Origin of the sequence: Spirosoma sp. (genome assembly GCF_026391055.1) — a bacterium.
Taxonomy (GTDB): Bacteria; Bacteroidota; Bacteroidia; order Cytophagales; family Spirosomataceae; genus Spirosoma.
Window position 1 is genome coordinate 115,344 of sequence record NZ_JAPLET010000029.1, and the last position, 57,671, is coordinate 173,014.

Sequence of the window (57,671 nt, forward strand, 5' to 3'; positions counted from 1 at the left end):
ACCAAAGCCGATGGTCTTCACCTTGGTAGACCCGCAGGTGGGGCACATACGCGGTACCCCTTCTTTATGGCCGCAATAGTGACACCGCAACTCGGCATCGCGCTGGTGATACGTTAAGCTGACGGCACAGTTGGGACACTCGGCGGTCCAGTCGCAGTCTTCGCATTGCATGTAGGGCGAATACCCCCGGCGGTTCTGGAACAGAATGCTTTGTTCTTTGCGCTCCATGTTGGCTTCCAGTGCGCCCAGCAATACCGATGAGAACTCATTTCTCAGCGTCTTCTGCTTTTTCTCCTGCTGCATGTTCACCAGCATGATGTTGGGCAGGGTAGCCTCACCAAAGCGTTGAAATAATTCTACCAGCCCGTAACGGCCCTGCTTGGCCTGGTAGTACGTTTCGAGTGAGGGCGTGGCCGAACCCAGCAGCACCTTAGCCTGCTGCCAGTGCGCCAGCATAATGGCTACATCGCGGGCGTGGTAGCGCGGAGCCGGGTCATGTTGTTTATAACTGGTTTCGTGTTCTTCATCTACAATAATGAGCCCAAGATTATCGAATGGTAAAAACACCGCCGAGCGCACACCCACTACAAACTGATACTGACCGGAAACAACGCCTTTCCAAACCTCCACGCGTTCGTTATCCGAAAATTTGGAGTGATAAATTCCCATTTTATCCCCGAATACTCGTTGCAGGCGTACAACGATCTGGGTGGTAAGGGCAATTTCGGGGAGGAGATAGAGTACCTGAGAGCCGCTGCCGAGTGCCTGCTGAATCAGGTCGATGTAAACTTCAGTCTTACCGCTGCCGGTGATGCCGTGCAGAAGAACAACGTTATGCTGGTCGAACTGCGCCATGATCTGATTCGAAGCCGTCCGCTGGGCATCGGTTAGCTTAATTTCAGTTTGTAAACCATCGGGTGAACCATTGTCCGAAAAGCGAGGCTGGATAACATCGAACGTTTCGAAAACCTGATTTTTGAGCAGCGTGGCCAGCGACGATTGCGATAGCTCATCGTCCTGGTTTAGAATGGTTTTATCAAGCCCTTTTTCATTCAAGGCTGGTGTGCGCTGCAAGGGAACATGGCTCAGGTACCGCATAACAACCTCCTGCTGTTTGGGCAGTTTTTCGAGCCGTTGCAGTAAAACAAGAAGTTGTTCGCGCTCTTCGTAGGTCCGGTGAAGACGGATCTTTCGAACCATTTTAGGCGTGTATTTTTCCCGGACTTCTTCAAATACGATAATCGCCTTTTTCTCGACCAGCGATTTAATCAGGGCCGCTACATTAACCCCGTCGCCGGCTAAACGCCCTACTTCATCGTACGATAGAGCCGGATGTTTTTTGAGTTCGGTAAGCAGGGTTTCTTCAAATTCAGTGAGCAGTTCAGGGTAGCTGAAATCGGGATTGAACTGCACTTTGGACTGACTGGAAATCTTTAATCCTGATGGAAGGGCTACATTCATGACCTCGCCGATACAGCACATGTAATAGTCTGCAATCCACCTAAAAAGTTCTAACTGGTAGCTTGTAGTTAAAGGGTACTCGTCCAGGGTTTCATTGATGTAACGTGCCTGATAGCCGGTTGGGGGAGTGTTATGCAGCCTTGCCACGATAGCAGTAAAGACTCTGCCGTTTTTTTTGCCGAATGGCACTATAACTCTGGCACCGATTTTTAGCACTTCCGCCATGCCTCTTGGTACCCGGTAGGTGAATAATTTAGGTACGGGAATGGGTAAGATCAAATCGGCGAAGAATGTTACTTCATCACTATCAAATGATGAAAATAACGTAGTAGCTTGGTTTTCCACAATCTAGTCAGGTCGTTCAGTAAAGATACACAGAAAACCTCCAGCCAGTGCCCCTGGAAATAAAACGAACCAGGGGCGATCTCCGCAAAAATTGCTGGTAAAAAGTCCTCGAAGCGCAACCTTTGAGGACTTTTTACTTGTTAGGTCTGTAGCTCAGATATATAGTCCAGTAGACAATCGGGCAGACTTATTACGCTATGCAGACATACGACGTCATTATTGTTGGTGGAGGTCCCTGTGGATTAGCGGCTGGCATCGAAGCGGCTAAAGCGGGACTCAGCCACTTGATTCTGGAAATGGGTAGTTTGACGGAGTCGATCCGTCAGTATCCGCGCCGAATGCGATTTTTCTCGACGGCGGAAAACATTGAAATAGGTGGGTTGCCGTTTGCCATATCGGACGTGAAAGCCGGTCGTGACGAAGCACTCCAATACTACCGCAAAGCAGCAGCCTACTATCACCTCAATTTTGAGTTGTTTCAGGAGGTCTGGCAGGTGCAAAAAGAAGGTGAACTTTTTACGGTGACAACCAAAGCCGGTGCTGCCTATCAGGCCCATAAAGTGATTATGGCAACGGGATACTTTACCCGGCCGCGCTGGCTCAACATACCAGGCGAGAACTTACCCCATGTGTCGCACTATTACGACGAACCGTTCAAGTATTCGTTTACCAATGTTGTTCTCATCGGAGGCTCTAATTCGGCGGTTGAAGCGGCTTTGGAGCTATACCGCCACGATGTAAACATCACCATTGTTCATCGGGGCGACGATTTCCGGAGTACGGTGAAATACTGGCTTGTGCCCGATGTGAAAAATCGGGTGAAGGAAGGGCGGATAAAGACTGCTTTCAATTCGTGCGTGACGCAGGTTGACGAGAAATCGGTAACGATCAATAATCTGAAAACTGGCGAAGAAACGCAATTGCCCGCCGATTTTGTTTTTGTGCTGACGGGCTATATCCCTGATGCTGAACTATTGCGCCGGTGCGGTATTGAGCTGGATGCAGCCACGCAGGTGCCTGTTTATAATAAAGAAACGTTTGAAACCACTGTTCCCGGCCTGTATGTCTGCGGCACAGTTATGGCGGGTATTTTTACAGAGAAGGTCTTTATAGAAAATGGCCGGGAACATGCCCAGGCCATCATCGACCACATTGTGGGTCGTGAGGTACACAAGGTAGCCGAGCTTATTCAACGAATTTAGTAGGTGGCTAGGAAGTGGGTGGAGTATGTGAAAGTAAGTAGAGGAAGAACTGTCTACCCATTTCACATATTCCACCCACTTCACTAATCACCTATTCCACTAATTCGTGAGTTTATTCATCTGGAAAAGCCGTTTAGCGGCAAACCAGCGCCGACGCGATACCGGCAAAACAACGCCCGAACGCAGGTAAACCAGACCACCTTTGTCTGGGTCGTCCCGCTCCATTCGTTCGATGTAGTTTAAGTTGACAATACAGTTGCGGTGTAGCCGAACGAACCACTTAGCTGGTAGCTGAGGTACGTAGTACTTCAATGTGCGCGGCATCAGCATACGCTGGCCATCTTTCCAGTAGAGCCAGCTATAATTGCCGGTGGCTTGTAAATAGATTAAATCCGATACTGGAAAAATGAGTTGCCCCGCTTCCCGGACGTACATTCTGATACCGTCGGTGGGGATTGGCGTTCTTGCATGGGGAGGATAGGGTACCATAATTCGCTATTTTTAAAGTTGGATTAGATTTGGTCTGTCACAGAAAACAAGGACTTCTTCTCTGTGACAGACCAAATCTAATCAGTCAGGTAGCTGAAATATGATTTTTGTTGTCAACAACCGTGAATGGTAGCTGAACGGCGATAAAAAGTAAGTGAATGAATGAAGCAAAACGGTCTTAGCGCCTACTGTTCAAAAGCAGCTCATAATGCTGATCAGTTTTTATTCAACTGTAAACGCATGTGTACCTTGTTTTCGGTTGAATAGCCGGTAGATGATCGGAAAGATCAGCAGCGTCAGGATCGTTGCGGTAATTAAGCCGCCAATCACTACAATGGCTAGTGGCTTCTGCGTTTCCGAGCCAATACCCGTTGAGACAGCCGCCGGCAGCAAACCGATAGCTGCCATAAGGGCTGTCATTACTACCGGCCGAACCCGCGATTTAACGCCTTCCCGGATAGCTTCATCCAGTGGTATTCGGGCCTTACGGTTATTGTTAAAGACCGAAATCAGTATAACGCCGTTCTGCACACAGATGCCAAACAGGGCGATAAAACCTACTCCCGCCGAGATTCCGAAATTCATACCGGTAGCATGCAGGGCCAGAATACCGCCAATAAGCGCAAACGGTACGTTAAGCAACACCAGCCCCGCATCTTTGGCACTTCCGAACAGAATAAACAGAATCACGAAGATGGTCGCCAGGCTGATGGGCACTACCTGGCTGAGTCGGGCGGTGGCCCGAACCTGGTTCTCAAACTCACCCGTCCAGTTAATGCCATACCCTTTGGGGAGGTCTTTTATGGCTTCGTTGACCCGTTGCTGTGCTTCGGCAATGGTACTGCCCAGATCACGCTCCCGCACCGAGAATTTTACTCCAATAAATCGCTTGTTGTTGTCGCGGTATACAAAAGCAGGGCCTGTTATAGCACGCAGGGTAGCAATCTCCCGCAGAGGAATTTTATTGCCCCGCAACGTGGGAACCATCAGTCGCATGATGTCATCTTCCGTACGCCGGTAATCTTCGCCATACCGGACCCGAATGTCGAATTTTCGCTCGCCTTCGTACAGCACAGAAGCCGTTTTACCCCCAATCGCCATCTCGATAACCGATTGCGCATCGGCCGTAGAGACGCCGTATAAAGCCATTTTCCGGTCGTCGAACAGAACGCTGATTTCGGGCTGGCCGATGTTGCGCAGGATACCAACGTCTTTTACGCCCGGCACATCCCGAATGGCACCAATGACTTTATTCGCCATTTTGTCGAGCGTTTCGAGGTCGTCGCCAAAGATCTTGACGGCATTACTGGCGTTCATACCGGCCACAGCTTCGGCCACGTTGTCGATGATGGGCTGCGAGTAATTGTAGTTGATGCCCTGAAACTGCTTGAGCCGACCGTCCATTTCCTCGATGAGTTCGTCGGTGGTGAGCTTGTGGCCGGGTCGACGTTCGGGCCACTCGTCTTTTGGCTTCAGGTTAACCTGCATCTGAACGTAATAAAAACCGGATGGGTCCGTACCATCATTGGACCGGCCTGTTTGAGACAGTACCCCATTTACTTCCGGAAAGTCCATCAGCTTTTGCCGTAACGTACGGACCATGCCCACCGTTTGGTTGAGTGAACTGCTCATCGGAAGTTTAGCCTCTACCCAGAGTGCGCCTTCGTTGAGGGTCGGTAAAAACTCCGATCCCAGCAGGGAAGCTGAAAAAAATGTTACTGCCATGAAGCCAATAGCCGCAATAAGGCTGACTTTCCGGTGAGCAAAGCACCAGGTGAAGCCCGCCATAACAGTCCGGTCGAAGAAGTTGACCAGGGGGTTGTTCTTTTCCCGAACATTCTTTTTCAATAAGATGGAGCAAAGTACCGGCACCAGCGTCAGGGTGAAGAGCAGCGCACCTAACAAGGCAAACCCGAGCGTCCAGGCTAGGGGTGAAAACATTTTACCCTCTACTTTCTGAAACGAGAAGATGGGCAGTAGGGCCGTAATGATAATCAGCTTGGAGAAGAAAACGGCTTTGCCCAACTCGCCCCCCGTCTTTTTGATCAGGCCCAGCTTCGCCATGCGGTTGAACTTGGTCATGCCAACGCGGTGCGCCTGATGATCGAGGGTGACAAATATTCCCTCTACCATCACCACGGCACCATCAACGATAATGCCGAAATCCACCGCACCCATCGACAGCAGGTTAGCCGACATGCCGCGCAGCTTGAGGCACATAAATGCAAACAGCAACGCCAGCGGAATGATGATGGATACGATAACGGTAGTCCGCCAGTCGGCCATGAACAGAAACACGATGACCGTTACCAGAATGATTCCTTCCGTCAGGTTGTGCAGTACGGTACGGGTGCAGAACGAAATGAGGTTATCGCGGTCGTAAAACGTAACCATCTTCACATCCGACGGTAAAATGCGGGTGTTCAGATCCTCGATTTTGGCTTTTACCCGCTCCAGTACCTCGCTTGGGTTCTCGTTTTTTCGCATCACCACGATACCTTCTACCACATCGTCATCTTTATCCAGCCCAACCTGGCCAACGCGCGGCAAGTTCGACTCGGCGACTTCGGCTACATTCTTGATCAGTACCGGGTTTCCCGACAAATCCTCTACAATCAGGTTTTCTATGTCGGCAATGGAGGTAAGCAGACCAATACCCCGAACCACATACGCTTGTCCGTTTCGCTCGATCACATCGCCCCCAACGTTGATGTTGCTGCGGGTAACGGCCTGGTAAACCTCCAGTGGGGTAATGTCGTATTTGGCCAGTTGCGTAGGGTTTACCCGGATTTCGTAGCTTTTTTCCCGTCCGCCAAAGGCGACCACATCGGCTACACCCGCTACGCTTCGGAGTTGGCGGTCAATGACCCAGTTGTGGAGGGTAAGCAGTTCGCGGCTGTCGCGGTTGGGCGACTGGAGGGTAAACCGGAAGATTTCGCCGGTGGGGCCATAAGGAGGCTGCACATCGGGCGATACGCCTTCTGGTAACGAGATCGAACGAAGCTGGTTATTGACCTGCTGCCGGGCAAAGAAGTCCTCTACATCATCCTCGAATATGATCTTGATGATACTTAGTCCGAACATAGTAATGGAACGGACGCTGGTTTTGCGCTGTACGGAGTTCATGCCCACTTCGATAGGTACGGTCACAAATCGCTCAATCTCCTCGGCGGAGCGGCCATTCCACTCCGTCACCACAATGATCTGGGTATTGGTTACGTCCGGGAATGCTTCGAGCGGGGTGGTCATGTAGCTGGCAATACCGGCTATGATCAACGCGATCGTCATGAAGAAGATGAAAAAGCGGTTTTTCAGCGAAAAACCCACTACGTTACGTATAAAAGCGTTCATTGACTAAATGGGGGAGTTAGTGGGAGAGATAGAAAAGCGCCGTTAATCATTCAGCGCATCGTACACTAACAGTTGATTCTGAGAGATGACCCGTTCACCAGCCTTTACGCCCGTGCGTATGTACGCGACATCGCCCAGCGATTTCAGCAACGTTACCTCACGCGTTTCTATATCGGAGCGGCCCCGGAAAACCATCACAAAATGCTTTGACTTATCGAAAATGACCGATCCGGCCGGTACCGTTACCAACTGTCCCCCATCGTCGTACCGCAGAGTAACGGTGGTATGCATTTCGGGACGCAGCTTCAGGCCCGGATTTGGCAGCCGGATGCGCACGGTCATGGCTTTGGTGCCAGGATCAAGAACGGTGTAGAGCTTATCCACCCGTCCGTGAAATAATTCGTCGGGGTAGGCGAGAGTCTGGATGTCGGCCGTCATGCCGGGTTTTACCCGACCAATATCACTTTCGTTTACGTTGGCCAGCACCCACACTTCACTGATTTGTCCTACCGTAAAGAGACTGTTGGCATTATCAGAGCGAAGCTGTGTGCCCTGGTTTACATTTTTCTGGATTATATAGCCGTCGATGGGTGCCTTGACGATATAAGTCGACGATTTGCCAACGCCATAAATCCGGTATACTTCTTTAATCCGACTCACTTCGGCCTGTGCCCGCTCCACTTCTTTCTGAGCCGCAATGACTTCTCGCTGCGAATTGAGCTTGCTTTCAAACAAGTCCTGAGCTACTCGAAGGTTTTTTTCGGCTAGTAGCAGATCGGCCTCTGCCTGGGTGTTCTGGCGTTCGAAATCGGCAACCTCGCCCGAACGTATAGTGGCCAGCGTTTGCCCCTTCCGGACATAATCGCCCAGTTCCACTTTTACGTTCTCTACGTTACCTCCCACCAGTGGGAATACCTCGATAACCCGATTCTCATCGGCCATAATGCGGCCTACCAGGGTGAGTTCGCTGCGCACCGACTGGATGCGGGCGGTATCGATCCGAATCCGGCTCAGCATCGTGTCCGACAGCATAAAGGCGGTAGCTTCCTGAGTGGCTGGTTTGGGGTGGCAACCCGGCAGCAGGGCCGTAAGGGCAATGGCTAAACAAAAAATAGTAAGACGCAAAAAGGGCGAAATTTTCATTTTCAGTAGGATAAAGGAATGCATTAGTTGAACAGGTCGTCGCCGATGAGGTAGTTTAATTCTTCGTAGGCGTTGACACGGTCGGCTTTGAGTCGATTGAGCTGCCGAACACTTTCATTATAGGTTTCAATCAGGTCGACAAACTCCAGCAGAGATATGTTGCCTTTCTGGAAGCTGGTGACAACCCCCTGGTTCAGCTGTTCGAACTGATCCGTAAACCGACCTTCTACGGATTGGACCATCTGCTCCACATCACGTACTTTTTGCAGGGCAGTGGCCACCTCGTTGGTTACCTGCATGATGCGTTGTCGGGCCAGTTGACTTTGGTAGCTGATCTGACTTTTGGCCGCCCGGATCGCGCCCTGATTACGGTTGAACACCGGCAGGTCCATACCAACTGACAGCCCTACATAATTGGGGATATAGCTGCCATTCTGATCGTAGGTGCCCCCCACGCGCAGGTCGGGCCGGGCCAGCGCCTGCTGTAAATTATAATTTAACTCCGCCTGTTTAATGAGCGATTGAGCCGCCTGCAAATCCGGACGATTGCGCAGGGCTAACTGCCGAAGGGAGTCGTCGGACTGTGCCGGAATACGATACCGGGTCAGGGCTTCATTGCGTACAATGGGCTGAACAGGCTGGGTAACAGAAAGCAACGTTCTGATAGTACGTTGATCTTCAGCAAGCTGGAACTGGATTTCGGTGCGGTCATTGCTGAGCTGAAACAGCAGTGCTTTGAGCCGAAGTAACTCTCGCAGGGAGACGTTGTTGCGGTTGTATTCGCGTTCGTAGGCCGTTACGGTTGTCTGAATGGTGGCAATCTGACGATCGTACCTGGCAAGGGTCTGCTGCTGAAAATAGATTGCGTAAAACCGGCTACGCAGGTCGAACCGAAGGCCACGCAGCAAGTCGAGTAGTTCGAGTTCGGTTAGGCGGGCGGCTTCGGTAGCCAGCGCAATTCGCTTGTTGCGCTTCCCGGCGGTGTACAGCAGTTGTTGAATGGAAATGATTTTTTCGCCCCCACGGCCTACATCCGCAACCCGGTTCGTTTGGTTGTTGAACGCACTAAACTCAAAACTGGCAGTAGGGTTGTCGCGCAGGCTAGCCTGTAAAATCTGCGCCTGGCTAACGTCGATCCGAAATCGTTCGGCCAGTAACAGGAGATTATTTTTGAGAAATACACTATCAGCCTGCTGGCGCGTGAGCCGCAGAGAATCCTGTGCTTCGCCCCGGTAGGTTAAAAGCAGAAGGATTAAAAATATCCAGAAACGCATTACGGTGGTTTTGTTAATACACCCTGCAAAGTTGCTGAATACTAGTCAGGAAGACCTGATGACGAAGATTAGAAAAATATTAAAATTTAATCTTTGATTAATAATTTTCTAAGCTTTTTTTAATATTACTTTAAACGTACTGCCCTTTCCTGGATCACTGTCTACCTGAATTTGACCCGCGTGGAGTTCCATGATCCGGGCACAAATTGCCAGCCCAACGCCAAAGCCTGCGAATTCTGTGGCGCCCGGTGCCCGATAGAAGGGCTCAAAAATGTGAAGTTTCTCGTCGGCACTAAGGCCAATGCCCGCATCGGTTACACTCAGCCAGACATAGTCGCCCTGCGTGCCTATTCGTACTTGCGCGCGGTGGTCCGGGGCGTATTTACAGGCATTGTCGAGCAGGTTCAGGACAACCCTTACCAATAAAGCTTCGTTGCCTACTACCGATGTGCCGGTATCCGAATCCGGAATCTGGTCGTATTGAACGTGAACAATGTAGTCGGGGTGCGTGGCGAGTAGTTCATCCTGCGCGGTAAAAAGCACATCGTCGAGCCGCACAACACGCATTGTGACGGCCTCCAGGTTTTCCAGCGTACGTGCTAATACCAGCAAACTATTGGAGAGGGCAATGAGCCTGTCGGTGTCGGTAAGCAGGTTCTGAAGAATTTCGGTATGGCGTTCAGCGGAAAGAGGTCGCCGGAGACCCAGTTGAATTTCGGATTTGAGTGCGGCCAATGGGGTCCGTAGCTCATGCGATGCGTGCGACACAAAACTCCGCTGCTGCTCGAAGGCCTGCTCAAGTCGTTGAAGAACCGCATTGAAATTGACGGCTAGTTGATCAATTTCATCCTGTCGTCGGCCCTCATCGAGTCGTTGACGCAGGTTACGTGCCGTGATGGTTTGTACCTGCTGATTAATATGGCCAATTGGTTGGAGCGACTGCCCGGCAAAGAAAAAACCCAGCCCTACGGTAAGCGCAATACCGCCCAGGAGCCCCCAGAAAAGGGTCAGCCGCAGATTGGCCAGTTTACTTTGCCCAAACTGGTCGTAGGCCGATGCCAGAACAACGAGCCGTTGCCCATTGGCTTCGTACAAAATACCAACCAGTTCATTTTCGCCGTTTGTCGTCTCCACTTCATGGGTTTTACGAACTGTATCAAGCAAGCCGGGTTGGTATCGAACGGGATGGTCGTCTACGCTGCTGTACACCAGCTCATTCTTCTCGTTGAGGATAAGTACTTTTTCGTCGATTAAGGCCGTCAGGGTATTCCGGTCAATAATTCGAAGCAGGTCGTTATCCACTTCTTTCACTTCGACCAGAAATCGAACCGTAGTACGGGCTTTGTTTTTGAGCCGCTCGTAAAATTCTTCCCGTCGATACGTAGCTGATACCAGATAGATCAACAACGAGAACCCAATCAGAATGGAGGCAACAATTAAGGTAAACTGGCCTGAGATACGGTTGCGGATGGTCATATTTGTTCAGCTTTCAATCCCTGATCATAGTAGGCTGGAACAGGGGCCGTTGGTTCAGGTAATATACTGTCTTGTATATAAAAAGCCCGGCTTTGGGGCCGGGCCATGCTATTACAAACAAATAAGTCACTAACTACGACCCCTACCGTTTACGCTTAGGCGATGTTCTGGCAGCAACCTCAGCTTGAAACTTAACTTTTAATCGTCGATCAAGCTCTTTATCCCGAGGCACAAAAATGCTGGTTTTCCCGTCCGAAGATTTAAGCATCCAGTAGACGCTATCAGAGGTCGGGGGGATGGAGGTGTACGTTTGTTGGCTCATAACTTAGGGGATAATAATGAGTACACGCGCCCGCATGGCTCGATGTATAAAACATACAACCCCATTTTCTTTCGAATAGTGTCATAGTGTGGTGTCTAATACCACATATTATTTTGTAACGTTAGGCTACCAGTTTTTTTACATCCACTGCATTTGGCCCTTTGGGGGTCATTTCAGTAGAAAATGTTACTTTATCTTGCTCCCCAATAGGCTCTTTCAGGCCATTGATATGGACAAAAATACTTTCCTGGGTTTGTAAATCTCTGATAAAGCCGTAGCCCTTGGAGTCGTTGAAGAACGTGACTACGCCCTGGCGCACGAGGTCCTGAGGGTCACCCGGCTGCTGTTTGGCTACACCAATCTGAATGTCTTCCTGATCAATGCGCTTCTTCTTGCGGGGGTCGGGTGGTGTAGATGATATATTCCCGTTCTCATCCACATAGGCGAGCATATCATCAAGGCCAAGTCCTTTCGTGGCGTTGGCTTTTCTATCTTCTCTTTTTTCCTCTTTGTCTTTTCTCTTTTTCTGTCTTGCCTTCTCTTTTTCTTTTTTACTAAATGTCTCCATCCCTTGGTTTAATTCTTGTGAGGTTAATATGCCGGAAAGGCACAATGTTGGTAGAGGGGTGGTCCAGAAAGAGTAAAAACGTGACTGTCAATGCAGATTTAGCCGCCCATCTTATAATGAACCCCAAATGATGAAAATAAGTTGATGCTGACCGAATTGATTACTGCTCTATCGTATCAAATGTCACATAAACAGTGGTCTATGCCCAAAACAAGTGTATTTCGAAAAAATAATGCCCGACGGCAAGGCCGTTGGGCATTATGTTACTATACCTAATTTTATTTTAATCATTGAGAAATTAATGGCAATATAGGTCAACCTGTCAGGAATATCAATGCTATTACTCCGCCAACTCTAGTAGCGTACATACATTCTTCACCTAACATAACAATAGATTTAAGTTATATAAAGCTGGTGATTATACTCTTATTAGTAAATTTAAAGTATCTTTATATACTTTAATGGAAAATTAGTTTTTTTAAATACTTATTGTAGCCTAAATAGATTGATTAAGTATTTTCGATTAAAATTTAGTTAAAACATGCGTTCATGGCCAAGCGCCTAAAATGTATATTATATCATGAACATTATATGCTAAACGTCAGCGGGTTAACTTATAGTTATCGATAAACGCTTTTTTTTTATATGGCGTATTTTCTGATGTATGTGTTGATACGGTAAATTTTGTTTAGTATTTTTTGCTTATTTTGGGTCAAAGATTAAACAAAACGCTTGAATGGACCATCAACCGTCTTATAAGGGTCCCCATGCAGTAAAGAGTAAAGAGATCGAATCTATAGTATCCGAATGGATAGTAGCAATGGTCGATTTTCGTACCCATTACAAAATGTTGACCATTTGCGTCGAGAGGAAAAGTAACGAAGAGATCCAGCTATCAGACGGTGACCTGTACATCGGTCAGTGCCGGGCCTGCGAACTGAAATCCTTAATGAGTACGATGACGGCTGAGCTGGAAAAGCTGTTACAGCATGTTGATCAGATAAGTGAGATTGGTCAGAACTCGTCCACTGTGGACTACACCACAATAATTGGACACACGTCCGTATTAAAGCAATTGAACAGCGAGGCAAAAAGGACACTCTGCCTGGCCGCTCTATCTACTGCATAGCTCCGGCTGAACGCCTTTATTTGATCCGTCCTCAAAAAGCCAGCTACAAAAACTGTAGGCTGCGTTTTTTTATTGCCTCGTTGGGCTGTAGTTTTGAAACCCAAGCCCATCCAATCGTTTACTTAAACTGATTTATGCTAGCCAAAACGTTCGGTGCAGCCGTGTACGGCGTCAATGCCAGTCTTATTACCATTGAAGTTGTCGTTGCGCAGGGCTTGCATTTTCATTTAGTAGGCCTGCCCGATAGTGCCGTTAAAGAGAGTGAACAGCGGGTTGAAGCATCACTCAAATTCTTCGGCTATCGAATGCCTCGCCAGAAAGTGGTCGTCAACCTGGCTCCGGCGGATATACGTAAAGAAGGATCTGCCTACGATTTGCCGATCGGACTTTGTGTGTTGCAGGCTTCTGAACAAATAACGGTCGCGCGCAATCTGGAAGACTATGTAATTATGGGCGAATTAGCCCTCGATGGAACGCTACGCCCCATTAAGGGGGTATTGCCCATTGCTATCGAAGCCCGCAAACGGGGGTATAAGGGGTTCGTCCTGCCCGTCGAAAATGCACAGGAAGCCTCAATCGTTAATCAACTGGATGTAATTGGGGTAACGACTATTCAGGAAGCCATCGAGTTTTTTGAAGGCAAAAAAGACATCGCCCCGCTAGAAACCGACACCCGCGATTTATTCATGACCCAGCTCAATGCATACGATGCCGATTTCTCGCACGTGCAGGGCCAGGAGAACATAAAGCGGGCCATGGAGATTGCCGCTGCCGGTGGGCATAATGTGATAATGATCGGACCGCCGGGCGCCGGGAAAACGATGCTGGCCAAACGTCTGCCTACCATTTTGCCGCCACTAACCTTGCAGGAGGCCCTCGAAACGACAAAAATTCATTCCGTAGCGGGTAAACTTGGCACGCGGGCAACGCTGATTGCCACTCGGCCGTACCGGTCACCGCACCACACCATTTCCGATGCGGCTTTGGTAGGTGGGGGGAGTTTTCCGCAGCCGGGTGAAATATCGCTCGCCCATAACGGCGTACTCTTTCTGGATGAATTGCCCGAGTTCAAGCGGTCCGCGCTGGAAGTGATGCGGCAACCGCTCGAAGATCGAAAAGTAAGTATTTCACGGGCCAAATGGGCGGTGGAGTTTCCGGCCAGCTTTATGCTCATTGCCAGCATGAACCCTTGTCCGTGCGGTTACTACAACCACCCCGAAAAAGAATGCGTTTGCGGGCCGGGCGTCGTGCAGCGTTACCTGGCAAAAATCAGCGGGCCGCTCCTCGATCGCATCGACCTGCATGTGGAGGTAACGCCTGTGTCGTTCGATCAGATGACGGCCAACCGCCCTGCCGAACCCAGCGAAGTGATTCGCGAGCGGGTGATCCGGGCACGGGAAATTCAAACTGAACGCTTTAAAGACCATGCCGGAATTTATTCTAACGCCATGATGCCTTCGCAACTGGTGAAAGAAATCTGTGTGATCAGCGATGCGGGCCGGGTATTGCTCAAAACCGCCATGGAGCGACTCGGTCTATCGGCCCGCGCTTACGACCGCATCCTGAAAGTGTCGCGCACCATCGCCGACCTGGCCGCTACCGACGACATCCGCATCGAACACCTGGCCGAAGCCATTCAGTACCGGAGCCTGGACCGGGAGAACTGGGCGGGGTAGAACTCAATTTACTACATCCGCAAGTTCCCGTTGCGGACGGCTAATTGAATGAGCCCGTTGATACATCAGCGGGCTTTTGCCGGTTATAAGCTTGAATTTCTTGTAGAAACAGGTGAAATTGTTAAACCCGCTCTCGTAGCAAACCTGCTTCACACTCATCTTTTCATTGATCAGCAGCTTACATGCATTGCCGACCCGGATTTCCAGTAAAAACTGCGAGTATGACTTGCCCGTTCTTGATTTAAAATACCGGCAGAACGAATTGGGCACCAGCCCTGAAATAGCCGCTACCTCCTGCAGCTTGATTTTGTCATGAAAATGGCTGAGTGTATACGCATAAATGGCGTTGATGCGCTCATTTTCGACCTCCGACGATTCATACCGGAAGCCCAGCGATGACAGATAATTGCGTTCGTCGGCTTCACTGGCAATTAACAAACACTCCATAAGTGCCATCAGCCGCAAGGTTCCTTCCAGATGGCAGAGTGCCTCCATCCGCTGCGCCAGACGCTGACCAATTGGTCCTGTGAGAAACAGACCCCGTCTTGCCCGGTCCAGCACCATCTTCAGCGACTTGTTTTCGGGAAGGCCCAAGAACGAATCGCCCCAGAAGTTTTCGGTAAAATGAACGACCGTCGCGTACGGAAGCCGTGCTGACTTGTCTTTGCAGGACTCGTTCTCTTCCTCGTCGTAATGCCAGTAATGTGGCAGATTGGCACCAATAAGTACCACATCCCCGGCCGCAAATCGGCGTATACTATCGCCGACAAACTGAGTGCCGCTTCCGCGATGAAAGTGAACTAACTCGACTTCTTTGTGGCAATGCCAACGGTTGTTGATGTTGGGTATGGGCTCTTTTCGAACACTGAATGACCGGTTCGGGGTTGTTGCAACCTGCAGTAAGTGAGCTTTCATAGCCGTGACTTGATCAAATAGGTACGTTGAGAAATAACCTGCCGACTACCTACTGGAAGTCTGGTAAGTAATGTCGAAAAAGGTACTGTTTTTGTCGGTTATACTCATTCCAGACAAAACTGGCCTACTGGTGCGGACTAGGCTGGACCGTGAGCTACTGACTATAACACAAAATCATTGCCTCTGTCAATATACAGTCGATACTGGGTAATAGTAGCTAAATAGTCTACTAAATTCTAGGATTATTGCTACGAAGGTTAAGATAGCTTAGTAATCGGATAATATTTAAATTTTATTGGTTTAGAAATAATTTTCCTTTGCATCGTTCAATAAGTTGGTCTATAGATAAAAAGTATTTGTACCCTACTGGTTTGTTTTTTGCCAACTGTTTATCGCTAACTCATCCTACTTTATGAAAAACAAACAATTACGAACAACTGCATTTTCTTATGTGCCCATTAGGCTCTATCGGGCCTTTTGTGTCGGCTCATGGCCTGCTATTACGGCGGTGGGTCTGCTGTGTGCGCCGTACGGTTCAATAGCCCGGCAACCTGAAGGAGCGAAAGTCCCCACGACGGCCATCACCGCTGTACGCGTCGAGCGTACGATTAGCGGAAAAGTGACAGGCGACAACGGTGAGGTGCTGCCGGGAGTCAGCATTCAGCTAAAAGGGACAAACCGGGGAACAACGACCGATGCTACGGGAAGTTTTCGACTACCGGTACCAGACGAGGGAAGCGCCATTCTGGTATTTTCGTTTATCGGGTATGTTTCGCAGGAAATTACGGTTGGTAATCAAACCATCGTCAATGTTGCCCTGGCATCCGACAATAAGGCCCTGGCCGAAGTCGTCGTGGTAGGGTATGGTACTCAGAAAAAAGCCGACCTGACGGGGGCCGTTTCCGCGATCTCAGCAAGCGATTTCGACAATACCATCAATACCAACGTTGGGCAGGCGCTTCAGGGTCGGGCGGCTGGGGTGCAGGTTACGCAAAACACAGGTAAGCCCGGCGATAACGCCATTATCCGGGTTCGGGGCGTAGGTACGACAGGAAACAGTAACGCGCTTTATGTCATTGATGGGGTAATTACCGACGGCGGTATTGCCAATATCAATCCCGACGATATTGAGTCGATGACCGTTCTGAAAGATGCGGCTTCGTCGGCCATTTACGGAGCACGGGCCGCCAACGGTGTGGTACTCATCACAACAAAACGAGGAAAAACAGGCGTGGGACGGGTGAGCTTCACCATGTATTACGGCACCCAGAAAGCCTGGCGTCTGCCACGAATGGCCAACGCCCGTGAATTTGCTACGTTACAAAACGAAGCCCGCCGGAATGCCGGACTAACGCCCTACTGGAGCAACCCGGATTCGCTGGGGGTGGGTAATGACAAGATTGGCGAAATATTCCAGACGGCCCCCATTCAGAACTACCACGTCTCGGTGTCGGGTGGCTCCGAGAAGTCGCAGTATGCTGTGTCGCTGGGCTATTTCAATCAGGTGGGTATTGGTATTGGCGTTGGGTACGACCGGTACTCGCTCAATGTGACCTCTGACCATCAGGTGCTTAAAAAACTCAAATTTGGCAATAGCCTGTCGCTTACCCGGGGTAAGCAAACCAGCGGGCAATGGAATGAAACCTTCGTGAACGCTATTCGTTTTTCGCCAACGATTCCCAAATACATGCCCGATGGTAACTATGGCTACGGCAGTCGGCCGGGGGAGCAGATTGGTTATCTGTCGTCTTTAGGAAGTGCCTACCTTTTCCAAAACGACCTGACGCGTTACCGGCTGCTGGGTAATATCTATGGCGAATACCAGTTTACTCAGGAACTCAAATTGCGGGCAACCATTGGTGCCGACTTCATCCTCGAAAACGGTATCAACTTTGCCCCGACCTACGCCTTCGGGGGTCGCACAAATGTGGTCAACACCCTCGACCGATCCAATGTGATCAGCACTACCTGGTTGAATGAAAACCTGCTTTCCTACGATAAAGCCTTTGGAAAACACAGTATTTCGGCGTTGGCAGGTATTACGCAACAGGCCAACCGATACGATAATTTTTCGGCCCATCGGGAAAGTTTCCCGAATAACGACATTCGGGTGTTAGACGCCGGTGCCCTGAACGACCGGGCGCGTGGTAGTGCTTCCGAATGGTCGATCCGGTCGTTTCTGAGCCGGGTCAATTATAACTACGACGAAAGATACCTCGTGTCGGCCAACCTGCGGGTCGATGGGTCGTCGCGCTTTGGAACGGGCAATCGGTACGGCATTTTTCCGTCCTTCGCGGCAGGCTGGCGGATTTCGGGAGAGAAATTCATGGAAAATATCCGGGCTGTCAATGATCTGAAGTTACGGGCAAGCTGGGGACAACTGGGTAATCAGGAAATCGGTCTGTATTCCTTCACAACGGGTCTTAATCTGGGCCAGAACTACGTGCTGGGCAGCGGTCAGACGGTAGCGCCGGGCGTGGCACCAACGGCCCTCGGCAACCCGAATATCAAATGGGAAACAACCACCATGCAGGATGTGGGTATCGACCTGGCCCTGCTGAATAACCGGGTGTCGGTAACGGCCGATTACTTTATTAAAGATACCCGCGACATGCTGGTTCAGGTGCCTATTCCCGGTACAACGGGTGTAACGACGGCGCCCTATCAGAACGTAGGGGCCGTTCGTAACTCCGGTTTCGAGCTGGCCATCACCTACCGGAAATCCAGTGGCGATTTCAAATACGACATCAGCGCCAACATGGGTACGATCAAAAACCGGGTGACGGCTCTGGCGGGGTTACCCATTATTTCGGGGGTGTTCAAAACGGCCGAAGGGCAGCCCATCAGCTCCATTTTCGGCTATGTGCAGGAAGGGGTATTCCAGAACCAGTCCGAAATCGATGCACACGCTACCCAGCTTAACGCCAAACCCGGCGACATCAAGTGGAAAGATTCCAATGGCGATGGCATCATCAACGACCTCGACCGCGATTACATTGGCAACACCATTCCGCGCCTGTCGTACGGCTTCACCGGCAATGCCAGCTACAAAGGGTTCGACCTGAGCGTGTTCATTCAGGGTATTCAGGGGCGCGACCTGTATCTGGATGGCACCGGCGGTCGGCGGTTGATGGATAATTTCGACAATACCACGGCCGAGTATCTGAGTCGCTGGACGGGTCCTGGCACCAGCAACCGCGTGCCCCGTCTGGTGTGGGGCGATCCCAGCAACAACCGGCGCACGTCGAGTTTCTGGGTGTATGATGCCAGCTACCTCCGCATCCGGAATGTGCAGCTGGGCTACACGCTGCCCAAAGGAACGCTGGGATTGGGTCGTTTGAGGGTATACGCCAGCTGCCAGAATCTACTGACCATCACGCCTTACCCGTGGTTTGACCCGGAAGTGGGTGCGGGCATCGACAATAACTTCACCGATCTGATGACGTATCCACAACCCCGGACAATTCTGGGCGGTATCAACATTGATTTTTAACGGTCATTCCTAAACTCATTAGTTATGAAAAAGATAGTGTTTGCGGTGGCCCTGCTATTAGCCGGATGCCAGAGCGATTTTCTTGAAAAGCAACCCCTTAATGCTGTTACGGCCGATAATTATTATAAAACATCGGACGATGCCATCCGGGCGGTCAATGCGGCTTATAAACCGCTTATGTACAATGGCATTGGCCAGTTTGGCATTGCCTATTACGGCAACAACCAGGCGGGCGATTCCAATACCTACGGTGACGATGCCAACTGGGTAGCCGTCGATAACTTTACCGTTACGGCCGATAATCCGGCCATTCGAGCCTCCTGGACGTCGTTTTATCAGGTTATCTTCCGGGCCAATCTGGTGCTGGACCGGGTACCCGGCATCACGATGGATGCTACCCTGAAAGCCCGGATTCTGGCCGAAGCCTCGTTTTTACGGGCTATTTCCTACCACTACTTGGTGTTGCTCTTTGGCGATGTGCCTTTGATAACGAAGCCTCAGTTCAACGCCAGCGAGTTTCTGGTAGCGCGAACGCCGGTTGAGCAGGTGTATACGCAGATTATCGCCGATCTGCAATCGGCGGAGAAGAGTCTGCCGCTCACGTATCCTGCATCGGATCTGGGGCGGGCGACCCAGGGTGCGGCCAAGTCGTTTCTGGCGAAAGTGTATCTGTACCGGAAGCAATGGCCCGAAGCCGCAGCCAAAGCCAAAGAAGTTGTCGACTCGAAGGTGTACAGTCTATTTGACCGCTATTACGATAACTTTGAACTGGCAACCGAAAACGGGAAAGAGTCCATTTTCGAAATTCAGTATGCGTCGTTTCTGGGCGGACTGGGTAACCAGACCAACAACTACGATGCTCCGCGCGGATCGGGCTTCACGCTGGATGGCGGCTACGGCTGGGCGCAGCCGACCCAGAACTTTGTGAACTCATTTGCCGCTTCGGACCCGCGAAAAGGCTACACTATTTTTCAGGCAGGCGATGTCTTTCAGGGAATAACATTTAACCCGGCCACGTCCTCAACGGGCTATGGCTCACGTAAGTACGTGGTAGGAAAAGGGGCAAACATCGGCAAGAGCGACGACCCAAAAAACTTTATCCTGATGCGCTATGCCGACTTGCTGCTGATGTACGCCGAAGCTCTGAACGAGTCGGGGAAAACCGCCGAGGCACTGGCACCCATCAACCAGGTGCGGGGCCGCCAGGATGTAAACATGCCGCCACTAGCCGCTACGCTCAGCCAAACACAGCTTCGGCAGGCCATTAAAGACGAGCGCCGGGTCGAACTGGGTATGGAAGGTCACCGCTGGTTCGATCTGGTTCGCTGGGGCGATGCCGCTACGTTTGCTAAGTCCATTGGTAAAACCACGTTCCGCGAGGGCATCAGCGAACATTTTCCCATACCCCAGGCCGAGCGTGACATCAACCCGAACCTGACGCAAAATCAGGGGTATTGAATAGAATAGAGCCGACGCCCGCGACGACTCAGTATTTTTAAGACGCAATGGCCTTGAAACTGATATACATGTTTCGAGGCCATTTTTATTTTACGTTTTTTGCAATGAACATAAGGCTACTGGTTATAACCTTACTGGCCGCCAGTCAATCGCTGGCTCAGTCCGGCCCAACTCGAACGCGCCTTTTGGATGCTGACTGGGATTTTTTCAGAGATAGTACCGCTACTGACCAGCAACCTGCCTTCAAGGAATCAACCTGGCGAAAGCTGAGCCTGCCCCACGACTGGAGTATTGAAGATTTACCCTACCAGTCGCCGGGTCAGGTAATGGGACCATTTTCGCGGGCGAGTGTAGGTACTACCTCCACCGGCTACACCGTTGGCGGAACAGGCTGGTATCATAAAACGATCGTATTGAACAGGTCAGACGCGGGTAAAGTGGCCCGCATTCAGTTTGATGGCGTGTATATGGAGTCTGATGTGTGGTTCAACGGCCACCATCTCGGGTACCATCCGAACGGTTACACCTCATTTAACTACGAGCTGACGCCCTGGCTCCTGCCTACGGGACAAGCCAATACACTGGTTGTTCGGGTGAAAAACCTCGGCCAGAATACCCGTTGGTATACGGGCTCGGGCATCTATCGACACGTTTGGCTAACCCTGACCGAAGCCGTGCACATTGCTCCGATGGGCGTAACAATCACGACCCCGCAGGTGTCGGCTCAGTCCGCCCGTATAGTGGTCAGGACACAAATTGACAATAGGCGAAACACACCTTTACCCGTTCGGGTCATAACAACCCTGATGAAGCCAAATGGGAAGTTAGCGGGGGAGGATGAGCAGGTATTGACGGTAGCGGGTAATGGGAAAGTCGAACGTTCGCAAACCCTGACAGTGGCCAGTCCGGCAGTATGGTCGCCCGAATCACCATCGCTATACCGGGCCAAAGTGGTGCTGGTAGCTGGTATGAAACGGCTGGATAGTGTAACCACCTCGTTTGGGGTTCGCTCCGTTGAGTTCGATGCCAGGCGCGGCTTTGTCCTGAACGGCAAACGGCTTCTGCTCAAAGGCGGCAGCGTTCACCACGACAATGGGCCACTGGGGGCCAGTGCCTTTGACCGGGCCGAAGAACGAAAAGTCGAACTCCTGAAAGCCAATGGTTTCAACGCCGTTCGCACTAGCCATAACCCACCGTCGCCCGCTTTTCTGGACGCCTGCGACCGGCTGGGTTTGCTGGTTGTTGAAGAAGCTTTCGATATGTGGCAGCGCCCCAAGAAACCGCAGGACTACCACCTTTTCTTCGACCAGTGGTGGCGTACAGACCTACGGGCCATGATCGAGCGCGACCGTAACCACCCGTCCGTATTTTTGTGGAGTATCGGCAACGAAATCAACGAACGAGCCGACTCGTCGGGGCTAGTATTGACGAAACAATTGGCCGATGAAGCACACCGACTCGACCCCAGCCGCCCGATTATGGAGGCCATGTGCGTATTCTGGGAGCATCCCGGCAAGGTGTGGGAAGATGGCGACAAAGCCTTTGCCCTGCTCGATGTAGGCGGGTACAACTACGAGTGGAAGCACTACGAGTCTGATCACCAGCGCCATCCGGACCGGATCATGCTCGGCACGGAATCGTTTGCCCGCGAAGCCTTCGAAAACTGGCAGCAGGTGGAAAAACACCCGTATGTACTCGGCGATTTCGTTTGGACGGCCATGGATTATATAGGCGAAACGGCCATCGGCCATGCACTGATCCAGCCCAACGCTGAGAAAGACAGTGTGAAGGCGGTGTTGCCGTGGCCGTGGTTCAATGCCTGGTGTGGCGATCTGGATTTGATCGGTACGAAAAAGCCGCAGTCGTACTACCGCGATGTTGTCTGGCGCAACAGCCCCGTCGAGATGGCCGTTCATAGCCCTATCCCCGACGGCATGAAAGAAACCGTTACTAACTGGGGCTGGCCCGATGAGCATCAGAGCTGGTCGTGGCCGGGGCAGGAGGGGAGACCACTTCAGGTGCGGGTCTTTTCGCGCAGTCCGCTGGTTCGACTGGAACTCAATGGAAAACTTGTGGGCGAACAGCAACTGACAGATACCTCCATTACGGCTTCGTTTACCGTGCCTTACCAGCCGGGCGTACTGAAAGTAACTGGTTATGATGGCGAGAAAATAACCGGTTCTGTCACCTTCCGCACAACCGGGACACCCCACCATCTTCGGCTCAGGACCGACCGCACGGCCATACGCCCCAACCGCCATGACCTGGCCTATGTGACGGTTGAGGTAGTAGACGATCAGGGGCAGGTAGTACCCTGGCAGGATGTACCCATCGCCTTTCAACTCACCGGTGCTGGTGTATTGGCAGGAGTAGGCAACGGAAACCCAACGGATGTAAGCAGCTTTCAACAGCCCCGGAAGTCAACGTTTCGGGGTCGGTGTCTGGCCATTGTGCAGTCAGGAGGAAAGCCCGGCTCGATTATCCTCAAAGCGAGTAGCCCAACGATTGGTACGGCTCAACTGACCTTATTGGTAAACTAAGAAACAGTGAACTTTCCGGTATATTTGCCGCTCCTTCATTCAACATAAAACATAGGGGTAGTCGGTTGAAAAGGCGGCTTCACTGTTGCTCGACTAGGCACTATTGGCCATCGGAAGCAGTAACAGGAAGCAGATGTTAAATAAAGGAAATTGACAGTCATCAGGGATTAGAAAAATTACAACGTTATGTCATTGAAATCAGAAGAGGACTTGGCTGGTATGCAGCAGATCAGCCAGATCGTTGGCTTAACACTCCGGCAAATGCAACAGCACGCCCGGCCGGGCATGTCGACGCTTGAACTGGATCAATACGGACAGCAACTGCTGGAGCGGTATGGTGCCCGCTCGGCTCCTAAACTCACCTATGGCTTTCCGGGCTGGACCTGTATCAGTTTAAACGAGGAAGTGTGTCACGGCATTCCTTCCGCAAAACGCATTCTTCGGGAAGGCGATCTGGTCAATATTGATGTATCGGCCGAACTGAATGGCTATTGGTCAGACAATGGCGGGTCGTTTATCGTCGGGCAGGATATTCATCAGCACAGTGAGCTGGTAGAAGCGTCAAAGCGAATCCTGGCCAAAGCCATTAGCCATATTCGCGGAGGTGTTCAACTCGCTGAGATTGGCCGCCTGATCGAAACGGAAGCCCGACGAAGCGGCTATCGGGTCATCAAGAATCTGGCCGGGCACGGAGTAGGCCGGAGCCTGCATGAAGAACCCCATGAGATTCTGTGCTATTATGACCGGTCCATCAAAACCCGCTTCCGGAAGAACTCGGTTGTGGCCATCGAAACGTTTTTGTCCACCAAAGCTACCTATGCGCAAGAGAAGGGCGACGGCTGGACATTAGTGGCTAAAGATAGTTTTGCCGTGCAGCACGAACACACGATTGTGGTTACGGATACGCAACCGATTATCCTTACCGCGGCAAATCAGTTATGGAATTAAAGCCTTTTCTGCTGCTGTCAGCTATTGTAGGGATAACCTGCCTGGGATGCACTCGGGATACGGTACCAAAAGTCGATTATGACCAGATATCTGTTAAGGTGATGAAGGAGTTGGCCCCCCAGCTGGTGGGTACATGGAAACTTCGCCAGGTACGCGTAAACCCCCGAGGACCGAATTATATCAACCGCCTGAACCTGACCAGGGACAGTACATTCCGGGATTTAACTACGCTGACTGTTGTCTCCGCAGCCAGACCCCGAACCCTGCCCGGAGACCCTCGCCGTAGTGAATATGACGGCACCATTGAGTACGGTAACAAGACGTACCCTATACAGTTCGACATGTGGCCCGGACCCTGGGTGTATAGCGGAAAAGGACCCCAGGCTTTTCTATTGTTCAGTTATCGGTTTCCCGACGGGCTGCACACGGTTGAGCCTGAAGAAGAGTTTCTGGAGAAGTTAGGCCTGATCAATGAGACCTTTTCGTTAGAAACTACCCTGGGTCAACCAACTATGAAATGGGTTGGTTTGAACCGAGGCATTGACCAGATCGACTTTGTCAAACAGTAATGTAATTACTCGACCTGTCAATAACAACGCCGTCTTCTTATAATCATTAATTGCCTGTATGGTTGTTTTCTGCTTACTAATCACCTCTTGCAAAAAAGAAGAAATACTGACCAGCGGACAGAAATCAGCTCAACAGATTCAACGGACTTTAAAGGCCAATCCCGAAATCAAAACAGCCTCATTTTATGTAAATAATGTGTCAGTTGAGTTCAATTAGCCTTTCTCAATTGATGGATAATTTATCACTACCCTCAGTAACAGCTATAACCTCAGTACATTGATTCGCTATGAGTTCGGTACACGAGGCATGACGCTTTACTTTCAGTAGCCATTCCAAAAACACACTACCCGCTTCGAGTGATAGGCATCACTCGAAGCGGGTAGCCAAAGAAGGGGTTGCCCCGACACTTAACTTGTTAAATATCCGAATAATCGGTCGGGTACAGGAAACGGGTGTCGTTACGCGACACGTTTTTCTGGTAGTTGGGCATGGCCGAGAGCTTCTTCCAGTATTCATCCTTACCGAACGCATCCCAATGGGCATCCCGAGCCGCTTTGTTTTCGAAGGTCGTGAGGTACATCAGGTTAGGCATACGGCTACCGGCTACGACTTCGGCGTAAAAGACGGCGTTGAAGCCAAGCCGCTTGAACAGACCAATTTCATCGCCCTGGTTGAACATGTCGATTTTGTTCTTCGAAATCTTCTCGGTATGGCCTTCATAGCTCCGTAGTTCATAAACGCGGTCTTTGCGGGCCGATGTCAGTTCCGGCAGGTTGAAGTGCGGGCTCTTCTCGAAAGCGTTCAGCAGAATGGTCTCGATCCGATCGTACGGGGGCGCGTTGTAGACGGCATCCAGATAAGCTGCGCCATCGGTCAGATACTGCTTGTCTTTTGCGAGTTTTTCGTCCAGTTTGAAAAAGTCGTCGCGTGAGCGAAATGGAACAAACACATACAGCAGCCGATCGTCCGTAGCCGATGGAGTAGCCGTATTCACAATGGGTTTAAAAACGCCCACTTTGGTAATGCCCGCCCGGTGCATGGCCGGTAAGTAGGCCCTCTGGAGGTAGTCGTCCAGCTTTTGTTCCTGTTCGGCCGTTTTAAAGTGATATACTTTTAATTCATAAAATTCGCGGCTGGCCATTGGGTTAAACGCAAATAAAGCCGCCGACTGAAACAAGGCAAACAGGCAGATTAAACTAATTTTTGACATGGTAATTTTTGACTAAAAAGTTTACTGGTACAACTAACAAAAGTAATAATCTTCCCTGGCTACTGTTGGCTTGGGGTTTTAGTCAGGTTACTCGGAATGTCAATGTGATTTCACCGCCCGCTACGTTCGTACACCGTGCCGGGTAAGTTTTCTGTCTGTATTAAATTAGTGTTGGTTTGAGATAACTAATTGTAATAGAGTGAGATATCTTATTGGGTTGCGGCCGTTACAGAACACGGCTAACTAATTTAGTGACTAAGTCATGGTTGAACTGTTATGCTAAAAACAACATGCAACCATGAACGAAGAAAGTCAACTTAGCCGACGTCAGGCTATTCAAGGATTAGGTACCGGTATCGCTGCTGTAGTCGCTACACCGGTAGTAGCCGCTTCCCATACGGGTGCCGCTGTAGCGCCAGCTCTCGACAACCCAACTACTAAATACCCCAAACCGCCGTTTAAAGAACAACCCCAGCCCTGGCCGGGTCTGGCGAGTAAAATGGACCCCAAACCCGATCATGGTGAAACCAGCTATAAAGGATCTGGTCGGCTGGCGGGCCGCAAAGCCCTGATCACCGGGGGCGATTCGGGCATGGGACGGGCCGCGGCCATTGCCTATGCCCGCGAAGGGGCCGATGTCGCGATTAACTACCTGCCCGCCGAAGAGCCGGATGCCCGTGAAGTCATTGCGCTGATCAAAGCCGAAGGGCGTAAGGCAATAGCTATCCCCGGCGACATCCGCGAAGAAGCTTTCTGCCAGCGGCTGGTAGCCGAGGCCGTTCGGGCGCTGGGTGGACTGGATATTGTGGTGAGCAATGCCGCCCGACAACAAACCCACCCGTCTATTCTGGATATATCGACCGAGCAATTCGACTGGACGATGAAGACCAATATCTACGCCCCTTTCTGGATTATCAAAGCCGCGTTGCCGCATCTGCAACCGGGGGCGGCCATTATTGGAACCACGTCTGAACAGGCTTACGATCCATCGGCAGAACTGTATGATTATGCTCAGACAAAGGCGGCTACCACAAACTTTGTGAAGTCCCTGGCCAAGCAGCTTGGTCCCAAAGGTATTCGGGTAAACGGCGTGGCTCCCGGTCCAATCTGGACACCTTTACAGCCTAGCGGTGGGGCTACGCAGGAAAAGCTTAAGACATTTGGTGGACAAACGCCCCTGGGCCGCCCCGGTCAGCCCGCCGAACTGGCGTCCATTTATGTTCAGCTTGCCGCTAGCGATGCTAGTTACGCGACCGGACAGGTTTACGGTGCCGCCGGAGGCAGTGGACAACCCTGATCCAGCATCTCCGGGCACGTGAATAAGCGTATGGTTCCGGGTTTTGAGAATTATAGCAGACAGCAGAATGCTGTCTGCTATAATTCTCAATTAAACAACAAGCGCACAAGCCCACAAACGCAACTGTCAATTTAGCCAAACGAAAATTATGGAAGAACCCGCAGTCAATTCCGTGTCGATAGGAGACCCGATGAGCCGGGTCGATGGCCGGTTGAAAGTGACTGGGAGTGCTAAATACGCGGCCGATTATAACCTGCCGGGTGTTACGTTCGGCGTGTTGGTGACCAGTACAATTGCCAAAGGCCGTATCGCCAACCTGAACACGGAGGCTGCGGAAAAAGTAGCCGGTGTGCTTGGTGTTTTGACCCATAAAAATGTGCCTAAAGTGCCCGGCTACGAAGCTGGTACGGATAAGGCAAGCTCCCGCGTGTATGGCCAGGAATTTCGCGTCTTTTACGGCGATCACATCTACTTCAACAATCAGCCGGTGGCACTGGTTATTGCCGATACACTTGAAAAGGCCATCTATGCGGCTTCGCTGGTGACAGTCGCGTATCAGCCGGAGCCGCATCAAACCGATACACAGGTCAATCTCGACAAGGCCATCAAACCAGCACGTTCAGAAGATTATTCGCGGGGTATTTCCAACGCCTATAAAACGGCACCGGTTACCGTCGAGCAAACGTACTATACGCCTATACACGTCCATAACCCGATAGAACCCCATGCTGCTACGGCTGTCTGGGAGAGCGAGGATAAACTGATTGTTTACAACAAGTCGCAGGGGGTGAAACTGGCGCAGAAAGATCTGATGAGAGCCTTCAACCTCAGGGAGGAGAACATTCGGGTTTATTCGCCGTTTGTGGGTGGCGCATTCGGAAGTTCGTCGCGCATCTGGCCGCAGGAAATGGCGGCTATTCTGGGCGCTAAACTCGTGGGGCGTCCGGTAAAAGTGGCGCTCAAACGCGAACAGCAATTCAATATGGTGGGTTACCGGCCTCGGTCGATTCAGAAGATCGGACTCGGTGCTGCCGCCGACGGGACACTGGTGGGTATTACGCACGAAGCCTACGGACTGACCTCTACGTACGAACAGTTCACCGAGCGTATTCTGCACCCTACAAAGTCGTCCTATCGCTGCCCCAACCTGACCGCCGTTTACCGACTCGTCCCGCTCGATGTCAGCACGCCCTGCTGGACGCGTGGTCCCGGCGAAACCAGCGGGTCGTTCGCTTTAGAATCGGCCATGGATGAACTGGCCTACGCACTGAACATGGACCCGATGGCCTTACGGCTGAAGAACTACGCTGAGGTAGACCCCGAAAATAATAAGCCCTGGTCAAGTAAATACCTGAAAGACTGCTACGAACGGGGCGCCGACCGGTTTGGGTGGTATATTCGTAACCCACAACCACGCTCCATGCGATCAGGCGAAATGCTGGTCGGTTTCGGGATGAGTTCGGGTATTTACAAAGCCGAACGTAGTCCGGCGGCTGCTGTGGCTAGATTAACGGCAGATGGCAAACTACTAATTCAAAGCGCCACCGCCGATACCGGTCCGGGTACTTATACGGTAATGACCCAGATTGCGGCCAATCTCACCGGCATTGCGCCGGAGCGTATTACGTTCGAATTGGGCGACTCGTCGTTTCCGCCGGCACCGCCCCAGTTTGGCTCGCATACGGTGGTGTCGGTTGGGTCGGCGGTGCACGACGTGTGCATGGCCCTTCGGCAGCGAATGGGTGAGTTGTCCATTTATAAAGAGGGATCAGCGTTGTACGGGCTTAACGAAACCGAACTCGTTTTCGATGGCGATATTATCCGGTCGAAACGGGGAACAGCACGCTTATCGTTCAGCGAGATACTGAAGCTGAACAACCTGCCGGAACTGGTCATTACAAAAGAAGCGAAGAGCGGCCCAGAGGTCGGGAAGTATTCGGGCAAGTCGTTTTGCGCCAACTTTGTGGAGGTTCACGTGCATCCGCAAACGGGCATGGTAAAAGTAGCACGGGTGGTGTCGGCCATTGATTCAGGAAAAATTATGAACCACAAAACAGCCCGCAGTCAGGTATTGGGCTCCGTTGTGTGGAGCCTGGGGATGGCTCTGATGGAAGATGGCATCATCGACCACCGATTTGGCCGGTATGTTAATAAGGATCTGGCCGAATACCATGTCCCCGTTTGCACCGATGTGCCCGAAGTCGAGGTCATTATGATTGACAAACCAGACCCGATTCTGGACCCCATGGGCGCTAAAGGGCTGGGCGAAATCGGCATGATCGGTTTACCCGCAGCCATTGCCAATGCTGTTTATCATGCCACTGGCAAGCGCATTCGGGAATTGCCCATTACCCCCGATAAACTTCTGTAATTTTCGGATTCATGGGTCATTCCGAATTTAGCCATATGGCTCAACCGGGTCCTCGTGTAGGCTGTGGAGCCGAGTTTTAAGGGCTTGATTTTCAGTATGTCAACTGGGTCTGCCATTCGCAGAAGCTACAGGTGAATTCAGGATGACCCATGTTGATACTTGATTGTGTAATCTTCAGCACATAAGACAAAGAGAATAAGATTTTGTTTCGGTATGCTCATTGTACTCTTAGTCAGTTGCGCCCACTCGGGTAATCACACCTGCATCGACTGGTTACTGCATGAAGTTGCTGCGGCTGCGGCAACATATTTATTTGATTTGAAATGACATGATTATAAACAGGCTGCTATTTCAGAAAGATAACGACGACTGGAAGCAACACCGCACGTTTATGAAATACCCGAATAATTATGGCCAGATCATCAAATTCGTGTATGAGAGGAACGATAACCGCGTTATTGACCCAACACATACCTGACGGCTACTTTTTTGTTGTTTCTACCGACTTTGAGCCGCTTGGCTTTAAATGGATAGTTAAATGGTAGGCTGGCTTTGAGCCTTCACGAACTTCCAATGGCTGTCAAGTCCGTCTTTCGTAAACAACTTGTGCAGGGCTACACCGGTCTCCTGTTCAAAACTGGTATGCATAGTCTCAAAAGCATGTCTGCCCAGCGCCCGGTAGCTTTCAAACTGACTTTCTGAAAAGAACTGATCCGACGTCGACTCGTGGGGGAAAGCGATTTTGGTAGAGCCATAATTGAATATATCGCGGGGTTCGTTGCCGTAGAAAGCAGGTTTAATGTAAAGCAGCAGACCATCCACCTCGTCGGGGTCTGTTGTAGCGGTCAGCTTATCAACGGCAGAATAGCCAATGCGGGCCAGTGTCCAGTACTTCCCGTCTGCAAATTCTCCATTCGTTGACCGGGCCTGAATGGGGAATTTGCCCTGAAACTCGATGGGTATACCCAGGTCAATACGGATTTTACGGATTGCATTGCCCAGGTCTTCCAGGGTACAGGATTCATCGCAGCTGGCGTCGCTCACAACAATAAACCGGTTGCGCCGTAGCACCATTTCATAGAGGCCCAGATTCTCGAAGTGCCCGCCATCCGACAGGTACACGTATTCGTTGGTATCGTCGGTATTGGCCTGAAGTTCATCCCAGATGGGTTTAACGGCCAGAGCGGGGGTCGACTTATCAAACGTCTTGTCGCCCGCCGGACCGGGGTTTCCCAGCCACCAGCCAAGCCGGACGTTGAATAAGGTCATCAGAAAAGCAACCAGAGTAGATGAGTGATAACCCATATTTGGGCTGGCAGCCGCTCCCGATATAGTTATGGCCGTGCCCAGACTGATGCCTTTTTTACCGCCATAACAGTTATACTCCGGTGTCGACAAAGCCGGGTTTTCTTCCCCGGAGCGGTAATCAGCCGGATTGGTTTTGGCGCGAGTTCGCCGATACGCTAGGTTCATGGCTCCGGCGTGCAGGGGCGAAATGGAAAAGGCTTCCGCTTTTCGCTCCTGCCAGGCCAGATTCTGCCCATTCACCAGGTTTAAGGCCAGATTTATAACATGGAAAAGGGGTTTCTTTGGCGTTGCTTCTTGTTTAGTTTCGGTGCCAGCCCCAATCGGCGTCTTTGTCGCCGGTGTCGTATAGGAATCCACCTTCAATTGGCCCATGGGAATATTATCCTCTTCATCAAAGCCGGTGAACGGGTCGGGGGTGCGTGTTTCCTGCGGACGCGAGGCCCCCAGATACGCCCTGATCAGCCGGGCTCTGTACATCGCATGGAGCGAAAACCGATTGGTGTCGATCATCAGAGCCAGCAACCAGCCTGCCACCAGAAAGAGGATGAGCAGAATCAGAGGAGTAAAAACGGTGAGGATACGGCCACAGGTATTTTCGCCAAACCAGTCATAAAGCTGATCTGTTAGCAGCCCGGCCAGCGTTTGGTTCAGCAGCGAAAGCATGACCATCAAAATAAAGATGGTCAGCGTAGCGGCAATGGGCAGACTAAATTTGGATAGTAACCCAATTATGCCCGATGCGTTGCCTTTTCCCTGGCGCGATCCGGCACCCTCGCCCCGCCCGGCACTCTGCGCACTTCCACCAAGCAGAGCCGTTAAAATACCCGAACCAAGGCCAATGCTGGCGACTTGCAGCTTTATAGCGTCAATAAGCCCCGGTCCGAACAGGATGACACTCGATAAAACGAGCCAGCCCAGGGCCGCAATCAGCAGCCAGGCGCTGTACCGGGCCGTCCATTCGCGTCGGGCGTCGTCGAGGTATCGGCTGACAACGCCTTCAAAGAAATAACCAACCAGCAAAATGGACAGCATAAAACAGGGGAAGGCCAGACAACTGTACAATTCTATGGATGATGAACGCAGCAGTTTGGCGGTCAGCAATAATAAAAAACCTGCCATGGCTCCCACAATGGCGATCACCAGAAACATCAGGAACTGTAAATAGAACTTCTTCGGTGTTGGTCGGGCCAGTAGCCAGCCTATAACGTGGGCCAGTGTAGTACCGCCCATAATCCAATAGCCCCCCTCCGAGAAAATGTTCAGCCCGGTTCGCTGGTCGAGTCCCAGCGATCTATATATATTGCCCGCCCAATGTGTACTGTTCGGGTCCAGCTTAGTGAACCAGATCCAAACCAGTATCAATAAAAGAACAGCGACGGAGAACGGCAGCAGACATTTGTTAATGAAGGCGGTTTGATCCCGATCCGATTTCAGTGGAATGTCGGTGAGTTTTTTTTCAGACTGTTTTTTTGTTTCGGGTGTCGGTATGTACGAATGGACAAAATAAACGGCCATAACGGACAACACACCCGCCACCGTCAGTAAGCTCCCCATAATCCAGAACCAAATGGTATCGCCGGGATTCAGTTTGGCAGAGGCCAGGGTAACGCCTACCCAGGGAACGGCCGCCAGAGCCGCCAGAAATGGCAGGATCACCAGCCAGATTAACAACAGATTACGCGTATACGTGGCAACGAGTGTCCAGGTGTCAGCGGAGAACAGACCCAGTTGTGGGCTGAGGTAGTTACTGAATTGGCGCAGATGCCGGATCGGATCAGCTTCGCTGGCAATGGGCGTACTGCTGGTAGTTTGAAGTTTGGTAATGACTTTGTCCAGCCCTTCGTGGTGGCGCCAGGCACTAAGCCAGCCGCCTACATACCCACCGCCCGATACGGTAGAGAGGTAGGAGAATCGCCCAAGCAGGTTGTGCTGAGCGAGGCCCTGCATGACACCCAGCGCAAAGGTGGCACTTCGGATACCCCCACCCGACAGGCATAATGCACTCTGGTACGTACCGAGCATTTTACCGAAAATCGTGTCTAATGCGGATTTTTCTCTGGGCACAATATGCTCCGCGAAGGCATCTTCCAGCAAAAGCTGGTTCAATTCGTCTGTTGGGAAATGGTTGGCGTCCTTATGTCGCCCATCTTTCCATTTCAGATAACGTTTAAGCAGCCCCCGAGTGTAAGGCCGTAAAGCTGCGTTCAGTAACCAGGGTTCTTCAGTCAATAAGTTGGAGTTTGCGGCTTTAGCTATGAGGATATCTCTGACGATGTCTTCACGCAGGGGTTTTCTAGCAAGCCACTCAGCCAGACGGGTATAGGATGTTTCGGTATGTGTCTGTTTCGGTAAGGCTGCTTTAGCAGTAGCCTCCATGTGCTCTCGCTCGGCCTCCAGCTTCCTGAACAACTCGACCGGTTCACTGACCCTGAACCGGTGAACGTCTTCCGAATCTGGCTGGTCCTGCTCATGATCGGTCAACGGTACTTCGGGAGGAGCAGGGGTAATGTCGTGGATGAAGTTGTACTCTTCCTGAAGCACATCACTCAGATGAAGTGAAGGTGCGCTGGATTCATGGGCGTGGCTGAACAGGTCGGGCATGGTTATCGCTATTTTATAGTGGAGATCAGGGGTGGATATGCTGAGTCAAAATGGGGGTTGCCCGGGCCTGAATAAGAGACGTCTACAGGCAAAAAGAACTATTAGACTTCTGAACGATGGTCTATAAGCGTAAAGCCAAAGTCTATCACTGACCTTCGTATAAAAGACGATTAACCAAGGCTTATTCATCGATAGCTACCTTAATACCATTGGGCGATGAAGATAGGGAAAAGGATAACTTACTTACAATCAGTATTATTTAAAGGTAGGTTGTTCGACGGTTTAGTTGCCGGAGAGGTTTTGGGTAATTCAACTACGCTCGAAAACGCATAGGAAGACGGGTTCGTCTGGTGACGAACCAACAAAAAGCCTCAACCCGATAATCAAATCGGGTTGAGGCACGGTAACTAGCACGGTTACTGATTAAATCGGATGCTGTTCAGTTGAATGATGTCGTTGTTGGGTTTGCTCCACTTCACTACCACCACATACACATCGTGCCGACCCGTGAAGGGTTTGTTGAGCAGACCCGTTACCTGATTTGTCGTCTTCCAGTCGCCGGTGGCTTTGTAGGGAGCACGGCTCACAACCGGCCCCGCGTAGGAGTCGAGCCGGACCTCAATTTCACCGTCTTTGTTGAGCGATGAATAGTCGTACGTCAGCGATTTGATGGTTGTCATGTCAATGTCTTTCAGCAACACATACGCCTTGTTGCTTCCGGCCGAAAGGCGGCTGCCAAAGCGGGGGAAACCAACGTACGCGTCGGCATTCAGGGTTTTGACGGTGGCATTTCGTAGCGTAATCACTTCTGAACTGGTAAGCGGCCCTACGCTTTTCGTGCCCTTGTCGGTATAGGTGGCCAGCAGGGTGTACTGCCCGCGGGCGTCTTCCTGTTTGTGCTCGTTCAAGGGCAGTGTACCTTGTAGGGGCACGGCTTTTTGCTTCCGGGCGTCGGTTAGTGAGAAGATATACTTCACCATTTCCTGCGCATCCTGGACCGGAATCTGCGGGTGAGCGCTCATCAGGTGGTCTTTGCTCCAGTTGCCGCCACCTCCTTCAATAATTTTCCGGGCCAGCCGGTCCACGCTGCCTGCCTGTCCTTTGTAACGGTCGGCAACGGCCAGGAAAGTAGGACCAACGGAGGGTTTATCAATCGTGTGGCAGGCTTTGCAGTCGCTGCCCGCTACGAGCGTTTTGCCCAGCGAACCACCGCCCAACTGGGCTATTTCCTGGTGCCCCTGCTGCGGAGCCGCCATAGGTGCGCCATTAGGCTGAGCACTGTATTCGTAGAGCACCTTGATGCGTTTGGGGTCAATTTTTTTATCTTCCTGATCGGCCACTTTCACAGCGTAGGTGAAGGGCTTGTTCTCCCAGAAGAACGACTTGTTATCTGGTGTTACAATGGCTACTTCTGGTTTGGCATTACCCACTTTTACCGAGATGGTATCCATGCCCACCTGCCCCGTTTGGTCGGTCACTTTCAGGATGGCGTTGTACACACCAGGCTGGGCGTAGGTGTAAGTTGCCATAGGTTTAGTAGAGCCCACGGTTTTCCCGTCAAATAGCCACTCATACGTTACCTGGTCATCGTCGTCGAGGTCGGTGCCGCGCCCGGCAAACTTCACGCGCAGCGGAGCCAGACCAATGGCTTCCCGAAGTACGGGTGCATTACGGCCGTCGGAGGTGAGATAGGAGCGGGCATTACGTTCGGCCGCAGCCACGGAATCGACCACGCTGGCGCGGGCAATGGGTGGCCGGTTGCCAGTATTGTACTCGATCTTTACAAGTCGGGCGTCGTCATTATCGGCACCATATACCGAGCCGTACTCCAGCATATACATAACGCCGTCTTTGCTAAAGGCCAAATCGATGGGTCGCCGGAAATCGCCCTGAGCGGCCATAAACGGCTCGGTACGAATGTAATTATCATCTTTGTCGACACGAACGGCCATTACCCAGTTGCGCATCCAGTCGAAAATGAAGAGGGCACCATTGTAATAATCCGGGAATTTGTTTTTCGACGGAGAATTCTGGTCGTAGCTATAAAATTCACCGGCCATCGCGCTGCGGCCACCCTGCCCCAGCTCCGGAAACTCTTTCGAAGCCGCGTAGGGATACCAAATCATGGCCGGATTGGTAGGCGGCAGGTTTTTCAATCCGTTGTTCTTGGGTGAGTTGTTGACCGGTGCTTTCGGGTCGAAACGGGGGCCAACGGCATTGGTCGCGAAATCCAGATCGCCATACGCTTGGCTGTTGCCAATAAACAGCGGCCAGCCGAAGTTGCCGGCCTTTTTCGCCTGGTTAAATTCGTCATACCCCCGCGGGCCGAGGGTGCTGCTATCTTTTCCGGCATCGGGGCCAATTTCACCCCAGTATAAAACCGACGATTTGGGGTTGAGTGCAATGCGGTACGGATTCCGCAGTCCCATGGTGTAAATTTCGGGCTTGGTCTGTGCCGTTCCTTTGGGGAATAAATTCCCTTCGGGAATGGTGTATGTACCGTCGGGCAGCGGACGAATCCGCAGAATTTTTCCCCGCAAATCATTGGTGTTGGCGGCTGTTCCCCGTGCATCGGCGGCCAGATGGTCGGGACGGGCGTCGATGGGCGCGTAGCCATTGGAAGGGAAAGGATTGGTATGGTCGCCGGTCGACAGATACAGGTTTCCTTCTTTGTCGAACGCCAGCGAACCCCCGTGGTGCGAACCCGGCTGATCGATACTTGGCACCGTCAGCAGGATTTTCTCGGAAGCCAGATCAAGTGTGTTGTCATCCTTCACTACAAAGCGGGACAGATTGTAGAACGGCTCCTGGGTAAATTGAGGGGAGTAATAGACATACAGAAAGTGGTTGGCCGCAAAGTTCGGGTCGAGGGTAATGCCCTGCACGCCATGCCCCGCTTTCGTGGGAACATCGAAGCGATGCACCAGCTGACTTTTGTTCGTGCGGCTATTGTAGACGGATAAATTACCGCTCCGCTCGGTGAAAAACACCCGGCCATCGGGTGCAACGGCCAGCTCCATTGGCTCGTTCAGGTCATTGACCAGCACCGTTTTTACAAACCGGTTCTCTTCGGGGGTAACCGTCGCATAGGCTTTGCTGTAGTCGAGCGGTTTGCCGCTGCCCATCACCCAGTTCAGGGCACCCAGCAGGTGCTGCACAAAGAGAGGTTCGCTGAAGCTCGAATCTTCGTGTCCGCCACCGGTATAGTAAGCGCGCCCACCGTCGAACTCGTGGTACCACGCAATGGGGTGGTTGCTGCCGTTGATGCCGCCATCGTAGGTACTTTCGTCCAGATTAGCCACCACCGTCAGGTCAGAATAGAGCGACCGGTAATTGTACCATTCGTCGGTGCGCTCCCAATGATCGGGCAGGTGAGCGGTGGATGCGTGATTTTTGTCTGTTACATCCACCGTTGCTTTGCGGACGTTGGAGTTGCTGGGGTGGCTGGCAAAGTAGCCGCCTGCGAGTTTGTTGTACCACGGCCAGTCATATTCGGTATCGGCCGCTGCGTGGATGCCCATGTACCCGCCCCCGGCCTGAATATAGCGCTCAAAAGCGGCCTGCTGCTTCTGATTCAGCACATTGCCGGTTGTACTCAGAAACACAACGGCGGTGTAGTGCCGCAGACTGTCGTCGTTGAAGTAATCGGCATTCTTGGTGGTATCGACCCGGAACGCGTTTTCCCGGCCGAGCTTCTGGAGAGCTGCAATCCCGAACGGAATAGACGTGTGTTTCCAGCCTTTCGTTTTCGAGAAGACCAGTACCCGTTTCGGGCCGGTCGGAGCCGGTTTGGGCTGGGCTTCATTACTGGCTGCTCCATTGGCAGGCGTTACCGATGAAACCGGCGATTTGGTGTTTTGGGAAATCGTTTTTTGATTGTTCAGGCAGGCATAGAGAGCCAGACTAAGCCCGGCAAAGCCAAGAAAACGGACTGACTGCCGGAGGGAGGTTGGTAACCAGGTCATAAAGGGAAAAGGTTAATCGTCGGCCCATGGAAAAAAAGTTTTCAGGTCTTTTACTCGGGGCTAATCGTTTAGGTACTAACTGTATCTATAAGGCCCGTAATAGACTAAACTACCGGTTCGTCAGGTTGCGGTAAGTGTGTATCAGGTAGCCGACAATTGTCAAATGGTGTAGTTGATGAGTGATAAATAAAGTATGGACGAAAAAAACTAATTACAAGCAACCGTTTACTATAAATAAGCAACCGTTTGCTATAAAATATTTGTCAGGTTGCTATATGCGTTCATAATTTAAATTGATTTTATGTCCTCCTGTTCAGCCAATTATCAATTTTTCACGTGTAAGACGTATGAAAATCAAACTTCTTAAATTTATTGTTCTCGCAATTCCTCTTGTGGTGTCAGGCTGTCTGGACCACCGTCTTGTAACCGATCCCGGCCAGCTGCGTCAGGAGACAATTGCTACAAATCTTGCCGCTCCGCTTGGCATGGCCATGGACGATAAAGGGCAAATCTGGATAACCGAAGTGGCCGCGGGCAAAGTGTCGGTGATGACGCCCAATGGTACAATTTATCCGGTCATTACCGGCTTCAGTGTATCCGTAAGCCCGGAGGGAACGCCCGACGGCCTCAATCACCTGGCTTACAGAGACGGGATTCTGTACATTCTCCACGGTGTTGATGATAAACTCTACAAAGCCAATGTCGGGGCGTTCAAGCCGGGCGATCCACCCCTTACGGTTGGGCAGCTGGAGAGTGAACCAATTGGGCAATTTGTTCTGGATTATCAATTTGCCGATGATACCGGCGAGTCTAACCTGTATAATTTAACGTTTACTCCAGACGGTGATATGTACATTGCCGATGCCGCTGCCAATGCCATTATCCGGCGAACGAAAACCGGTACGCTGAGTGTATTCGCCACCTTGCCCGGCATTCCGAACCCAACACCCGTTGGCCCGCCCATTTCGCAGGCGGTGCCTACCGGTATCGCGTTCGACGGTCAGAACTTTTTCGTGACAACACTGGTGGGGTTCCCGTTTCCGGTTGGTAAGGCAAGGATTTATCAGGTCGACATGACGGGCACAGTATCTGTTTTTCAGGACGGGCTGACCAGCCTGGTCGATGTTGTTCTCGCAGGAGACAAACGCCCCATCGTACTCAGCGTTGCCGAGTTTGGCGCTCAGGGGCCTACTCCCAATACGGGTAAAGTATACAGCGTGAGCGGAGGACAAGCAACCACCCAACTCCAGCAGTTGAACCTGCCCACATCAATTATCAGCGGTGTTCCCAATACCTATTACATCAATAGCCTGGCGGGAGGGACAATACAAAAAGTGACGTTCTAAAGCACCGTAAACCGATTTTTACTAAAATCTGACGCCTTTTCAGCCCGTGCCTATAAGAGCAGGAGGACGGCTGTGAGACAGGAAATACTGTAACGTATCGGGTTATTGAACACGGAGACGATCCGCTGTTGCGGCACTAAGAAAGATTTGGTTTTTCTTTGTGTTCTTAGCACCGCAACAGCGGATCGTCTCCGTGTTCAATATCTTTGCCACATGAATCGTCGTACGTTTATCCAACAATCTGCCGGGGCAAGCGCTGGCCTGATGGCTGGTCAGTCACTTTGGGCCGCGCCAGCCGCTGACTTCCCCGTTGTGCGGACAGCCGCAGCCCAACGCAATTTCACCAGCGCGGCCGTTGAGCAGACCATCCAGCGAATGCACAAAACCATTCGTGACCCGGAACTGGCCTGGCTTTTCGAGAACTGCTTTCCAAACACCCTCGATACCACCGTTCAGGTGAGCACTAGCAACGGCCAACCTGATACGTTTGTCATTACCGGCGACATAGATGCTATGTGGCTGCGCGACAGTACGGCGCAGGTATGGCCCTATCTGCCGCTCATCAAGCAGGATAAACCCTTGCAGCAACTGATTGCGGGGGTTATTCGTCGGCAATCCCTTTGCATTCGACGCGACCCCTATGCCAACGCCTTTTATGCCGATGCCAGCAAAGAGGGCGAATGGAAGAAAGACGTGACAGCCATGAAACCCGGTCTGCACGAACGAAAGTGGGAACTCGATTCGCTATGCTACGCTATACGGCTGGGCTATCACTACTGGAAAATAACCGGCGATACCAGCCCGTTCGATGCCGACTGGCTACAGGCCATGCAACTCGTTTTGCAGACCTGCCGGGAGCAGCAGCGTAAGATCAGCCGGGGCCCCTACAAATTCAGCCGCGAAACGTCCTGGTCGACGGATACCGTACCAGGCGATGGCTACGGAAATCCAACGCGCCCGATCGGGTTGATAAACAGCATCTTCCGCCCATCCGACGATGCAACGGTTTTCCCTTTCTATGTGCCCTCGAACTGGTTTGCGGTAGTCTCGCTTCGGCAGCTGGCCACGATGGTCGAACAGATCAAGCCTACGACCACGGTCAACCGACAGGCCCTGTCTGCGGATTGCCGCGCCCTGGCCGACGAGGTGGAGCGGGCGTTGAAACAGTACGCCATTTATACGCACCCCAAATACGGGAAGATGTATGCCATGGAAGTGGATGGGTACGGCAATCACCTGCTTCAGGACGACGCCAACGTGCCCAACTTACTGGCTTTGCCGTATCTGGGTGCCATGCCCGCCAGTGATCCGATCTACAAAAATACCCGTCGCTTTGTCCTTAGCCCGGACAATCCGTATTTCTTTAAAGGAAAAGCTGCCGAAGGCGTCGGCAGTCCGCATACGCTGGTCAATAATATTTGGACCATGAGCCTGACCATGCGCGCTCTTACGTCTACCGACGACCAGGAGATTCTGGCCCAGCTCCGGCTGCTAAAGAAAACCCATGCCGGAACGGGCTTCATGCACGAATCCTTCAACCAGGATGATCCTGCCAAGTTTACCCGAAAGTGGTTCGCCTGGGCCAACACCCTCTTTGGCGAACTGGTCCTGAAAGTCGCTAACGAGCGCCCGCAATTGTTGGGTAAAGTTCTATAATAGAAGACAGGTTGAGTAGTTTCCGATGATAATGCGATTAAATTACTCATGAATGAATGAGTAGCGTTGCATTAATACACAAGGAACGGTATTTTTAGACGTTAAATAAAAGGGTTATGTATCTACCATACATAACCCTTATTTTTCTGCCGGAACCGACTTACTGACTACAGATGAACCGCTTACTAACCTGTCTTTTGCTTTTAACAGGCATTTGCTCTCCTCTTTTTGGCCAGCAGGCCTATGATGCACAACCCGGTAAACCGGCTCAGTTCAATGGCATTGATTACGGCTACGAAATACGTAACGAACGTCGTGTTGATATTGGCGGGGAGCGTTTCATGCGCTACGAACTGTCAATTTATGCCACGAATAAGAGTAACTGTACCAAGATCATGTTTCCCCGTCAGGCGTTGCTGGATCAGAAAGACCAGAATGAGCTGGCTAATTTCGATTGCCTGAACGCCACCGGAAAACGTCTGACGTCTAAAAGCGCAAAGGTTCTGGCGCGGCCATTCACCGTGCCTTACCGGCAACGGGTAAAGAACGCCGAGGGAAAAGAAGTGGTAACGATAACCGACATTCAGGCCGGGCACATGCTTCGAAACGGCGAGACCGTGAGTAACTCCCTTATTGTTATCGTTCCCGATGGCGAACAGCCGGTCATGAAGGTTCGAATCATGGAAATTCCTGATCTATAGTGTATTCATCGACTCGCTTGCCAGGTTCCCGTTGCCTGACCACCTCCCAACTCCCAGGTTCCTTTGAATGCTGATTTAGCATAATTTCCGGACAGGTTAACGTCTCCGCCTTCCGGGTAGGTATAAGTGATCGTTAGTTTTCCATTTTGCCAGACAACCGTTTTCAGGTCAGCAGAATACTGGTCTCCGTTATTGTTGATCGCGGTAATCTTTCCCGTTACGTTTCGATTGTTGTCCTGATTAAGGACCAGTTCGAACTTCCCGGATGTCGGGCCATCGAAGGTGCCCGCCCATGTACCGGTTAGGGTTGTTAATGAATCAATCGTGGCGGGTGAGTTTTGTGCTTTTACGACCTGAAAGGTGAGCGTAAACAGGATAGTTAATGTTAGTAATGTCCGGATTGCCATTTTTTGTTTAGAAATAAAGTTAAGTGATTGTAGGCGGGGTCGAAGTCCCGGATGCAAAAGAGAACAATTTATGGCGAATACTGCATACGTGGTTGTTATCAATTCGTTATGCCAGCGGTATCTGAATCTCGGAGGCTTTTTTTATAACAAAAGCCCTGGCTTCGTCATATTCCTCGGCAGTGCGTAAATGCTCCAGCATCAGCGGCACTTCCTGGGGTAGGGAGGTGACATTGCGGATATAGGCGGCATAATCCAGTCGGCCGCGGCCCGGCATGGTTTCCATAAAATGGCCATCTTTGGGCGCAATGTCCTTGGCGTGAGCCGAAATGATCCAGCGGCCTAATTTCTGAAAGGTTTCGTTGATGAGAGCCGTATTGGCGAAAAAGCGCGTCGGACTATTGATGATATTGGCAATGTCTACGTGAGCTCCGAAAGCAGCCCGGTCAATGGCTTTGATGAATTTGAGGTAGGAGTCGGGGCCGTCGGGCAAGCTCCAGCCCATCATTTCCAGCGCAAATTTGGCTCGTTTTGGTTTCACGGCATCAATGACCTTACGGCAGTTTTCGACCGTGGCATCGAAGTAGTCTTTGCCCAGGTCGCGTGCGTCGGGGCCATCCCATTGGGTGGGGCTGAACGACCCGCCGATGTTGACACAAACCCGGGCGCCAACGGCCTCGGCCAGGGCGAGCCGGTCGGTAACGTACGTGAGATTTTTACGGCGCTTTTCGGCATCCTGATCCAGCATATTCACCCACGCGCCCACTTCGGCAATGAGCACATTCTGGGCGGCAAACGCTTTTCTTATGGCCTCGATCCGGTTCGTATCGGTCAGGTCGACCGTAGGGACGTAGGCTGCGCTGTATTGTAACCGCCGATGTTCGCGCGCCAGCTCGTCGGGATCGTTGCTTTTCAGGAAAATAGGGCCGCCAAGTCGTAAGGGTTTCTGAACTGTGCGGACAAGCGGCAGATAGGAGGGCAGTACGGCGCTGCTCGCCAGGAGCGCCGACGACTGCAAAAAGGTGCGACGGGAGAAGGATTTCATGAGGGGTTCGGAGGAAAAAACGTACAGAGCTTAACGCTACTGAAAAGCACCCGATGCAACGGGTTTACTACGTTTTCTTGGTGAACTCAGCCAACTCGTGGTACGAATACCTCCCCCCGGCTTAGCAGCCGTGCCGTCCGAATTACGCCTGACTTGCCTAGTTTAATGCCACCGCTTTCAGTGTGTTGTTTCAGCTGAACCGTGAACTCGCCCGTAGGGTGTTCGACTGAGTAACCCTGTTCAGTTCCTTTGGGGAAAACTGCGATTCCGTCGGCCACGGAGCCGGGCAACAGGCAAGCCGTAGCGGTCGAAATGGCTCCCAGCACGCCAATTGCTTCGTGGACCCGGTGCGGAATGAACGTTCGTGTGCTAACCATCCCGCCCGTCCGGGGTGGCGCAATCAAACACAGTTTGGGGACGGTTTTGCTGGTCACATCGCCTAGATTCATGAGTGGGCCAACGGCCAGCCGGATGCGTTCGAGGGTTTGTTTCAATAACTCATTTGCTTCAAGTTCGGCGGGCGATTCGTAGCCGGTAACGCCCACATCGGCCGCCCGAAGAATCACCTCGGGCATTCCGTTATCAATACAGGTTACCTCAATGCCATTTATCCGGTTCCGGATTTGGCCCGTGGGTAGCAATGCACCGCAGGTCGACCCGGCAATGCCCAGGTAGTTACAGAGAATCGGCGCGCCTGTTCCCGGTACGCCATCCACTTTTGCTTCACCAACCAATGCCCCTCCTGCATACTCAACAATCCCGCCCGGTGTTTGCACCGTTACTTCGCAGATGCCGCCCGTATTCACCATGTTGACGCGGGCCGTTGTCGTTGGACTGGTGGCAGGAAACAGCCCCGATTCAATGGCGAAGGGCAGGACGGCCGCCAGGATGTTCCCGCAGTTTTGATCGGTCGATACCCGCCCGGCTCCTACAACTACCTGCAAAAACAGGTAATCCAGATCGGCATCGGTCTTGTCTGATCGACTGACGACCGCCACTTTACTGGTCAGGGACGTCGCGCCACCCAGCCCGTCAATCTGCCGGGGATCGCCACCGCCGACGCCTTCCATAGCGGCCAGAATCAGGCGGTTGCGCGGAGCTTCATCGGTGGGGAGGTCGGATGCGTTGAAGAACAGCCCTTTGGATGAGCCTCCTCGAAACTGCATGACGGGAATGGCACGTTGTGGCATGGTTTAGTGCTGAGTGTGTTCAATCAGATTTTCAAGGCTGGTCAGTGTGGCCCGTGACATCACCGGCTCAACATGCTGTGCACCAAGCATGGCAATAACGGCTTCGAGTTCATGGCTTCGGCGGAGGGCGTGGGTTTTGCTGCCTTCCAGAAAACGGTCGATCAGCGCGTCGTTGCCACCGACGACAGACAGAATCTGCTCCCGAATGTACGGTTCCAGTCCAAACGAGCGACCGGCGTCTACAGCTTCGCCAATGACGGCGGCAATGCCCTTGTACACAATGGACCGGAGCAACTTTCGGGTGGCGGCCTCGCCCGTCTGATCGCTCACTACGCTGATGTTCAGCCCCAATGGAAGCAGTAATTCGGCAAACCGATCGGCACCGGGACCCGACACCAGAAACGGTGTTAAAATGCCTTTGGGCGGTACAGGTGCCATGATGGCAACATCCACGACCAGGGCGCCGGAGGGGCTGATGAGGACTTCGACCTGTCGTTTGGTGTCGGGCGAAGCGGTGTTCATTTCGGCATACAATTGCCCCGGTCGAAGAACCGGCAACACCGCTGCCGCAACGGTTTCCGCTACTGCCGACAGGTTGACGCTTAAAATAATATCGGCGTTGCGGGCGGCTTCGGCAGGACTATCGGCTCGTATTACAGACGGTAGTAAATCTCGTCTGAGAGCGGGGTCATAGCCTGCTACGGTTACGCCCAAGGCGAGCAGATCATTGGCGAAGTGGCTTCCGGCTTCACCCAGCCCAAGTACTGCGATTTTTATTGGTTTATTCCCACCCATAAAGTTGAATAGATGTTTTGCCTTGCCGGAGTTGTTCGCGTATGGTTTCTTCACGGCTCTCACGGGCCGTCGCCTTTTCGAATACATCCTGAATAAGGTTTTTCGGTACGACGACAACGCCATCACGATCACCCACAATGATGTCTCCGGGGTGAATCACAACGCCACCGATAACGATGGGCTCGTTTAACCTGCCGCCTTCGATGCTCGACGTACCCTTGATGCACAGCCCCCGGCTGAACACGGGGAAGCCCATCGCGTCAATATCATCGGCATCGCGGACACAGGCATCGATAACCAACCCAGCAAGGCTTTTTGTTTTGGCACCCAGACTCATTAAGTCGCCCCAGTAGCCCGCTTCGTAATAGTCGGAGCAGTGCGCTACGAGTACATCACCCGGCTGTGCGTAAGCGTAGGCCCGGTGCAGAATTTTATTGTCGCCTGGTATCGTCTGCACGGTATAGGCCGGGCCACAGATCTTCATGCCGGGCGCAATCGGTTTGATGGCCGAGGGCAGATTACCGGCCTTGCCGAGCGCTTCGTGCAGGGTGGCAGCTGAGAATTTCGCGAGCTGATGATACATGAATCTCTGTGGCATAATACATTTTAGAAAATACTCCCTGTTACTCTTGGCACCTGGCGTTGATGCGCTTCGGCGAACTGAATGTGCTTTTGGCCCGAAATTCGGCGGGCGTGGTTGGCGCGTCGGGAGGCCAGTTCGGCATAGTAGTCGCGCAGGTAGGTTTGTGCACCCATACAGGCCATAGCCGCCCGCTTGGTTTCCATCACCGACGTAATATCCACAAAGGTGTCTGGTACAAAGCCACACAGTTCGGGCTGGTGCGGCTCGAACGAGTACCAGACCGGCGGATCGATGTTTTTGAACGCGCTCGGCACCCCCGCTCCCGACGATAGTAATCGTGCCCGCTGCACCGCCTGAAACGCCAACGGATGATCGGGGTTGAACGGGTCTTTTTCGCTGTGGGTCAGGATAACATCAGGTTCGAAGTCGCCGATGAGGTTGGTGAGCTGCGCTACCCGTTCGTCGGTCAGCAGCATCGGGTAGTCGCCCCAGTCCAGAAATTGAATTGGTGTGCCCAGTATATCGGCCGCTTGTTGGGCCTGCTCATGCCGAATCGCTTTCACACTGTCGACAGTGCGTTTAGGGTCTTCTTTCCAAAGTTCGCCCGACTCGCCCCGTTCGCCATACGATAGGGCAACGACCAGGGTTTCGGCCCCTTCTTCCATCGCCTTAGCAATGGTGCCAGCCGACCGCCAGACAAAATCGCCGGAATGGGCACCGATAATGAGAAGTTTTTTCATGTCTAATGTAGAGACGCAATCCCTTGTGTCTCATTTCCGGATGGTTTCTAACCTGTTACTGTAATGCTGACGCGTGAGGAGACGCAAAAGGTTGCGTCTCTACGACGGCGGGGTTGGCATCGGCGTGCCCTGTGTGTGAAAACTGGGGATGGTGGGTAAACCCCAGGCTTGCCCGCGTTTTCGTTCTTCCATCGTCCAGAAAACGGTTTGGTGATCGGGGTCGGTGATGAGCCGGGCGGTGGTATTGGCAATCTCGACGCGGTTGCCACCGGGCTCGTAGACGTAAAGGAAAAACGTTTGCTGAATGATGTGCTTGTGTGGGCCGGTTTCGATCTGAATACCGTTTTCAAGGCAGATGTCGGCCGCAATCAGCACCTCCTCCCGACTGTTTACGGCGTAGGTAAGGTGGTGAAACCGTCCCCGAAGGGCTAGGTAATCAAGCGTAACGGCCAGATCGTAGGATTTCGAATTGACCATAAACCACACGGCCCGCGGATTCATGTTCTCCAGATCATCCACAATGCTTTCGCTCATAATGCCGCCCAGCGTAGTCAGGTGAAAATCCCGGTAAGCCCGCACGTCGCTGGCAAACAGGTTGAGGTGGTCGATACGCCGGACGTTGATGCCCCGACCGGGAAACCGGCTCGCTGTGTTTTTCAGCGCCGATTGATCCTGCGGGCTGCAGCGGTACTTTTCGGTTTCGAAATAAATTTCGGTCAGGTGACCATCGGGCGAGTGAAATTCAAACGCCGGGCCGTGGCCGAGGTCGCCTTCGTTCCAGCCGATGGCATAGGGCGTTCGCTGAATGGCTTCCACCCGGCGCTGGAGGGCCTGCGGGCTGCGGGCACGCCAGGCAAAATGACGCATACCGGCCTGTGGACTGGCCGTTAACTTCAGCGTATGGTGCTCATAGTCATCGTAAGCCCGCAGGTAAATGGAATCGCCGACGGTAGCCGTGATCGACATGCCCATGATCTCGGTAAAGAAGCGGGTGCTTTTGTCGAGTTTGGGCGTGAGGAGTTCAACGTGGCCCAGGTGAGCCAGATCCCAGGTGGTTTCGTTCATGGTCGACACGATGAGTTTATTTCAGGTGTTTGTCCAGGAAGGTGAAAACCTTCTCCAGATTTTCCGGCGTTTCGAACTGCGGACCGCCATGCCCCGCGCCCTCGATAGGTGTGAAGGTTACCTTGTCTTTACCCAGCACGGCAGTGAGGGCCGCCGTAAAGTTGATGGACTGCTGCGTGGGTACGAGCGGGTCGTTGGTGCCGTGCTCGATGAAGAAAGGCGGGTCGGCTTTGCTGATGTAAGTTGCGGGACTGGCGCGTTTGACCAGTTCGGGGGCCTGCGTGATGGGCTTGCCAATTAATTGAGACTCCGGCGAATTGGCTTCATTGTGGTCGGCTTTTCCCTTGCCGCTGGCTTTGAACTGCGGGTCCATCTGATCGAATTGAATCGGGCCAAACCAATCGACTACGGCCTGCACCCGGCTGCTATGACTGGCGTTGCCCAGCGACGCATCATCGAAGTCGGTCACGTCGCCCGTGGTACCGGCCAGCGCAGACAAGTTACCCCCGGCCGAGCCGCCCCAGGTAGCAATTTTATCGGCATTTAGCTTGTAGGTTTTAGCGTTGGCGCGAATCCAGCGGATGGCGGCTTTTACATCCTGAATCTGGGCCGGGTAAATAGCCTCGCCACTCAGGCGGTAGTTGATGCTGACAACGGCGTAGCCTCGTTTAAGTCCGCTGAGAGCCGCATTGACCTGAAAATCGCCTTTGTCGCCCATCTTGAAAGCTCCGCCGTGGATCGAGACAATGACCGGAAAGGGACCAGTGCCTTCGTTGGGCAGGTAGATGTCCAGCTTCTGTGCGGGCGATTTCTGGGCATAGGCTATATCCAGAAACTTGTTTTTAATCCCGTCCGTACTGGCTTTCGGCATTGGGCCACCTCGCGGCATTCCACCCGGAGGAGGGCCACCTGGCGGCATGCCTGGCGGCTGAGCAAATGTTAGGCTGCAACTCAGCAGGAGAACAGCAAAGAGGGTGCGATATGATACAGACATGACGATGGGGGATTTGTTGTGCAACAAAGGTATTTGTCTTCCCCGGCGCCATGCCGAAACACTTCATCGTTTTCCGGAAACAAATCGAACATACAGGCAGCTAAATCGCCGTCTTTCAAAATAAATTCGCAGATTAGTGTTGTTTAAATACGTTGTATTTCTACCGGAATAAAGGGACATACTGGTAATGATCTAACCTTTTATAGCCTTTTTCAAAGGATGAAAGGTCCATGAACGCTACAGAAGCGGGCCCAAACGATGAAATCAACGTGGAAACAAAGTTAACCTCATGATCATGCAACGCATCACCCAGTATGACGGCCTTTATGGCCAGGCAAACACCAAACCCGATGCGGAGTACTTGTATTCCGAATTGCTGGAGACGCGTAGTCAAAGCTTCGACTGGGTTATTCAGCCGCATATCCATGCCCGGTTGTTTCAGGTTTTCTTTATTGAAACCGGGCAGTTCAACTTTCAGGAAGCCAGCCGTGAGCGTCAACTCACCGGCCCCTGCCTGTTACTGATTCCCCCCACGGCTCTTCATGGTTTCGTATACAATGCCGATGTGAGAGGACGTATTCTGACCCTGTCCGATGCGCTGATCGATGCGCTGTTTCCCGGTGGTTCGCCCGTTACGGCCATGCTGGGCAGTCTACAATGCCTCTCAACCGTTTGGGAAACTTACTCGGCCAGCCGGGTTAGCGAATTGATCAAGGCGATTGACGACGAATTATTCGATGATCAGCCCGAAAAACGGCTCATGCTACAGAGTTGTCTGCAACAGTTTTTTCTGGTTGTTTATCGCCTGTGGCAGCAAAGCGAACAAACCGGTTCCGGAACAAACAACCTGTCACTTCAGTATTTTCGAAAGTTTCAGCAGCGCGTGCGGCAGGCGGGCACGACGCACACCATTGCCCAACTGGCCGACGATCTGGCCATTACACCGGTCCACCTGAACCGAATTTGCCAGTCCGTTTCGGGTAAATCGGCCAGCCAGCTGGTGCAGGCGCATATTCTCGACGAAGCCCGCAAATATCTGACTTACACAACCTATTCCGTTTCGGAGATCGCCTACCTGCTCAACTTCGAATACCCCAACTACTTCGCCCGGTTTTTCAGGAAAAATACCGGTCTGTCGCCGTCAGAATTTCGCGAGGGTCAAATCAAGGTGTAAAACGCATCATCCGCCCTTTTGGCTACAACGTTCGGCTATCTGACTACAGCTGCTGGGAGCAAAACCCTGACCTTTGTACCAGCAAAAAAACAGATAACTATGAATCTTGTATTGACGGGATCGCTGGGAAACATCGGCGAACCACTCACCCGGCAACTGGTGCAAAAAGGACATACCGTAACGGTCATCAGCAGCAATCCGGAACGGCAGCAGGCAATTGAAACGCTGGGGGCGAAAGCGGCCATTGGCACCATACTGGACATCGACTTCCTGACCGATACCTTCAGCGGGGCGGATGTGGTGTTTCTGATGGAAGCCATGGCGCCCAGCAGCCTTTTTGATCCAACTCTGGACATCATCAAGGCCTACTCCGATATGGCCGAACGTTACAAACAAGCCGTAGAACGGTCAGGCGTCAGGAAGGTGATTCACCTGAGCAGTATCGGCGCGCATACCACCGAAGGCAATGGCGTGTTAGCGATGCATTACTATGCCGAGCAGATCCTGAACCAGCTACCGGACGATGTGTCGATCAAGTTCATGCGCCCGGTGGGCTTCTTCAGTAACCTGTACCGGTCTGTGCGGACGATCAAAATGCAGGGCGTGATCATCTCGAATTATGGTGGCGATGCGAAGGAGCCGTGGGTGTCGCCAATCGACATTGCGACTGCCGTGGCCGAAGAAATGGAAACCCCGTTTGCGGGCCGAACCATTCGGTATATGGCCAGTGATGACGTATCGCCCAACGAGATTGCTCAAGCCCTTGGCGAAGCCATCGGTAAGCCCGATTTGCAATGGGTCGCCATACCGGACGATGAACTGCTGAATGGTATGACCTCAATGGGTATGAACCCGCAAATCGCGAAAGGTTTTGTGGAGATGCAGGCCGCCCAGGGAACGGGGGCTTTGTACGAAGATTATTATAAATATCAGCCAACATTGGGAAAGACAAAGCTGCACCACTTTGCCCAGGACTTTGTTAAGGCCTTTAACCAATAAACACAACGTTCCGGCTATGGCAGGCAGTCAAACAAAACGGGTAAAATCCATCAGCGAGTTTCATTCTTTTAAAGGCTTGCCACAGCCCGAACACCCGTTAATCAGCGTGATCGACTATAGTGACATTGCTTGTGTTCCGGAAAATCATGCGAGCAACTATGTCTTTGATTTTTACAACATTGCGGTAAAACGGGGCGTCACCGGCAAGCTCAAATACGGCCAGCAGGCCTATGATTTCAATAATGGTGTTATGTTCTTTGTATCGCCCGACCAGGTTTTTGGTATTGAACCGAACCCCGATGCCACTGTTGAGCGCAGCGGCTGGATGCTATTGATTCACCCCGACTTTTTCTGGAACACATCGCTGGCCCAGACGATTAAGCAGCATGAGTTTTTCGGCTATTCAGTAAACGAAGCTTTGTTTTTATCGGACAGGGAAGAAGCAACCATCAACGGAATCCTGCAAAACATTCGGCAGGAGTGTAGTGCCAATATCGACAAGTTTAGTCAGGGCATAATCGTTTCGCATATCGAAGCGTTGCTGAATTATTCGGAGCGGTTTTATCATCGCCAGTTCATTACCCGCAACATAGCAAACCACAAGATCCTGGATCGGCTGGAGAAGTTGCTTGCCAGCTATTTCAATAGTGACGACCTAATTATAAAGGGCTTGCCGACCGTTACCTATGTGGCCGATGCGCTGAACATCTCTCCCAAATACCTGAGCAGTTTGTTGAAAAACCTGACCGGACAGAATACCCAGCAGCATATCCACAACAAGCTGATTGAAAAAGCTAAAGAACGATTGTCGACCACGCCTTTATCCGTCAGCGAAATCGCGTATACACTCGGCTTTGAGCACTCTCAATCCTTCAGTAAACTATTCAAATCAAAGACCAACTTATCACCTTTAGAATTTAGAGGCTCGTTTGCCTGAGTGCTGGCCAAATGGACTGACTTCCAGATTACACAGCGGTTGCCTGCCAATCGTGGCCCACTGATAGTCAGTTATAAATCTATTTGTTAGGAGTAGTAAAAACGCCCCATTATGTCTCTTTTACGTAAAGTTATATATGGAGTTCTCCTTTACCTTTTAACGGATAGATAATGAAACCGTCAAGACGAAATTTCTTACAGTCGCTGGGCGTTGGCGTAGCCAGCCTGGGTGTGGCTGAACAATCCATTGCGGCTGGGGCAAAACCACCGAAAGCCGCTAAGCCAGTCGGCGACGAGCAGATTTTGTTCGTGGGCGACAATATAGCTATTGCCAAAACGGAATATGGCAAGGTAAGAGGGTTTATCCTGCGGGGAATTCACCAGTTTTTGGGTGTACCCTACGGAGCCGATACCTCGGGCAAAAATCGCTTTATGCCTCCGCAAAAGCCAACCGCTTGGACCGACATTCGGCCTGCCCTGTGGTGGGGAAACTCCGCCCCTCAGATCATGGAGAAACGGTACGCCAATCCCTATGCCTCGTTTGTCGACCACTGGAACTACGACGACGTGTCGGAAGACTGTCTGAAACTGAACGTCTGGACCCCGGCGCTGGACACGCAGAAACGGCCGGTTATCGTCTGGCTGCACGGGGGCGGATTCGTTAACGGAAATGCGGTTGAGCAGGACGGCTACCATGGCGAAAATATTTCCCGGTTCGGGAATGTCGTGTTCTGCTCCATCAACCACCGGCTCGGCGCGTTGGGCTATACCCATCTGAAAGCGGCCGGTGGCCATCCGGCATCGGGTAACGTGGGTAATCTGGACATGGTGGCGGCTCTCGAATGGGTCAAAAACAACATTGCCAATTTTGGCGGAGACCCGAACAACGTGACCATCATCGGTCAGTCGGGGGGAGGGGCTAAAGTAACGACCCTAATGAACATGCCGTCGGCCAAAGGATTGTTTCACAAAGCGGTGGCTTTGAGCGGCAGTTCGCTGGCTGGAACCAATAAAGAATATGCCGAGAAACTAGGGTTGAAAGTGATGGAAGAGGCCGGTTTGAAACCCGGTGAAATTGATAAACTTCAGCAGATTCCCTGGCGTGAATACATCGACATTGCCAATCGGGCCACCGAGAAAATGTCCGACGAAGCTAAAAAGATGGGTTTACAGCGCGGTGGCTATTCGCCCGTAGGCGACGGCGCGACCCTGAACGACGGCAAGTTTTTCTCGGACCCCAACCATTTTTCAGCTACTATTCCGCTGATAATCTGTTCGACTTTCCATGAGCAGAACCCCGATCGGACCGATGCTTCTCTGGAAAATATTTCGCTGGCCGACGTAAAAGAAAAGATCAAACCCCGCTTTGGCGACAAAACCGGCGACATCGTGGATGCTTACGCCCGCAATTTCCCGAAAGCGCGTCCTATTGAGATCTGGGCGTTGATTGTGTCGAACCGCAAGAACGTCGTGGCTACTGCCGATGCGAAAGTATCTCAGCAGAAAGCGCCCGTTTATGTAGCCTGGTTTGGCTGGCAGCCCCCGCTCTTCGACGGTCGGATGCGGGCGTTCCACTGTGACGACATCTGTTTCTGGTTCTATAATACCGACCTGATGCTGACCCATACGGGTGGCGGCAAACGGCCCCGTGCCCTGTCAGAGAAGATGGCCGGTTCCTTCCTCAATTTCGTCAAGACCGGCAACCCCAACGGGGGCGGCTTACCCAACTGGAAGCCGTACACGACGCAAAACGGCGAAACAATGATTCTGGACGACACCTCGGCCCTCGCCAACGACCCCGACCGCGAGGCCCGGAAGACATTGGCCTAAGAATTTAAGTAGCTATTTACGCCAGTGCGTAAATAGGTTAGGACTGAAATAGACAGCCCTTGTAAACCTCCTGCCTGGAAGGTTCACAAGGGCTGTTTGGCTGTTCCCGATCTCCAATCAGGGTTGGGAATTATAGGCTTCGTATAGTATTTAATGAATGTAACAATTCAGTTAACTAGTTTTTGTAAACACAAATTACTATTATTGCTACTTAAGCGTATTTCTGTCCGTTGTAAGGGTTGTAGGCGTCTGGAAACTAGTTGATTGGCCTTCTTCGGTGTTGCGCATTATAGTATGTTGGGCAAATCGAAGAGTTATGAAAAAGTGTGTGCCGTCTTCGGTCGATAGGCTATGCATCTCGTTAGCACGCTTTTGGCTCGGCGGCTTTGGTTGGCAAGTCAATCGGCCCATTAGGCAGGTTTAGGTTTGTTGGGTTGCCCTCTGGCGACAGATAAATATTGCATATTAATTTACGTATCGATAAAAGCTCCCAACCTTTAAGTGCGTGTCAGATAAAATGAAGAAAGAAATACCCTTAAAAATGTGGCACACTTTTCAACCAGTACTTGAAAAGTTAGAAGGAGTGGCCAAGCAGATCAAGTCCTCTCAATATGCCATTTACTTAAAAGATACAGACCTGCAATCAGACTTCTTTTTTACATGTAATTCTACTGACTATGCCGATAAAGTGTCTGTGGGAGTAAAGCCCGGTTGGGATCATTCTATCCAAATACATAAAGTGGATCAGACCTATGCCGACGCCAGGAAGACGCTTGAGAACTGGTTAAACATTTTAAAATAATATAATAGCTACAAAACGATTTAGGATGAACCCGACGATCCTATTACCATTCGCTATCAAACCGAGTTTTATGACGGTTTTGTAATAATAAGCGAAGAGGCTAAAGGGACTCCGTTTGGCTTTGAAGAACAACTGAAGTTTGATCGTTATCTAGCTGTAGTAGCAAATATTCTGGAAGCAGAAAAAGAAAAAGTAGCAGGCGATGAGGAGAAGACTGCTGAGTTGGAGGAGTTACAAAGGGATTGTCAATCTCTTAAAGAAATCTTGACTGACCTAAGTCAAGATGAGACATTTAAACGACTGGCCAGACTATGGGCTAAAGCGCGTAAATATGGCATGTCAATAATCAAGCCTATTGTCAAGGCATTTGTTGATGAAACACCAAAATGGATTGCTAAGGAAACGTTAGGTGAAGTTGGAGGACTCCTATCTAGCATAAGTGATCTGCTTACATGAGAGGAATTGGATATTTCCGAGTCTTAGCCATGGCTTACTGTACACAACTAACAGATCCTTGGGCTACTTACAGTGGGGATATTTATGGTGGTAAATGTCTGTAATTCGTTAAAAAATGGATGAACTAATAACTTTTTTTGAGGCACGTGCTTTGTACGTTAGAAATGAAAGTAATAAAAATTTAGCTACTATTTACTTAGTTCTTGTGTTAGGCCTGCTCTCGCTATTACTACCCTTACCAGAACTGATAAACAGCCAGTTAATCCCTTTAAAAGCCAATAATCAGTTACAGGTAACTGATTTGCTGAAAGTAAAAGGGTTTAATTTGGGAGTTATAGTACTTTCCAAAATCTTTATAGTTTCTATTGTTTATTTAATTGTCAAGTTTCAATTAAATAACCATTACTATAATAGTAATCTCATTAATTTTTATAGAGGTCTCGAAAATGCTTTACGAGTCAAACAACTTGATGGATCTTTGGATTTACAGTTACTTATTTCCCAAGTAACCCCTTCGCTTTTCTATAAAGAGAAAAAAAATGAAGACGATGGAAAAAACCTCCTTGATGCCGTAAAATCATTGAAAGAAGTAATTGTTTCGAAGTAGAAAGGCTATGGATTTCTGTTCTGCCGAGCGAGAGCCCAACTGCCCTAACACAGAATTTGGTAATAGCTTCACGTTCGGCATAAAAGTTGATTGAGTAAATTTTATAGGGTACTCTTTCGCTTTTAACGAAAACACTTTTGACAGTAACCCCCGTAACAAAATGATAAAAGGACAAGAGATTGCCAATTTGCTTGAATTTTTTACTTTAATTGACCGAAAACAGGCCGAACGCGAACGCAATAATGCGGAGCGAATATTGTATAGAGGACAACTTGATTGTAATCCTTTACTGCCTTCAATTGCCAGAAACCGAACGAGTAATACTCGTTCACTTGAAGGAGAAATGTTGAGCTATATTGAAAGGGTAGCTCATTTGAAGATTGATTATGACAGCCAGTTGGACCTGTTAATTACAGCTCAACATTATGGTCTGAAAACACGACTTTTAGATTGGACAAGCAATCCGTTAGCGGCTCTTTATTTCGCCATTGAGAAAGAGTATGGCATAGACAAAGACTCTTACGTGTATATATTTGAAGTTCCTAAAGAAACTATTCTTTCTGATAGAGATTCAAATTCCCCACTTGATGCTGTTAAAAAAGACCCATTTTCTATTAAGAGAACAAGTGTTCTTCGCCCAACGTTAAATAATGATCGTATCGTTGCGCAATCAGGTTGGTTTACGATTCATTGTTTTGACAACGGATTTATACCTTTAGAAGAAGAACCTCTTATGAAGAATCATCTTACTGAAATAAAGATACCTAAATCCTTAAAGCGGAAATTCATGGCACAAATTAATGATTATGGCATCAATGCAAGAACGATGTTTCCCGATTTTGAGGGAACCTGTAAACATGCTAACTGGAAGTTTCAGTAGGCTAGAAAAAGTAGCCTCGTTTCTGGCTTCTTAAGAGCGGTTTATGCGCTACAGGTAGTACGGCTCGACGCAAAATCTTACAAAAATATATTCATAAAGGTTACAAGTGCCTGTGTTCAGTCGAGTACCTTCCTTATGTATTTAGCAATTTACACAACCACTATTATTCTTGTAATCGGTGCAACGGGCCATCTTGGCTCTGCCACTATTAATTTCCTGCTGAAGAGACACTTCCTTCGTAAATTACTGCCCTCGTTTACTTAGGTTGCTAACGGTATTGCTGAGGAATACCCGTCTCTGTGCAGACGTTCGCAGTTGACCCGTTTTCAGGGTTTTACACTGGAGCCCCGTACAATGAGCTCTGTTTTCAGGACTCGGGTTACTGGTTTCCAGGTAGTTGTTTCTGAGTTAATCTGTTCCAGCAGCAACTGAGCGGCTATCCGACCAATATCCCGTGTAGGTTGGGCAATGGTTGTTAGTCCCGGTTCGATCAACGATGAACCATAATCGTTACTGAATCCAACCACGGCTATCTGATCGGGTATCGAAAGCCCCCGTGCTTTAATGATCTTCAAGGCTTCGAGTGCGGTTGGATCATTGACAGCAAACAGCGCGTCTGGCGGTTCGGGTAGATCGAGCAGGTAGTTTACGTAAATCTTGGCCCGCTCCAGGTTTAAATCGTAGCTGATGATCAGGTCCTCAGCAATCGGAAGGTTATGTTTCCGTAATGCATCTTTATACCCCTCCAGTCTTTTTCGGCTGATGTAGAGCGACATTGGACCGGCCAGATGGGCGATACGTCGTTTGCCCGTCTGAATCAGGTGTTCCGTTGCTTTAAAAGCGCCTTCATAATCGTCGACAACAACTTTAGGCACGTCGATATCATAACAGATCCGGTTGAAAAAAACCATGGGAACTGCTTTCCGCTGAAATACGGCGAGGTGGTCGAAATTCCTGGTTTCACGCGTCAGCGACACCAGTACGCCATCCACCCGATTCGCGATCATTGTCCGCGCATTGGCTACTTCTGTTTCGTAGCTCTCATTCGACTGGCAGATCAGGACTGTGTATCCCGCCTGATCGGCTATCTCCTGCGCTCCCATAATGACAACCGGGAAAAATGACGTCACGAACTCCGGTACAATAATGCCAATTGTTCGGCTCTGGCTCGACGACAGGTTGATGGCCAGCATATTTCGCTGGTAGTCCAGTGCTTTGGCGAGCGTTAGTACCGCCTGCCGGGTATCCTCTTTCACTGATGCATGACCAGTCAGGGCCCGCGAAACAGTTGACTTGGACAGGTTTAATTGACGGGCAATGTCAATAATAGTGACCTGATGACGCTTCATGAACGTGGTGAGACTACATATTTTGTAATATACTAAGAACGCTAGGCTTTAATCTACTTGCTACACCTCACCAGGTATGGGCGTGTATTAGAAATGAGAAAAAATATTCACTATTAGGTCAACTAATTTACGCACCGGTTCATCAGTTAATACTTTCCATTTGTGATCGTTATTATTGTTCTTGATCAAGGCTACCTACTGTAGATAGCTTTGATTGCTCCCTGGCTGCTGTTGGCAGTATAAGTTGTTTTTGCAATTGATAGTAATGGGGTTTTCTTCTTGAGAAAGCCCTTTTTGGCGTTTCGATATACGGTATTACTATAGAATAGATAAAGAAAGCCTCCTTTTAACTATACTACTAACCATGGTCTACAAGAAAGTCAGACTAAAAACGAAATCTTCTCCGGTTAAGCAACCGGATACTGATTCTGCGCGTCAAAGTGAAAAGAAAATTATTGAAGAAGGCTTTTTAAGAGGGGCATTTCGCGGGTTTAGGAACAGAACCACCTTCTTTGAATTCAGAGAGGGGGGGCGGTGGCGACAGGATGAAGATCAGTATCTCTACCATTACTTCAATAAAGCTTATGCCTATATCTATCAGGAAAATGATGCTTATTATCTACACGTAGAAGGAATGGATATGTGTATTAAGGTTGTCGCAACTCCACCCAGGAAAAAAGTGAGTACCGGAAGAAAAAAGAATTCGGAAACCTAGCCAACATGTCAGGTCGCCGATATGGCGCTCATGTATTGTCAGATTAGGGCTGACACACAGGCGCGTATATACGTAGCCGTTGTTGTGAATTTTGTATTCTACAGTCAGGCAGTCATCCTAAATTGATTATAGGGACTATATAAATGTTGATTTTTTTGTTCTTTGCAGATGGGCTTTAGGGCCATTCTCCCGGTTATCGCCCATTCTGACAATTGGTATGCTCTTTTTAAAAATAGACCACTGGTTAATTCGGCTGCTGAAAACGTCGTTACGTATTGCTCGGCCTGAAAGA

Annotated in this window: 42 protein-coding genes (2 of these 42 cut by a window edge); 22 read left to right on the forward strand and 20 right to left on the reverse strand. The window is 51.0% G+C overall.

The window, feature by feature from the left end:
* On the reverse strand, positions 1 to 1,806 hold the 5' portion of the coding sequence (priA, locus tag NT073_RS28435; protein WP_297380761.1) for a primosomal protein N'. Its footprint begins 729 nt before the window's first position; only the first 1,806 of its 2,535 coding nucleotides appear in the window; the start codon lies at positions 1,804 to 1,806; the stop codon falls past the left edge of the window.
* A gap of 197 nt (positions 1,807 to 2,003) precedes the next feature.
* On the opposite strand from priA, the gene NT073_RS28440 reads away from it, so the two are divergent.
* Complete coding sequence (locus NT073_RS28440; RefSeq protein ID WP_297380764.1) at positions 2,004 to 3,008, forward strand: YpdA family putative bacillithiol disulfide reductase; 1,005 nt, start codon at positions 2,004 to 2,006, stop codon at positions 3,006 to 3,008.
* Positions 3,009 to 3,107: 99 nt separating this feature from the next.
* Here NT073_RS28440 and NT073_RS28445 read toward each other — a convergent pair whose 3' ends face one another.
* From NT073_RS28445 to NT073_RS28470, 6 genes are all read right to left on the reverse strand, one after another.
* Positions 3,108 to 3,497, reverse strand: coding sequence for a LytTR family DNA-binding domain-containing protein (locus NT073_RS28445; RefSeq protein ID WP_297380766.1), 390 nt, complete (start codon positions 3,495 to 3,497; stop codon positions 3,108 to 3,110).
* Between the two features lie 222 nt (positions 3,498 to 3,719).
* Complete coding sequence (locus NT073_RS28450) at positions 3,720 to 6,848, reverse strand: CusA/CzcA family heavy metal efflux RND transporter (protein WP_297380769.1); 3,129 nt, start codon at positions 6,846 to 6,848, stop codon at positions 3,720 to 3,722.
* A 42-nt stretch (positions 6,849 to 6,890) separates the two neighbouring features.
* Positions 6,891 to 7,991: an efflux RND transporter periplasmic adaptor subunit gene (locus NT073_RS28455; RefSeq protein WP_297380772.1), complete on the reverse strand. Its 1,101-nt coding sequence runs from the start codon at positions 7,989 to 7,991 to the stop codon at positions 6,891 to 6,893.
* Between the two features lie 23 nt (positions 7,992 to 8,014).
* Positions 8,015 to 9,265 (reverse strand): TolC family protein, encoded by a 1,251-nt coding sequence (locus tag NT073_RS28460; protein ID WP_297380775.1) that lies wholly within the window; start codon positions 9,263 to 9,265, stop codon positions 8,015 to 8,017.
* A 108-nt stretch (positions 9,266 to 9,373) separates the two neighbouring features.
* Positions 9,374 to 10,741 (reverse strand): ATP-binding protein, encoded by a 1,368-nt coding sequence (locus NT073_RS28465; protein WP_297380778.1) that lies wholly within the window; start codon positions 10,739 to 10,741, stop codon positions 9,374 to 9,376.
* A 443-nt stretch (positions 10,742 to 11,184) separates the two neighbouring features.
* Positions 11,185 to 11,631 (reverse strand): cold shock domain-containing protein, encoded by a 447-nt coding sequence (locus NT073_RS28470; protein WP_012928552.1) that lies wholly within the window; start codon positions 11,629 to 11,631, stop codon positions 11,185 to 11,187.
* Positions 11,632 to 12,894: 1,263 nt separating this feature from the next.
* Here NT073_RS28470 and NT073_RS28475 point away from each other — a divergent pair.
* Positions 12,895 to 14,436: a YifB family Mg chelatase-like AAA ATPase gene (locus NT073_RS28475; protein ID WP_297380783.1), complete on the forward strand. Its 1,542-nt coding sequence runs from the start codon at positions 12,895 to 12,897 to the stop codon at positions 14,434 to 14,436.
* 3 nt (positions 14,437 to 14,439) lie between these two features.
* On the opposite strand, the gene NT073_RS28480 is transcribed toward NT073_RS28475, so the two are convergent.
* Positions 14,440 to 15,351, reverse strand: a complete 912-nt coding sequence (locus NT073_RS28480; RefSeq protein ID WP_297380786.1) for a helix-turn-helix domain-containing protein — start codon at positions 15,349 to 15,351, stop codon at positions 14,440 to 14,442.
* A gap of 412 nt (positions 15,352 to 15,763) precedes the next feature.
* Between NT073_RS28480 and NT073_RS28485 the strand changes: the two genes are divergently transcribed.
* From NT073_RS28485 to NT073_RS28505, 5 genes are all read left to right on the forward strand, one after another.
* Positions 15,764 to 18,844, forward strand: coding sequence for a TonB-dependent receptor (locus NT073_RS28485; RefSeq protein ID WP_297380789.1), 3,081 nt, complete (start codon positions 15,764 to 15,766; stop codon positions 18,842 to 18,844).
* Positions 18,845 to 18,868: 24 nt separating this feature from the next.
* Positions 18,869 to 20,302, forward strand: a complete 1,434-nt coding sequence (locus tag NT073_RS28490) for a RagB/SusD family nutrient uptake outer membrane protein (RefSeq protein ID WP_297380792.1) — start codon at positions 18,869 to 18,871, stop codon at positions 20,300 to 20,302.
* A 104-nt stretch (positions 20,303 to 20,406) separates the two neighbouring features.
* On the forward strand, positions 20,407 to 22,842 hold the full coding sequence (locus NT073_RS28495) for a glycoside hydrolase family 2 TIM barrel-domain containing protein (protein ID WP_297380795.1): 2,436 nt from the start codon (positions 20,407 to 20,409) through the stop codon (positions 22,840 to 22,842).
* Between the two features lie 186 nt (positions 22,843 to 23,028).
* The gene (gene map / locus NT073_RS28500) at positions 23,029 to 23,790 is read left to right on the forward strand and encodes a type I methionyl aminopeptidase (protein ID WP_297380797.1); all 762 of its coding nucleotides are present in this window, start codon (positions 23,029 to 23,031) and stop codon (positions 23,788 to 23,790) included.
* Positions 23,781 to 24,359 (forward strand): hypothetical protein, encoded by a 579-nt coding sequence (locus NT073_RS28505; RefSeq protein ID WP_297380799.1) that lies wholly within the window; start codon positions 23,781 to 23,783, stop codon positions 24,357 to 24,359. The genes map and NT073_RS28505 overlap by 10 nt, the downstream gene beginning before the upstream one ends.
* A 416-nt stretch (positions 24,360 to 24,775) precedes the next feature.
* Here the strand turns inward: NT073_RS28505 and NT073_RS28510 are convergent, their stop codons facing one another.
* Positions 24,776 to 25,570 (reverse strand): NIPSNAP family protein, encoded by a 795-nt coding sequence (locus NT073_RS28510; protein ID WP_297380801.1) that lies wholly within the window; start codon positions 25,568 to 25,570, stop codon positions 24,776 to 24,778.
* Between the two features lie 298 nt (positions 25,571 to 25,868).
* Here NT073_RS28510 and NT073_RS28515 point away from each other — a divergent pair, with 298 nt between their 5' ends.
* The 3 genes from NT073_RS28515 to NT073_RS28525 all read left to right on the forward strand — a co-directional run bounded on the left by NT073_RS28515 (position 25,869) and on the right by NT073_RS28525 (position 29,716).
* Positions 25,869 to 26,867, forward strand: a complete 999-nt coding sequence (locus tag NT073_RS28515; protein ID WP_297380803.1) for an SDR family oxidoreductase — start codon at positions 25,869 to 25,871, stop codon at positions 26,865 to 26,867.
* A gap of 148 nt (positions 26,868 to 27,015) precedes the next feature.
* The gene (locus tag NT073_RS28520) at positions 27,016 to 29,238 is read left to right on the forward strand and encodes a xanthine dehydrogenase family protein molybdopterin-binding subunit (RefSeq protein WP_297380805.1); all 2,223 of its coding nucleotides are present in this window, start codon (positions 27,016 to 27,018) and stop codon (positions 29,236 to 29,238) included.
* 328 nt (positions 29,239 to 29,566) lie between these two features.
* A complete protein-coding gene (locus NT073_RS28525) occupies positions 29,567 to 29,716 on the forward strand; it encodes a hypothetical protein (protein ID WP_297380806.1) in 150 nt (49 codons plus the stop codon).
* 56 nt (positions 29,717 to 29,772) lie between these two features.
* Here NT073_RS28525 and NT073_RS28530 read toward each other — a convergent pair whose 3' ends face one another.
* Positions 29,773 to 33,147: a patatin-like phospholipase family protein gene (locus tag NT073_RS28530; RefSeq protein WP_297380808.1), complete on the reverse strand. Its 3,375-nt coding sequence runs from the start codon at positions 33,145 to 33,147 to the stop codon at positions 29,773 to 29,775.
* Between the two features lie 416 nt (positions 33,148 to 33,563).
* Positions 33,564 to 37,112, reverse strand: coding sequence for a ThuA domain-containing protein (locus NT073_RS28535; protein WP_297380811.1), 3,549 nt, complete (start codon positions 37,110 to 37,112; stop codon positions 33,564 to 33,566).
* Positions 37,113 to 37,459: 347 nt separating this feature from the next.
* Here NT073_RS28535 and NT073_RS28540 point away from each other — a divergent pair, with 347 nt between their 5' ends.
* The 3 genes from NT073_RS28540 to NT073_RS28550 all read left to right on the forward strand — a co-directional run bounded on the left by NT073_RS28540 (position 37,460) and on the right by NT073_RS28550 (position 40,815).
* Complete coding sequence (locus tag NT073_RS28540) at positions 37,460 to 38,458, forward strand: ScyD/ScyE family protein (RefSeq protein WP_297380814.1); 999 nt, start codon at positions 37,460 to 37,462, stop codon at positions 38,456 to 38,458.
* Between the two features lie 213 nt (positions 38,459 to 38,671).
* Complete coding sequence (locus NT073_RS28545; protein ID WP_297380816.1) at positions 38,672 to 40,114, forward strand: glycoside hydrolase family 125 protein; 1,443 nt, start codon at positions 38,672 to 38,674, stop codon at positions 40,112 to 40,114.
* A 173-nt stretch (positions 40,115 to 40,287) separates the two neighbouring features.
* A complete protein-coding gene (locus tag NT073_RS28550) occupies positions 40,288 to 40,815 on the forward strand; it encodes an ABC transporter permease (RefSeq protein ID WP_297380818.1) in 528 nt (175 codons plus the stop codon).
* 5 nt (positions 40,816 to 40,820) lie between these two features.
* Here the strand turns inward: NT073_RS28550 and NT073_RS28555 are convergent, their stop codons facing one another.
* The 8 genes from NT073_RS28555 to NT073_RS28590 all read right to left on the reverse strand — a co-directional run bounded on the left by NT073_RS28555 (position 40,821) and on the right by NT073_RS28590 (position 47,631).
* On the reverse strand, positions 40,821 to 41,222 hold the full coding sequence (locus tag NT073_RS28555; RefSeq protein WP_297380820.1) for a hypothetical protein: 402 nt from the start codon (positions 41,220 to 41,222) through the stop codon (positions 40,821 to 40,823).
* A gap of 106 nt (positions 41,223 to 41,328) precedes the next feature.
* Positions 41,329 to 42,264, reverse strand: a complete 936-nt coding sequence (locus tag NT073_RS28560) for a TIM barrel protein (RefSeq protein ID WP_297380823.1) — start codon at positions 42,262 to 42,264, stop codon at positions 41,329 to 41,331.
* Positions 42,265 to 42,350: 86 nt separating this feature from the next.
* Positions 42,351 to 43,454, reverse strand: a complete 1,104-nt coding sequence (locus NT073_RS28565) for a 4-oxalomesaconate tautomerase (RefSeq protein WP_297380825.1) — start codon at positions 43,452 to 43,454, stop codon at positions 42,351 to 42,353.
* Between the two features lie 3 nt (positions 43,455 to 43,457).
* Positions 43,458 to 44,249: an NAD(P)-dependent oxidoreductase gene (locus NT073_RS28570; RefSeq protein WP_297380828.1), complete on the reverse strand. Its 792-nt coding sequence runs from the start codon at positions 44,247 to 44,249 to the stop codon at positions 43,458 to 43,460.
* The gene (locus NT073_RS28575) at positions 44,236 to 44,832 is read right to left on the reverse strand and encodes a 4-carboxy-4-hydroxy-2-oxoadipate aldolase/oxaloacetate decarboxylase (protein ID WP_297380830.1); all 597 of its coding nucleotides are present in this window, start codon (positions 44,830 to 44,832) and stop codon (positions 44,236 to 44,238) included. Before NT073_RS28575 ends, NT073_RS28570 begins: the two co-directional genes overlap by 14 nt.
* A 23-nt stretch (positions 44,833 to 44,855) precedes the next feature.
* The gene (locus NT073_RS28580; RefSeq protein ID WP_297380833.1) at positions 44,856 to 45,572 is read right to left on the reverse strand and encodes a PIG-L deacetylase family protein; all 717 of its coding nucleotides are present in this window, start codon (positions 45,570 to 45,572) and stop codon (positions 44,856 to 44,858) included.
* Positions 45,573 to 45,671: 99 nt separating this feature from the next.
* Positions 45,672 to 46,637 carry a VOC family protein gene (locus tag NT073_RS28585; RefSeq protein ID WP_297380837.1) on the reverse strand — a complete coding sequence of 322 codons (966 nt, stop codon included), beginning with the start codon at positions 46,635 to 46,637 and terminating at the stop codon, positions 45,672 to 45,674.
* Positions 46,638 to 46,653: 16 nt separating this feature from the next.
* A complete protein-coding gene (locus tag NT073_RS28590; protein WP_297380839.1) occupies positions 46,654 to 47,631 on the reverse strand; it encodes an alpha/beta hydrolase in 978 nt (325 codons plus the stop codon).
* A gap of 295 nt (positions 47,632 to 47,926) precedes the next feature.
* On the opposite strand from NT073_RS28590, the gene NT073_RS28595 reads away from it, so the two are divergent.
* From NT073_RS28595 to NT073_RS28625, 7 genes are all read left to right on the forward strand, one after another.
* Positions 47,927 to 48,805 carry a helix-turn-helix domain-containing protein gene (locus tag NT073_RS28595; RefSeq protein ID WP_297380841.1) on the forward strand — a complete coding sequence of 293 codons (879 nt, stop codon included), beginning with the start codon at positions 47,927 to 47,929 and terminating at the stop codon, positions 48,803 to 48,805.
* 99 nt (positions 48,806 to 48,904) lie between these two features.
* Positions 48,905 to 49,804 carry an NAD(P)H-binding protein gene (locus tag NT073_RS28600; protein ID WP_297380845.1) on the forward strand — a complete coding sequence of 300 codons (900 nt, stop codon included), beginning with the start codon at positions 48,905 to 48,907 and terminating at the stop codon, positions 49,802 to 49,804.
* A gap of 16 nt (positions 49,805 to 49,820) precedes the next feature.
* Positions 49,821 to 50,741 carry an AraC family transcriptional regulator gene (locus NT073_RS28605; protein ID WP_297380847.1) on the forward strand — a complete coding sequence of 307 codons (921 nt, stop codon included), beginning with the start codon at positions 49,821 to 49,823 and terminating at the stop codon, positions 50,739 to 50,741.
* A 170-nt stretch (positions 50,742 to 50,911) separates the two neighbouring features.
* A complete protein-coding gene (locus NT073_RS28610) occupies positions 50,912 to 52,570 on the forward strand; it encodes a carboxylesterase family protein (RefSeq protein ID WP_297380851.1) in 1,659 nt (552 codons plus the stop codon).
* A 517-nt stretch (positions 52,571 to 53,087) separates the two neighbouring features.
* Entirely contained in the window at positions 53,088 to 53,372 is a 285-nt protein-coding gene (locus tag NT073_RS28615) for a hypothetical protein (RefSeq protein ID WP_297380853.1), read from the forward strand.
* 571 nt (positions 53,373 to 53,943) lie between these two features.
* Complete coding sequence (locus tag NT073_RS28620) at positions 53,944 to 54,435, forward strand: hypothetical protein (RefSeq protein ID WP_297380856.1); 492 nt, start codon at positions 53,944 to 53,946, stop codon at positions 54,433 to 54,435.
* A 160-nt stretch (positions 54,436 to 54,595) separates the two neighbouring features.
* Positions 54,596 to 55,315 carry an FRG domain-containing protein gene (locus NT073_RS28625; RefSeq protein WP_297380859.1) on the forward strand — a complete coding sequence of 240 codons (720 nt, stop codon included), beginning with the start codon at positions 54,596 to 54,598 and terminating at the stop codon, positions 55,313 to 55,315.
* Positions 55,316 to 55,641: 326 nt separating this feature from the next.
* Here NT073_RS28625 and NT073_RS28630 read toward each other — a convergent pair whose 3' ends face one another.
* Positions 55,642 to 56,664, reverse strand: coding sequence for a LacI family DNA-binding transcriptional regulator (locus NT073_RS28630; RefSeq protein ID WP_297380861.1), 1,023 nt, complete (start codon positions 56,662 to 56,664; stop codon positions 55,642 to 55,644).
* Positions 56,665 to 57,028: 364 nt separating this feature from the next.
* On the opposite strand from NT073_RS28630, the gene NT073_RS28635 reads away from it, so the two are divergent.
* Positions 57,029 to 57,379: a hypothetical protein gene (locus NT073_RS28635; RefSeq protein ID WP_297380864.1), complete on the forward strand. Its 351-nt coding sequence runs from the start codon at positions 57,029 to 57,031 to the stop codon at positions 57,377 to 57,379.
* Positions 57,380 to 57,596: 217 nt separating this feature from the next.
* Positions 57,597 to 57,671, forward strand: partial view of an OmpA family protein gene (locus tag NT073_RS28640; RefSeq protein WP_297380867.1) — the 5' portion only. The gene runs 438 nt beyond the window's last position; the window shows 75 of its 513 coding nt (coding positions 1-75); its start codon is at positions 57,597 to 57,599; its stop codon lies off the right edge, out of view.

Bases quoted from the DNA above. Each gene is read 5' to 3' on its own strand.
- NT073_RS28470 (WP_012928552.1), bottom strand. From the start codon at position 11,631: ATGGAGACATTTAGTAAAAAAGAAAAAGAGAAGGCAAGACAGAAAAAG.
- NT073_RS28620 (WP_297380856.1), top strand. From the start codon at position 53,944: ATGGATGAACTAATAACTTTTTTTGAGGCACGTGCTTTGTACGTTAGA.
- NT073_RS28445 (WP_297380766.1), bottom strand. From the start codon at position 3,497: ATGGTACCCTATCCTCCCCATGCAAGAACGCCAATCCCCACCGACGGT.
- NT073_RS28545 (WP_297380816.1), top strand. From the start codon at position 38,672: ATGAATCGTCGTACGTTTATCCAACAATCTGCCGGGGCAAGCGCTGGC.
- NT073_RS28575 (WP_297380830.1), bottom strand. From the start codon at position 44,832: ATGTATCATCAGCTCGCGAAATTCTCAGCTGCCACCCTGCACGAAGCG.
- NT073_RS28610 (WP_297380851.1), top strand. From the start codon at position 50,912: ATGAAACCGTCAAGACGAAATTTCTTACAGTCGCTGGGCGTTGGCGTA.
- NT073_RS28540 (WP_297380814.1), top strand. From the start codon at position 37,460: ATGAAAATCAAACTTCTTAAATTTATTGTTCTCGCAATTCCTCTTGTG.
- NT073_RS28595 (WP_297380841.1), top strand. From the start codon at position 47,927: ATGCAACGCATCACCCAGTATGACGGCCTTTATGGCCAGGCAAACACC.
- NT073_RS28515 (WP_297380803.1), top strand. From the start codon at position 25,869: ATGAACGAAGAAAGTCAACTTAGCCGACGTCAGGCTATTCAAGGATTA.
- NT073_RS28635 (WP_297380864.1), top strand. From the start codon at position 57,029: ATGGTCTACAAGAAAGTCAGACTAAAAACGAAATCTTCTCCGGTTAAG.
- NT073_RS28520 (WP_297380805.1), top strand. From the start codon at position 27,016: ATGGAAGAACCCGCAGTCAATTCCGTGTCGATAGGAGACCCGATGAGC.
- NT073_RS28625 (WP_297380859.1), top strand. From the start codon at position 54,596: ATGATAAAAGGACAAGAGATTGCCAATTTGCTTGAATTTTTTACTTTA.
- NT073_RS28465 (WP_297380778.1), bottom strand. From the start codon at position 10,741: ATGACCATCCGCAACCGTATCTCAGGCCAGTTTACCTTAATTGTTGCC.
- NT073_RS28570 (WP_297380828.1), bottom strand. From the start codon at position 44,249: ATGGGTGGGAATAAACCAATAAAAATCGCAGTACTTGGGCTGGGTGAA.
- map (WP_297380797.1), top strand. From the start codon at position 23,029: ATGTCATTGAAATCAGAAGAGGACTTGGCTGGTATGCAGCAGATCAGC.
- NT073_RS28525 (WP_297380806.1), top strand. From the start codon at position 29,567: ATGATTATAAACAGGCTGCTATTTCAGAAAGATAACGACGACTGGAAG.
- NT073_RS28630 (WP_297380861.1), bottom strand. From the start codon at position 56,664: ATGAAGCGTCATCAGGTCACTATTATTGACATTGCCCGTCAATTAAAC.
- NT073_RS28510 (WP_297380801.1), bottom strand. From the start codon at position 25,570: ATGTCAAAAATTAGTTTAATCTGCCTGTTTGCCTTGTTTCAGTCGGCG.
- NT073_RS28585 (WP_297380837.1), bottom strand. From the start codon at position 46,637: ATGAACGAAACCACCTGGGATCTGGCTCACCTGGGCCACGTTGAACTC.
- NT073_RS28490 (WP_297380792.1), top strand. From the start codon at position 18,869: ATGAAAAAGATAGTGTTTGCGGTGGCCCTGCTATTAGCCGGATGCCAG.
- NT073_RS28535 (WP_297380811.1), bottom strand. From the start codon at position 37,112: ATGACCTGGTTACCAACCTCCCTCCGGCAGTCAGTCCGTTTTCTTGGC.
- NT073_RS28565 (WP_297380825.1), bottom strand. From the start codon at position 43,454: ATGCCACAACGTGCCATTCCCGTCATGCAGTTTCGAGGAGGCTCATCC.
- NT073_RS28530 (WP_297380808.1), bottom strand. From the start codon at position 33,147: ATGCCCGACCTGTTCAGCCACGCCCATGAATCCAGCGCACCTTCACTT.
- NT073_RS28560 (WP_297380823.1), bottom strand. From the start codon at position 42,264: ATGAAATCCTTCTCCCGTCGCACCTTTTTGCAGTCGTCGGCGCTCCTG.
- NT073_RS28495 (WP_297380795.1), top strand. From the start codon at position 20,407: ATGAACATAAGGCTACTGGTTATAACCTTACTGGCCGCCAGTCAATCG.
- NT073_RS28455 (WP_297380772.1), bottom strand. From the start codon at position 7,991: ATGAAAATTTCGCCCTTTTTGCGTCTTACTATTTTTTGTTTAGCCATT.
- NT073_RS28550 (WP_297380818.1), top strand. From the start codon at position 40,288: ATGAACCGCTTACTAACCTGTCTTTTGCTTTTAACAGGCATTTGCTCT.
- NT073_RS28450 (WP_297380769.1), bottom strand. From the start codon at position 6,848: ATGAACGCTTTTATACGTAACGTAGTGGGTTTTTCGCTGAAAAACCGC.
- NT073_RS28505 (WP_297380799.1), top strand. From the start codon at position 23,781: ATGGAATTAAAGCCTTTTCTGCTGCTGTCAGCTATTGTAGGGATAACC.
- NT073_RS28480 (WP_297380786.1), bottom strand. From the start codon at position 15,351: ATGAAAGCTCACTTACTGCAGGTTGCAACAACCCCGAACCGGTCATTC.
- NT073_RS28460 (WP_297380775.1), bottom strand. From the start codon at position 9,265: ATGCGTTTCTGGATATTTTTAATCCTTCTGCTTTTAACCTACCGGGGC.
- NT073_RS28590 (WP_297380839.1), bottom strand. From the start codon at position 47,631: ATGTCTGTATCATATCGCACCCTCTTTGCTGTTCTCCTGCTGAGTTGC.
- NT073_RS28580 (WP_297380833.1), bottom strand. From the start codon at position 45,572: ATGAAAAAACTTCTCATTATCGGTGCCCATTCCGGCGATTTTGTCTGG.
- NT073_RS28440 (WP_297380764.1), top strand. From the start codon at position 2,004: ATGCAGACATACGACGTCATTATTGTTGGTGGAGGTCCCTGTGGATTA.
- NT073_RS28615 (WP_297380853.1), top strand. From the start codon at position 53,088: ATGAAGAAAGAAATACCCTTAAAAATGTGGCACACTTTTCAACCAGTA.
- NT073_RS28605 (WP_297380847.1), top strand. From the start codon at position 49,821: ATGGCAGGCAGTCAAACAAAACGGGTAAAATCCATCAGCGAGTTTCAT.
- NT073_RS28600 (WP_297380845.1), top strand. From the start codon at position 48,905: ATGAATCTTGTATTGACGGGATCGCTGGGAAACATCGGCGAACCACTC.
- NT073_RS28485 (WP_297380789.1), top strand. From the start codon at position 15,764: ATGAAAAACAAACAATTACGAACAACTGCATTTTCTTATGTGCCCATT.
- NT073_RS28475 (WP_297380783.1), top strand. From the start codon at position 12,895: ATGCTAGCCAAAACGTTCGGTGCAGCCGTGTACGGCGTCAATGCCAGT.
- NT073_RS28555 (WP_297380820.1), bottom strand. From the start codon at position 41,222: ATGGCAATCCGGACATTACTAACATTAACTATCCTGTTTACGCTCACC.